This is a genomic window from Ostreibacterium oceani, assembly GCF_009362845.1.
GTDB lineage: Bacteria > Pseudomonadota > Gammaproteobacteria > Cardiobacteriales > Ostreibacteriaceae > Ostreibacterium > Ostreibacterium oceani.
In genome coordinates, this window is record NZ_WHNW01000006.1 from 57,672 (window position 1) to 102,839 (window position 45,168).

The window sequence follows — 45,168 nt, forward strand, 5'->3', positions numbered from 1 at the left end:
GTGCGCTATGATCAAGTCGATACGGTTAAACAACAAAAGCGCAAAAATCTATATGATTTGCTAGATGAAACCGCGACTTATTATACGAATAATTTGTACCAACCAACGGGTGAAAAGGCGCGAAAATACCTTGCGATGCGTCAGTTAGATGTTGAAACGGCAGATTTCTTTCGTCTCGGATTTTCGTTACCAGGCAATACGCTACAACGCCAATTCAATGGTGACTTTAGCAACGAAGATTTAACCAAAGCAGGGTTGTTGGCACAGGGGAATAACGGCGCTTATGACCAGTTTCGTGAGCGACTGATGTTCCCCATTCGAGATGCGCGAGGGCGTGTGCTCGGTTTTGGTGCGCGTGCGTTAGGCGATGCGATGCCTAAATATCTAAACTCTAGCGAGACAGACGTTTTTCAAAAACGGTTTGTCCTTTACGGGCTTTATGAGTTGTTGCAGTCTAGCACCAAAGTCGAGCGGCTGATTGTCGTCGAGGGTTATATGGATGTGATTGCGCTTTATCAAAAAGGCATTTTAGGCGCGGTGGCAACGCTAGGTACGGCGTTTACCCCTGAGCATTTGCAACTGGCACAAAAATACACCCATAAAATTTATATCTGCTTTGATGGCGATAACGCAGGCAAGCGCGCGGCAGAGCGTGCATTATCGGTTATTTTACCTGTCATGCGATTGGATGTTGAGATTCGGTTTGTCTTTTTACCCGACGGGGAAGACCCCGATACACTGGTTCGCCAGATTGGGCAAAAAGCATTCAACGCACATTTGGAAAAAGGGGTTATCTTTAGCGAATTTGTCTATGAATCGTTGATTGGCGATAGTCAGCTAGAATTCGTTGAAGGTCGTGGGGAAGTGGCGGCAAGGGCGCGAAAATTATTTGATGAATTGCCTAATTCAGATTTTAAAGGCTTGCTTTACCAAGGGCTAAAAGAGCGCTTAGGGATGGATATCTATCAACTGTCTAAGCCGACAATAGCAGAGCGGCATCCTGCGGCGCCATTTGTGCCGTCGCAGCCATCCGCTAGACACTATGGCGCGTCGCAGTATCGAGGGACGGCAGAAAGCCATCTGATACGCTTATTATCGATGTATCCGTTGCTTGCTGTTCATGTGTTGCATTTATCGTTGATTCAACAGGCGCAGCAACCTGATGCGTTATTGCTCTATAAAATGATTCGTTATTTACAGTTACATGGCAATCAACCAGCGGTCATTTTACATTTTTCTGAACACCTAAACGAACTAGAAAGGCAGCGTTTTCATGCCATTATGACCCAAGAAAATGTCGGTACATTATTGCCAGGAGAAACCGAAGAAACCAAAAATCACCGACTCCACAAAGAATTTGTGATTATGTTAGAGAATTATTTGAATCGTTTACGAGATAAAACGATTAAACGACTTGAAATAAATTATTCCGCACCCATAAATTGAGGGTAGTGCGCGCGCTGGATTTACCATGAGGAACCTAAAATTATGACCGATTTCGTTGAACAAGATCAAGATCAAGAAGCTATCTTTAAAGAGCTGATTGCCAAGGGGATGGAGCAGGGCTTTTTGACTTATGCAGAAATTAATGAATTAATTCCTGAGGAGGTCATGGATCCTGAGCAGATAGAGGATATCATGGAGTCCATTGTAGAAATGGGCGTTGATGTAATTGAGCGCCCCGAAAATGTGGCCGAAGGGCTGGGCGCCAATGTAATTGCCGATGAAGTCATCGAGGAGAGCCCTGATTTCAGTAGTGCAATGGAAATTGGTAGCACGACCGATCCCGTACGCTTATATATGCGAGAGATGGGTTCTGTTAGCTTGTTGACGCGTGACGGCGAGATTGAAATCGCCAAGCGAATTGAACGCGGCCTCAATGAAATTCAATCTGCGATTGCTGCATTTCCCCCGTGTATTGATATTTTACTTGAAAAAATTGATCAAATCGTCGAACAGGACGAGGGGAAACTCAGCGATTATATCAATAACTTTGGTTTTGTTGTGGATGAAACATCAACGACAAATACAGCGACAGACAATAGCGACGACAGTGATGACGTCAATGCCGATGACGACGATGATTCTGATCCGCCAGTGAAAAATAGTGAAGACTATGACAAAATGCTGGATGAACAGATTGTATTACTTCGGCAGCTCGTTGATGACTGGAAACAAGCACTGCAAAAAGGCTACGACACGAAAAAAGAAAAAGCCTGTCGACAAGCGGTTTATAATCACTTTATGGAGTTTTCGTTTTCAATCTCGGCAACGGAAATGATGATAAATGGCTATCAAAAGCCCATTCGCCAAATTCGTGATATCGAAGCAATCCTGAGAAAAATCATCGTTGATGAATGCCAAATGCCGATAAAGACGTTTGTTGATAAATTTGTCGGCGCCGAAGAAGACCTAGATTGGGTCAAAAAAACCACCAAAAGCAGCCGCACCAAATATGCACAAAAACTAAAAGACCGCGAAGAAGAAATTGTCGCATTACAGTCTCAGTTTAAGGCAATCGAAGCAACCTATGGCATTCCTGCTAGCGTCATACGTGAATTAAATAAAGAAATGCGCGTCGGTGAAAATGCGGCGCAAAAAGCCAAACGTGAAATGGTTGAGGCCAATTTGCGACTGGTGATTTCAATCGCCAAAAAATACACCAATCGCGGGTTACAGTTCCTTGACTTAATCCAAGAGGGGAATATCGGTCTAATGAAGGCGGTTGATAAATTTGAATACCGCCGTGGGTTTAAGTTTTCGACGTATGCAACCTGGTGGATTCGCCAAGCGATTACCCGCTCGATTGCAGACCAAGCGCGCACCATTAGAATTCCCGTCCATATGATTGAAACGATTAATAAACTCAATCGAATTTCTCGGCAAATGGTGCAGGAAATGGGGCGAGATCCCACCCCAGAAGAGCTCGCTATTCGGATGGAGATTCCCGAAGACAAAATTCGTAAAGTGATCAAAATCGCCAAAGAACCCGTGTCGATGGAAACCCCAGTGGGAGATGACGAAGATTCAAGCTTGGGTGATTTCGTCGAGGATACCAATATCCCGTCGCCGCTTGATGTGGCAACGAACGCGGGGCTTCAAGAGGCGATGCGTGAAATTTTGGATGGGCTTACCACTCGCGAAGAAAAAGTACTGCGTATGCGGTTTGGAATTGATATGAATACCGATCATACCTTAGAAGAGGTCGGGAAGCAGTTTGACGTGACGCGTGAACGGATTCGACAAATCGAAGCCAAAGCACTACGTAAACTGCGCCATCCTAACCGCTCTGAAATTTTAAAAGCGTTCTTGGATAAAAATTAGTCTGAACAGACATTTGCCAGAATAAACAAGCAGGTAACGCCATGGAGGGCAATGGGAAGCAATGGGAAGCATGCGCTATATAATCGTCTAGCTTGTTCGTAAGGAACTAGCCTGTTCGTGGGGTCGCTGACTTATGGTTTGAGAGATAGCTGCATTCGAAGTCCAGATGCGTCAATGTAGTAATCAGGTAATCGGGTCTTGCAGCGAAATCCCAGCGACTGATACAGCGCTATTGCCGTTTGATTGCTTTCTCGAACTTCTAGTGTCAAGTAATTGACGTGTTTTTCTGAGGCGTTTTTGATGATGTGCATAAGCAGTAATTTGGCAATACCTTGTTTGCGATAGTTTGCATGGACGGCGAGCGAATATAATCGCCAGGCGTCTTTTTTTACCAGCACCAACACATAACCAAGCACGAGTTGTTGGTCATTGTAGGCGATTACTAGTTGATTGCGTGGGTGTTGTAAATGGTATTTAAATGCGCGTTTGGTTAATTTACCATCGGCGGGGGAAAAACAAGTCTCTTCAAGGGCGAGTAATGCGAGCAAATCAGACGGCTCTGCCGTTCTTAGGTGGACCTCTGTCATTGATATGTCGTTGGTGCACTAGGGAGAGATTTTTTATAAATGGTGTATTTGGCGATGAGACGGCTGGGCTTGTAGGACATTTTGACTTTTTTTAGATTGTCAAAGCCCATATCATCACCAACGTTGATGTTTTCGACTTGGTATTCATTGGCGAGTATTTTGGCGAATTCTCTAAAAATAAACTGCGCGCAGCCAAAGACTTCAAAGTCGGTTTTTTCCACGATAACACTGGCCGTATGCTGATTGATTTTCTCGCCAACAGTAAATCCTTTGATTTCATCATCAATCAAGATAACCAAACCAATTAAATTTAGAAAAGTATAGTCGTTTAACATACGCTTGATAGCGACACGTTCGCTATAGATGCCATCGAGAAAGCGTTCACTTTCATCTTGCGGTAAGCAGCGCATACGATCGGCAATCCATTTGTTGAGCAGCGATAATATGCCCTGACGGTGCTTGTCAACGACTAACATTTCGAGGCGATGACTGCTGTGTACGCGTTTGAAGCGGTTAATTTCGTTGCGCTTATTGCTAAATCCAGCGCCAGGTAAATCAATTAATTCTTGCGCGTGGTAAATATAATCAACCAAAGCACGCTCAACAATATAGTCTTCTAAAAAATCAAAAACTAAAGCACCTGCCTCTAAATCATTGACAAAATTTGCCAGCAAAAACTCATCCACGTATTCAATGCGGGGGACGGTATGTGTGTCGTTGTTTTCTTCCATCAGCGCAAAACATCGGTGCATTGCAGCAATCGCATTTTCTGGCTGCCCAATCGGTGGTAGTAACATAGATAACTGCCCATGACTTAACAAAAAAAAGCAGAAACTGTCTTCGATGATGGCGTAAAACCCACTGCCATTACTCAGCCATAAATAGTTAGCGGCAAAGGTATAGTCGCTTGTATCCAAGTCGAGTTGAGCCAGATAATAATCCATGACGGGTTTAGTTGATAGCGCAAAGGGTGCTAAAACCACGTCACCGATTTTTAAAATAGACATAAGAAAACCAGCAATGAAAGGAGATCATTGTAGCGCTTTTCTGTTATTTGTGATAGGTAAATAGTATGAAGTAAAACAATACCTTAATGAATTTTGTTGCACAAAATATTGCAGACAATCAGGCGCGTGTTAGTGTAATTTAGCTCCATTTTTGACGGCTTTGTCCACACTTGCAAGGACAATGTGACCACTGTCATCAGAAAAACCCAAGACAAGAACCTGTGACTGAATGGGGCCAATTTGCTTTGCTGGAAAGTTGATGACCGCCATGACTTGTTTGCCGATGAGTGTTGAGCATTCATAATGATGGGTGATTTGCGCACTGCTCTTGCGAATGCCGATATCTTTACCAAAATCAATCTGTAATAAATAGGCGGGTTTTTTTGCCTCGGCGAAGACCTGTGCGTCAATAATTTCACCGACGCGGATATCGATTTTTAGAAAATCATCAAAGGTAATTGTCATCGGGTTTCCTCGTTGTTGTTGCTTGTTGGCTGCTAGCTGCTCTGGCTGCTGGGTGCTTTTTTTGCGCGCCGCTATTAAATGCCGTATGTGTCGCTCACCATACCATTTGGTATATTTTATGCTATGATATTTATATCATACTTATTTTTACTGACAAGTCTTATTTTGTTGATTTTTTGTTGATTTCATTTTTCAAATCAAGCAGGCAATCCAGTAGGCAATACGTAAACAGGCAGGCTCAGTAATCGAGAGGATTAAATGAAAATTTTAATAACAGGTGGTACAGGATTTATTGGTGGGCAGTTGACAAAACAATTGCTAGCGATGGGGCACCAGGTGACGGTGTTGACGCGATATCCTCAAAAGCAGTCGATGCAGGCGGGTTTACGATTGGTTGATTCGTTGTCTCAATTAGCGGATAACGAAATCATCGATGGCATTATTAATTTGGCGGGTGCACCAATTAACAAACGATGGACGCCGCAGTATAAAAACACATTGATTGATTCTCGAGTAAACACGACAGAACAAATTGCGGCATTAGTGCAGCGATTATTGACGCGACCTCGTGTTTTTATTAGTGGTTCAGCAATTGGCTTTTACGGACACACTACCTCGGCTGACGGAGCAATAGTTGACGAAACATCACAACCGACTATAGACACACAGCAAAACGATTTTGCGCATCAATTATGCGCGCGCTGGGAGGCAGCCGCTGCCACGATAACCGAATTGGGTGTGAAAACCTACATCATCCGCTTAGGGGTTGTCCTCGATTCATCAGGCGGTGCGTTGGCTGAAATGTTACCTGCGTTTAAACTAGGTCTCGGTGGGAAAATCGGTAGCGGGCGCCAAGGGTTTTCTTGGATTCACCGTGATGATGCGGTAAATGCTATTCATTTTTTGCTAGCAGATTCAGCATCGCCTGGGGTTTATAATTTGACCGCGCCTTATCCTGTGACAAATGCAGCATTTAGCCAAGCGTTGGCCAAGGCTTTGCACCGTCCTTGTGTCATGACGATTCCTGCGTTTGCTATTCGTCTGTTATTTGGTGAAATGGGCGAGACTTTGTTACTTAATGGACAATGCGTCAAGCCAACGCGCTTGTTATCGACAGGGTTTGCATTTCAATATCCGACATTACAAGAAGCGCTGAGTGGGATAGGGAAAAAACCTTAATGAACTTAATGAACTTAAGAAAATCGCATCAATCGCGCAGCGGATTACGGTATAAGCCAACGCGAGTCCGCCGTGCACTTTAGTAAGCGTCCACAACGATAAAATCCACGAACGGGGTTTGCCCCCCCTGCTATCCCCTGCACGATGAATAAATTAACCTTGACCAAGCACCCACAGGGATTATAATGCTGATAAAGGAGCTCAAGCACTTTGTGTGTGGGCATGTAAGCAGAGAAAAATATGTGAACAACTGTCACCATGTGAGGATTTTTGGGGTGAGAAATAAAAACAATCAGCATAATAAGTGCAATATGTATTGGACCCATGCACTGAGCTTGCTTACAACGGTTGCTCGGTGTATACTTAGCATAGTAAGGTTTTGTCATCAAAGGTCAAGATAATCAGCCCTCTGATCATGCCAGTGAGTCCTTGATAACCTATTAATCAGTGTCAGATATAACGTGCTGGTGATAGATGAAAGGATACACATCAATTCTAAACAAACAAAGGGAGCAGTTATGTTAGCGATAATCAAGAAAGTATTTCCCACTGTTTTTTTACTCAGTTTAACCAGTGTTTATGCGATGGAACCACTTAAATCGCTTGAAACTGATTTAGATGGGGACGGTGAGTTAGACAATATATATTTGTACGCAGTAGATAAAGAAGGCAATTATGATTATAAGATGACATTGGTTGCAGAACTATCTTCCCAAGATTTTAAACCGCACCAATCCAAGCGTTCTGATTTGACATTTGGTGGCATTGCAGCAGAACTTCTGACCCTGGATAAAACGACCAAAGGCTTTCGAGTCGGCAGTACAGAAGAGGGCATAAGATATAAATCTGAGTATTATTTTTATTTTCGTTTTGAGCCCAGCTCTCAACAAATTAGGTTGTTCGGGTGCATGTATAATCGTTTTGGTATGATTGATGGTTCTGAAGGGAATGCCTCTTTATTGGCGGGGGACTTCAAATATGTCAATCAACCTTACGGTGAACAAGAACAAGAAGAAGTGGTTCAAGGTGAGTTTGAAGTGCCACCGCCGGTATATTTGAATGGGGTAGACGAATCTGATTTTAAACAATGTTTTTCTTATTTAGAGGGTGGTCGTCATTCCTATTGATTGTTTCAACGACTCGTCTAATCAGTCCAAACCTGCAATAACGATTTCAGCATGAAAAAACAACAATAACCCTCTGTCTTTTATTTGCTTTGGGCGGGAATGATACTGGGAGTTTCGTTTTTGGCGACGCCTATCAAATTTCAAGCGCCTAATTTGACCATTGGATAATTAAATTGCTATCGAAATAGCCGGTTATCGACACCACAAACGATATCACCACCGATTACACCTACAACGTACGTCAGCGCTTGGTGACCGTCCCCCACGGTGGGCAAAAAGGAAAAAGGGCAACAACTCATCCAGCAAAACGCCTACGACCTAGACAATCGCTGTATTAAAAAGACAGTGAATGACCTAACCACAAAATGCGCATAAAAGAGTCTATAAAAAAAGCCCACAAAAAAGTGGGCTTTTTTGACTCGAAAGCGAGCGGGGTGCTTACTTGCGCTGTGAGCGGAAAGCATCTAATCGTTAAGCATCTAATCGCTAAGTATTTGAAGGATAAAGCATGTAACGGCTAAAGCATGTAACGGCTAAAATCTTCGTCAATCGCCAAATCACCTAACTGCTCATTGACATAGTTTTCGCTGATTGTAATGGTGTCTTTGGGCTTATCGCCTGCGTCAAAAGAGATGTTTTCTAGTAGCTTTTCCATCACCGTGTATAGCCGTCTAGCGCCGATATTTTCAACCCGTTCATTGGTTTGGTAGGCAATGCGGGCAATTTGTGTGATGGCATCGGGTTCAAAATTTAGCGTGACGTTTTCGGTGGCCAGTAGTGCCTGATATTGTTTAATTAATGAGGCTTTGGGCTCGGTCAGGATGCTGACAAAATCGTCAATAGTCAGTGCAGTGAGTTCTACGCGAATCGGCAACCGCCCTTGTAATTCTGGGATTAAATCGCTGGGTTTTGATAAATGAAACGCTCCCGAGGTGATAAATAGAATGTGGTCGGTTTTGACCATGCCATATTTGGTGTTGACGGTGCAACCCTCGATAAGGGGGAGCAAATCTCGCTGGACGCCCTCGCGGCTGACATCGCCTGCGTGGTCTGAGCGTTTGCAGATTTTGTCTATTTCATCAATGAAAACAATGCCATTTTGTTGTACATTGCGCAGAGCGTTGGCTTTGATTTCTTCGTCGTTGATGAGTTTGCTGGCCTCGACTTCATTGAGGATTTTGAGGGCTTCTTTGACTTTTATTTTGCGTTTTTTCTCTTTTTCACCCGAAAAATTAGAAAACATCGACTGCAATTGTTGCGTCATTTCTTCCATACCCGGTGGCGCCATGATTTCCACCCCCATTTGTGTCGCAGGGATGGCGATTTCGATTTCTTTGTCATCCATTTCACCACGGATGATTTTTTGGCGTAATTTATCGCGGGTGTTGCTTTCTGGGTTGCCAAAATTATCGGCCTCAGAGCCTGGTAACATTTTGTTTAATAACCGTTCTAATGCGGCGTTTTCGGCTTTGGGGCGTTGTTTTTTTAGCGCTTGGTCACGGGCAATTTGTACGGCAGCATCGGCGAGTTCACGAATAATTGAATCGACTTCTTTGCCGACATAGCCGACTTCGGTGAATTTGGTGGCCTCGACCTTGACAAAAGGTGCTTGTGCCAGCGTCGCGAGACGGCGTGCAATTTCCGTTTTTCCAACGCCTGTTGGGCCAATCATTAAAATATTTTTTGGCGTGACTTCATCGCGGATGCTGGCATCGACCTGCATACGGCGATAACGATTTCTGAGCGCCAAAGCAACCGAGCGTTTGGCGGCTTGCTGCCCGATGATGTGCTGATTTAACGCTTGGACAATTTCGCGAGGGGTCATTGGCAATACGGTGGACATGGCGGTTTCCTATAGTTCTTCGATAGTTAATTGGTTGTTGGTATAAACACAGACATCAGCGGCGATATGTAGCGATTTTTCGCCAATCTCACGCGCGGATAATTCGGTGTTATAAAATAAGGCGCGCGCGGCCGAAATCGCAAACATACCACCTGAGCCGATAGCGCATAAATCGTCTTCACAGGCAATGACATCGCCATTGCCTGAGATAACCAGCGTTGCCGTTTTATCAGCGACAATCATCATGGCCTCTAATTTGCGTAGGGCGCGGTCTTGGCGCCAGTCTTTGGCCATTTCAACGGCGGCTTTGGCGAGCTGGCCGCTGTGTTGTTGGAGCTTGCCTTCAAAGCGTTCAAATAACGTAAAAGCATCAGCAGTGCCACCCGCAAAGCCAACTAACACGCTATCGTGATAGATGCGGCGGACTTTTTTGGCGTTGCCTTTCATAATGGTGTTGCCCAATGAGACTTGCCCGTCACCGACAATGACGACGTTGTCGCCACGTCTGACCGAACAGATGGTTGTGCCACGGTATTGTTCCATAAGAATCCTATAAAAAATTAATGCGTTAATGGATAGTGTCTGTTGCGCAATCTATCCGCTTACGTGTTATAAATTGGGGCAAAGATAGGCATTTCAAGAGGCAAATCGCAGTAAGTGGCAGTAAATGGTTGTGAGTTGCAGTGAGTGGCAGTAAATAACAGTGCTTGGCATTGCTTCGTGCCATTAATCGTTACCATTAATCGTTACCATTAATCGGTGACATCAATGCATAGGTATTTTATTTCCGTGTATTCGTCGATGCCGTATTTGGCGCCTTCGCGCCCCAGTCCTGATTGTTTGATGCCACCAAAGGGGGCAACTTCGGTTGAAATCGACCCCGTATTGATACCGACCATACCCGTCTCTAATGCTTCTGCCACGCGGTAAATGCGCGAAATATTGCGACTATAAAAGTAACCCGCTAAGCCCAAATCGGTTTGATTGGCAATGGCAATGGCCTCGGCTTCATCGGTAAACGTCATAATCGGTGCCACGGGGCCAAAAATCTCATCGCAGGTCAGTGCAATGTCGGGTGGTGTGTCGGTCAGTATGGTTGGGGCAAAAAAATTGCCAGAGAGGATATTGCCGCCAGTCACGAGATTGGCGCCTTGATCGACTGCTTGTTCGACAAGTGATTGCAGCCGTAACGCCGATTGATGCGTAATGAGTGGGCCAATCTGTACATCAGGTGACAAGCCATCACCGACCTTGAGGGTTGCGACGGCTTTGCTGAGTTTATCCAGGTATTCGGGGTAGATGCTTTTATCGACAATAATACGATTGGCTGAAATACAAGTTTGCCCGCTATTACGAAATTTACAGGCAATCGTGCCGCTAACGGCTTTGTCAATATCGGCATCGTCAAACACAATAAATGGTGCGTTACCACCAAGCTCTAACGTGACTTTTTTAATGGTATCAGCCGATTGTTTAAGCAAAATACGACCAACGGCAGTCGAGCCAGTAAACGAAATCATGCGTACGGTTTTGTTTTCACACAGGGCTTTACCGAGCTCAACTTCATCGCCGGTGATGACATTAAAAATACCCGATGGGAACCCCGCTTGCTCGGATAAATAAGCGAGTGCAATTGCAGAAAATGGCGTCTCAGGTGCGGGTTTAATGACGATAGCACAGCCTGCTGCCAGCGCTGGGGCGCATTTGCGCGTGACGATAGAGCTGGGGAAATTCCATGGCGTGATAGCCGCAGTGACACCAATCGGTTGTTTAATCGTCATCAGTCTTTTGCTGTGCGAATGCGGCGGGATGGTTTCGCCATAAATGCGTTTGACTTCTTCGGCGAACCATTCGATGGTATTGGCACTGGACTGGATTTCGGCGAGGGACTCGGTCAGGGGTTTGCCTTGTTCTAACGTGATGATTTTGGCCAAATCGTGCTGGTTGTCCATGATTTGCTTTCTAAAGCGGAATAATAAATCTGCGCGTTCTTTGGCCGTTAAACGCCTAAACGCTTGCCATGCGGTATCGGCATGGGTGACGACCTCATCAACCGTTGCTTTGCCAAAACTGGGGACATAGCCAATGATTTCATCGGTGGCGGGATTCGTGACGGCGAATTTTGCGGGGGCACTGTCGGCACTTAGCCACTTACCGTTGATGAAGTTGGCCTGTTGCAGCAGTGCGGGGTTATCTAGTGTTATCATGGCGTGTCAATCGACCCTGTTTAATAGCTTGCCATTATAACATGGGTAACGCGAGTAATACCAATAACGCGAGTAATACCAATAACACCAATAACAGCAATGACACCAAGCCCAAGGCGTCGGTTAAGACGTGGGCTGTGGCTAGGATTATGTTAAGGTTTACGCTAAGGTGTACGTTAAACTTACGCTAAGACTTGCCTAAGACTTGGGCTGCATTTCAGACTTAGGCAGTAGAATCTCAAACGCTTCGCGAATTTGGTTATCAATTTCCTCAGGGATAACTTGGGGGAAATGATGCGCCAAAATATCATCGGCGTAGATTTTGGCGCGCGCATTAATGTCTAGCGAACCATCGTCTTTCCAGTCATTTCTAGATTTGCGGTCATAGAGTTTGGGGTAGTCGTACTCGCTGTGCATGAGCGAAAGGGTATGCGGATGCCCGAGGAAATGATTTTCACCATTGCAGACGTCGTGAATGACTTGTACCGCGAGGGCTTCATCACTCATGTCGATACCGCGCAATGCGCGCATCACTTGCCCGTTACTGTCGTTATCGATGACGTACTGCGTATAAGCGACGGTCATTAAGCTGTCTAAAAAGCCTGCGCTATGGTGAATATAATTTGAACCTGACATGGCAGCAAGCAAGGTGGTCATGGTTTTTTCAGAGCCTAGCTGCGCATCGGGCGTTTTGGCGTCGGCAATGCCTGCTGAGTTATAAATAGGTAAATCCAAGTACCGAGCTAATTGCCCGCAGGCTGCGTTTAATAAGGCAAATTCTGCTGAACCACCGACAAATGCACCCGTGCGTAAATCGGCTTGCGCAGGGACGCAGCCAATGATTAACGGGAATCCTGGTTTTTGTAAATTGACATAGACGATACCAGATAATTGTTCAGCAATGATTTGTACTAACGTCCCCGCGAGCGAAGCGGGCGCTGTTGCGCCTGCTTGTGGTGCCGATGAGGTAACAATGGGGATGTCGTATTTGATGGCCTCGTCAAGGACTTCTACGGTTTCCATTGCATAGCGTAATGGGCTGACTGTGATGGCTGCAACCATAGAAATAGGGGGCTTTTTATCGAATGCCTCAGCGCTGCCGGCGAGCATTTCGCCCATTTGACGAATTTTTTGCACATTGCTTGGGTCATAACAGTTTGTCATTACGTGTTTTTTAGTTGCCGCGAGACACGCATAGGTTTGATTGATGTCAATTTGTTCATTGGTTAAATCACGACTGACGACGGGGCGCATGTAAAAATGAATATGTTGAAGCGTGTCACACAACCGCCCGATATGATAGTTATCGGCGAGTGTGGTCTCTCGTACTTTGCCGTCTGTGTCAATAATGTTGACAGCCGCCCCACCAGTGCCAAGATAGACTTTGGCGCCACTGAGATCTAAATCAAAGTGATCACCGTCGCGACCACCCAGAATGACACGATTGCTGGCTAGTGCTAGGCATTTGTCTACTAATTCAGGTTCAATAAAGATACGGTTTTTGTCAACATCTAGGCGACAGCCTGCATTAACAAAGACATCACGGCAGTGGCTTTCGCCGACTTCTATGCCCGTTTGTTGTAAAACGGTTTTGGCGGCATCAACAATGCGTGCGAGGTCGTTGGGCTGTAGTGGGTTGTATATTTTACAAGCAATACCTGCCAGCGGATCGTACTGAGTCGGTTGTGTGGCGGCGTTATCTTGGTTGCGTTTACGGCGTGCCATGGGTGCTCCTATGCGTTGGTTGATGTCTTTTATGTTAAAGCTTGATAAATATTTTGATAAAACAAAAAAGACGTTTTTTATCATGTCAGCGACAAATCAAAGACCTGAATTCACTTCATGACATTTTGTTGATAATTTTCTATACTATGGCGTATGAAAAAAATTAAAATCAATCAACTACGTGCCTTTGTTGCCGTTGCTGACGAAGGCGGTTATCGCCAAGCAGCCGCGCGATTAAAGGTAACCCAACCCGCGATTTCGCAGGCAATTAATACGCTAGAGGCTAGTCTGCAAAAACAATTGTTTGTCTCAAAACAGGCCAAATTCCAGCTGACGCCCCACGGGGAAAAACTATTGGTTCGTGCGCGCGCGTTTTTAACGCATCACGACGAACTGTTTGCCTTTATGTTTCAAACTGAGGTCGCAAGGCTTGATATGATTGCGGTTGCTACCCAGCCGTCGATTGCCCAACAATTATTACCCGAAATAATTCAATCGTTTATGCAAACGTATCCGCTGGCCAAAATCAATGTGCGTGATACGACGATTTACCATGTAAACCAGCTGGTGGCTGATAACAAAGTGGATTTTGCCATTTGTACCACCCATGACGCGGATGAATCGTTTGAAATCACGCCGATTTGCCGTGACCAATACGGCGTGGTTGCGCAGCAAAATCATGTGATATTTCAACGTGAAAAACTGACATGGAAAGACTTGCGTCAATTTAGTATCATTCAGAATAGCACGTGGGATCCTGCCGATGTGACCCAGTTTAACGCGCTGGACAAACTCGCACAAATGCGGGTATCTAATATGAATTCATTGGTTACGCTATTAGAAACGGGTCAAAGCGTTACCATATTGCCGCGATTGGCGTTCCCTGAACGCAATGCCAATTTGCGTTTTGTGCCGCTAGAAAATCCAGCGAAATTTCGCCAAATCGGGTTGGTTAAACGCCCAGATACAGTGCTCAACGAGTCGGCACAAAATTTATACCAATTTATTTTGCAGAATTATCGCTAATGTCGTCGTGCCCCATAGTCGTGCTCGATAGATAATGTTGTGCCTCATGGATAATGACTTATCTCGATTGTCTGATTATTCCGATTGGACTAAGAATTCCGATTGGACTAAGACAATAATGTCTTGTCAGTGAGTGCGTCCCAAAAACTCTGCGCCAAACTGCGCGTAATATACAGCAAATAAGTCGTTGCATTCAGTTGCTCGACGAGCACCGTATAGTTGGCCATCATCTGCGTGATAAAGACCGAATGCTGCTGGCGGTGATAATCGACAAAGCTGATTTGTTGTAGGAAATCACCCGCTTTTTCACCGCGCACGGCAATGACAGCATAGGCAGCGCTTTGATCTAACATTGTCCCATTAACATTGTCGCAAAACATCGCAAGCTGCTCACCTAGCGGCGTGTCGCTGATGAGTAACCACTTATTAGGAAGGTGAGCAAGCAGCCGTTTATCGGTATCGGCTTGGCGTTGCCCAAATGCGGGTAATGTTAGGTTTAACTGGGTTTCGACATCGCTTAAAAAGGTTTGATATGTTTGCGGCCAAGTCGCCAGCTGATAAATGTGTGGGTAGTGAATGACTTCAAGGCTAACGTCACGGTTGACTTCACGGTTGACTTCAGGGGCAGCTGGCTCGTTTGCAGGCGCTGATGAAATCGTTTTGGCGCTACCAATAATCGCACTTGTGCCCGCGTTGTCGAGTAAAAATGGGGTGTTAGCAGCTTGTGTATTAGTAGATTGTGTATTAGCCATTGCTTCGTGCTCCTGTGGGGTCGAAAAATTGCGCAGAAACCACTTCAACCTCGACAGATTTTTTATCGACGGGTGAGGCGGCGTATAAGGTTTGTCCGAGCTTGTCTCTGCCGTCTATGCAATAACCCAGCGCAATAAATTCGGATAAGCCGACCGACCAGGTTGTTGCGGTAATCCAACCCAAAGACGGTTGTGCATTTAAATGGTTCTCGGCGACAAGATGATAGCCAGGTGGGAAGCTATCGGTGTTATTTTTGCACCTAAAACCAACCAATTGATGCCGTCCTGTGCAATCGCTTAGCCGATTTTCGGCATAAAATTTACCGATAAAGTCGGCTTTGTTGCGATTCATCATGCCATCCATGCCGAGCTGGTATAAATTGACTCGACCATCCATCTCGGCGTGTGTGATAAAGCCTTTTTCAATACGCATGGCACCCATGGCTTCGGTACCATACGGGGTTAGGTTATCGTCTTTTCCTGCGGCGAGTAGCGTTTGCCAAAGCGTTTCTGCATAATTGGCAGCAATCATGACTTCGTACCCCAACTCCCCAGAGAACGAAATGCGCGCGATGCGGACCTTGATGCCGTTATTTTCTGTGTCGACAAAGCCCATAAAGGGCAGTGCGTCATTGCTGAAATCAACCTCGGTAAAAATACGCGCTAATACAGCACGGCTTTTGGGGCCTGCTGCCGCAATAACGGCCCATTGGTCGGTGGCGGTATTGACATGGACCTGTAGCTCAGGCCAGACAATCTGTAACAAGTGCTCCATATGTTGTAGGACATTGGCCGCATACGCCGTCGTTGTGGTGATCAAAAATTCGTTATCACTGATGCGCATGACAGTGCCGTCATCAAAGGGGATGCCGTCTTCTCGCAGCATGAGACCATAGCGTATCTTGCCAATGGGGAGTTTTTTCATGCCATTGATGTAGAGGCGATTGACAAACTCAGCTGCGTCTGGACCTTGGACGCTAATTTTACCCAGTGTGGAGACGTCAATGATGCCCACGCCATCCCGAGTGGCTTTGGCTTCGCGTTTGTAGGCAATGGCTTTGGTGTCGGTGCTTGAGTTAGGGTAAAACTCAGGTCGTTGCCATAATCCGACGTCGGTAAAATGTGCGCCCATGGCTTGTTGCAAAGCAAACGTCGGAATGCGGCGGTGTGGTTTTAGTTTGTTGCCAATTTTATCGCCTGCCAAAACGCCCATCGTGACGGGTGTATAGGGTGGGCGATAAGTGGTTGTGCCGATTTCGCTGATTGGTTTGCCTTGGTATAGCGACATCAACTTGAGGGCATTAAAATTGGCGAGTTTGCCTTGGTCGGTTGCCATGCCGAGAGTTGTGTAGCGTTTGGTGTGTTCGACAGAACGATAGCCTTCTGTGTTGGCGATGGCGATATCTTTGTTTGAGACATCGTGCTGAAAATCTACAAACGCTTTTTCATCGCATAATAAGACCTGCGGACGACTGTCGTGGTGTAGGTTGTTTTGTCTCAGTTGATTACCCGTTGACGGGGTTTTTATCGCGCTATTTGCGCTCGCGATTTTATCGTCTAGCGCCCAGATTCCTGCCGCTGAGCCGATGGTTTTGCCGTGTATCTCCGTGTGTTCATCAATGACCAGTGCGTCAATCTCGCTATCGTAGTGTGGCTTATTACCCAGATGGCATTGCAAATTGACATTGGGTGTAAAGCCACCAGACATGGCCACTAGGTCACAGGGTAGCGTTTGTGCCTTATTGTCGTGTATGAATGTGACAGATTTGACTTGGTGGCGGCCGTGGGCAGATTGTATTTTGGCGTTGGGGATAACGGTGATACCGTGGTTTTTGGTATCAGCGGCGACATCACCCATGTCTTCGGCGCGGCGACTATCAATGACGGTGACGGTGACGTTTGTTAGGCGGCTAATTGCCTTTGCTAGTGCATACACACTGTCGTTGGTCGTGGCAATCACCACAGCCTGTGCGGGCATGACTGCATACTGCACGAGATAGGTTTGTAGGGCTTCTGCCAACATAATGCCTGGCAGGTCATTATTTTTAAATAATAACGGGCGTTCGATTGCGCCTGTTGCGTAGATGACGTGGTCACTTTGAATTTTGTAGTAAACTTCCCTAGGTGTTTTGGGTGCTTTGGGTGCTTGCTGTGGGGTGTTGTCGCTGCCATTATTGCCACTGCCATTATTGTCGCTGCCATTGTTGTCATGATGGCCGTGGTCATCGTAATGAATTTGTACAGCGCCAAAAACACCGTGGTCATAAGCGCCAAAAACAGTGGTTCGGGTATAGACAGAAATCGCGGGGTTTGCGTTAACGGCATCTAACAATTCATCGCGCTTTGTTGCCGTAGCTGCGCAAGTCGTCGCGTTTAAACGGCCACCGAGCACGGGGTGTTCATCGGCCAAAATGACCGTTTTGCCAGCGTTTGCATAGCCAATGGCAGCCGTCAGTCCTGAAATGCCGCTGCCGACAACCAGTACATCACAAAAACGATGATTGTGTTGGTAAGATGCCGTGTCAGGTGCATCGGCGGCTTTACCCAAGCCTGCCGCTCGGCGAATGAATTTTTCATACTGCATCCAGCCTGATAATCCTGGCCACATAAAGGTCTTGTAATAAAATCCTGCCACCAATAGCGGAGATAATAAACGGTTAATCGCCATCACATCAAATCGCAAACTAGGCCAAGCATTTTGGCTTTTGGCCGTGAGTTGGTCGCTAATCGGCACCATGGTCATGCGAGTGTTGGGGGCTTTGTTGCCGCCAGTATTGAGTTCGACCAGCGCATTGGGCTCCATTGATCCTGCGGTCACGATGCCGCGCGGGCGGTGATATTTAAAACTGCGACCGACTAAATGGACACCGTTGGCAAGCAAAGCCGAGGCAAGCGTATCGCCTGCAAATCCTTGGTAGGCTTTGCCATCAAAATAAAAAGTCATGGGGCAATCACGGTTAATTAGCCCGCCCTCTGACAGACGAAATGGTTGTTGGCTCATGAAGTTTGCTCCTTTGACTGGGGGGCGGCATAAAAATCATCGGGCGTATTAACGGCCATGATTTCATGGGTTTTGATGTGTCTTGTCACCACAATAAACTGTCGGCAGCCGCTGAGGTGCTGCCATAATTCATGGTGCGCTTCGATACCATTTTCGCGCAAATAAACATACGCTTGCCATGCGTCGGCATTTTCTGCGTTTGCACCTGTAGGGCGGCGGATGGTCGCATCCCCTTCATAAGAAAATTCGCTGCTATAGCGCTTACCACAATAAGGACAATGGATAATCATATTTGAACTCTATTTTCTGGTTTGTTTTTTAAATTGTTGTGTCATGTAAAGGTGTGCTATTACTAGTGCTTGTTTATTACTGGTATTTATTACTAGCGCATGTTTTAGTGCAGTTTTGGCACAGGACCTTTGCCATTTTCATCAATGCTCAGTCCTAATTCAAATCGATTTAAGCGCAATCCCGCGTTAATTTCGTGGACGTCGCCCGTGGCAATGGTATGGGCAAACGCCCAGCCTGATGCAGGCGTGGCTTTAAACCCGCCATAACACCACCCTGCGTTGACAAATAAGCCGTCAACAGGAGATTTGTCAATAATAGGCGAGCCATCCATCGACATATCCATAATGCCACCCCACGAACGCAACAGGCGCAGTCGCGACATCTGCGGGAACATCTGTAGCGCCAACGCAGAGACATCTTCGACCACAGGCAAGTTGCCGCGTTGGGCATAACTGTTGTACATATCTAAATCGCCACCAAAGACAAGGCTGCCTTTGTCGGATTGCGAAATATAGCAATGCCCAGCACCGTAAGTGACCACGGTATCTAAAAAGGGCTTGATGGACTCGGTCACAAAGGCCTGCAGCACATGCGACTCGATGGGCAGTCGAAACCCTGCTTTTTCGGCCAAAATAGAGCTAGAACCCGCGACCGCCATACCGAGCTTGGCCGCGCGAATATCGCCGCGGTTGGTGTGTACGCCGACAATGCGGTTGTTCTCACGAATAAAGCCAGTGACTTCGCATTGCTGGATTAAATCAACCCCAAAGGCATCGGCTGCACGTGCATAACCCCAAGCAACGGCATCGTGGCGGGCAGTTCCGCCGCGTCGCTGTAAAATGCCGCCGTGTATGGGAAATCGTTCGTTATCTAGGTTAATCCCTGGGACAAAGGATTTGACCGCGTCACGATTGAGTAATTCGGCATCGACCCCTTGCAGGCGCATCGCGTTGGCACGGCGACGAAAGCCATCCAATTGTCCCGAGGTATGTGCCAAATTCAACACGCCACGGCTAGAAAACATGACGTTATAGTTTAAATCAAGGGAGAGTTTTTCCCATAGTTTCATGCCGAATTCATAAAACACATTGTTTTCGGGTAATAAATAATTAGAGCGCACAATCGTGGTGTTGCGGCCGACGTTGCCGCCGCCTAGGTAGCCTTTTTCAATCACGGCAACATTGGTAATGCCATGATTTTTAGCTAAATAGTACGCCGTGGCCAGCCCATGCCCGCCGCCACCGATGATAATGACATCGTAGTGGGATTTGGGGGTTGGGTTGCGCCACGCTTGTTGCCAGTTTTTGTGCTGGCTAAATGCCTGTTTAATCAATGATAACGCGGAATATTTTTGCATACGTTTTGCGAGGTTGTAAAGTGGATTAAATCGAATACGCTCAACATATCACGACTATGCGATGATATCTAGTGCAATGCTTTATTTTTTTAAAAAGCGTCGCATTTGTTGTATTTTTATGCTTATCACCCAGTATGTGAGTCAGTATGTCGCCCAGCATGTCGCCCAGTATATGGTTCGTATCTGAATCAGCGTGGTAATCAGGTGGCAATCAGGTGGCGGCTGGTTTGTTAGGCGCGGCTGATGGCTGCGTTAATCATTTTGTTGACAGTTGATGCAAAAGATACTTGACAGCCTAGGCATAAATGTTGATAATCTTTGCTTCTCAAAGTTGGCTATGTAGCTCAGTTGGTTAGAGCACATCACTCATAATGATGGGGTCACTAGTTCGAATCTAGTCATAGCCACCAATTCCATGTGACATCATTCTACCTACAGACGCTGATTTAATATTTAGTAGTCCCTGTTCTAGTCGTTTTCCCTGTTCTAGTCGTTTCCGTTTTTATCTGTACCTACTTTTACCTGCCCTTATACCTGCCCTTATCTACTTATTTTTAAATGACTAAAAAGTAGTCCCAAGTGCTTATTTAAATTGCTTTGCTTTTTTTTTGTGCTATTATTGACAGCAAAATTTTTAAACGGGAATCATGCCGGGAATAACTACAAGAGGAGTAAGGTAAAGTGTTTCAAATGAATGATAAAAAAGTAGATCAGGGAATAGATAGTCTGGCTGGCACATTGACCTATCAATTAAAATATCAATTAAAATGGATGTTGTGGGTGCTGATGATTGTGTGCTCAGCATTCTCAGGTGCAGCAATGGCGCAGCAGCGCGTGTTGATTTTGGCCACCGATAACGTTGGATTGACAGCGGTGCAGACGACTGATTTTGTCAACGGTGTGACCAATGCGCAAAACGAGTTTGCCGCAGTCGTGGGGGCGGCCAATGTCACCACGCTATCGATTTTAAATACGCCAGGTGCCGTGACGGCCAGTACTTTTACGGATGCGCCAGGACCTTATGATGTGGTGATTACCATGGCAGCCTACAAAAGTATCGATACGGGTAACTGGGCGCAAATCAATGCAGCGATTCAGAATAAACTCGCCAAAAGCTTTATCATGTTTAATGATGGGTGTTGTGCGACCAACGTCGTTGCGCTGATGCGCGATACAATCAACAGTGCTACAGGCTTTTCCGTGGCATTAGGGCCTCCCCGTGGCATAATTTTTGATAGCCCGTTGAATACATCCATCCCGGTTTCTGCGAGTTTTGCCGGGCTAGACCCGCTTAAATTAGGCGTTACTACCGATTTAAATGATGTGCCCGCGGCGAATGCGCTTTATCTAGCACCTGGTGCGGTAATACCGCCCGTTGGCGACCCACTCGATAATGTCTCTGGGGTGTTTGTGCCCGAGAGCCAGTCGTATGCAGGGGCTGGGGCGTGTCTATTTGGCGTGGTTGATGCATCTTTACTTACTTCAGTAGCTCCTGTTTACCCTGCAAACCAAGGAAAAATCGCCCCCGCATTCTTGGATGCGGTGAATAACTCGTGTACGGCAGGCGGATTGCGAGTTACCGTGAGTCTATTAAATGCGCCTGTTGAGGGTGTGGCTGGGGATTATGAATTTTCGGTGAATTGTGAGACCCCTACAGCGACATACCCTGCGACGGTGACATTGGCGTTGAATCAATTGGCAAATAGTGTCAGTGTGCCTGTGCCAAGTGGTTCGACAAACTGTACGGTGTCACAAACCAGTCGTCCAACAGCGCCTGCGGGTTCGAGTTGGTTGGCACCGGATTATACCCAGCCCCCCAATCCTGTGCCTGTATTAGGGGCGACAGCAGAGATTCGCAATGAAATCCGTGCCTCGAATGCTAACCTGTCACCGATACCCGTTGCTAATTGGTTATCTTTGTTGGTGTTGGTTGTTCTGTCTGCGTTATCGGTTTATGGATTGCGATATTGGTTGCGGATAAGTTCGAGCTAAGGTAACGCGATTAGCAATAATGGCAGATTGTTGAAAAATCAGCATCAGAAAGTTAGCATAGACAAATAAGCATAAGATAACGATTGTCTGAATGGGTAAGTGTCGGTAAAATAGCGTCATCAATTCATGCAATGATGACGATTTTTCGACACAGTTTATCGACACATTTCATCGATACGCTTTGACGGTAAACTGACACCATCAGCCCGTAAAGACAAACCATAAAAACAAACCAAAGACATTTATGCTGTATACCGCGCTACGACCACTACTGTTTAGCTTAGACCCTGAAAAAGCCCATCATTTGGCGTTGAATTCGTTGGATAAACTGGCGTGCGTGCTGCCTAAGCCAAATCTTGAGACGGATCCTGTCACGGTGATGGGCTTGCGTTTTCCTAATCGTGTCGGGTTGGCAGCGGGGTTGGATAAAGATGGCGCGCATGTGGCCAGCCTTGCTAAATTTGGGTTTGGGTTTATTGAGGTCGGCACGGTCACGCCACTGCCACAATCAGGCAACCCTAAGCCGCGTTTATTTAGGTTACCCAGTCAACAGGCGTTAATTAATCGTATGGGGTTTAATAATCACGGTGCGAAACAGTTGGTTGACAATGTCAGCCGTGTGCAGTTTGACGGGATACTGGGTGTGAATATCGGAAAAAATAAAGCAACCGCCGCCGATGCGGCACTCACCGACTATATAACCGCACTCAAAACGGTCTACCCTGTGGCGGATTATATTACCGCGAATATTTCTAGCCCCAATACACCAGGGCTGCGTTCGCTGCAAGACACCGATAGTATCAAGGTGTTGATTGACTTATTAAAAGAAACGCAGTCTCAACTCAGCCAAGATTACGGCTATAAACCCATCGTACTAAAAATTGCCCCCGATTTTTCAGAAGCCGCGTTGCTTGAGTTGGCGCAAATTTTTAAAGCCAGTGCGATTGATGGTGTAATTGCAACCAATACCACCATTGATAAATCTGCCGTGTCACACTTGCCTCACGGTGATGAAGCGGGTGGGTTGTCAGGCCGTCCACTGACGGCGCAATCGACACAGGTCATTAAGACCTTATCCAGTGTGTTGGCTGGGAATGTGCCTATTATTGGCGTTGGCGGTATTATGTCTCGTGCCGATGCTGAGGAAAAAATTCAAGCAGGTGCTAGCTTAGTCCAATTATACACAGGGCTAATTTACCAAGGGCCACAGTTGATTAGCAGTTTGGTGAATGAGCCATTCACCCCATCTGCGCCATCTGCACCATCTGCGTCATCTGCAGCGACCCACTAGCGTATCGTATCGCCTATCTCGTATGTCTATCTATCAAACACAAGCAAAAAAAACCCTACAAATAGAAGCCGCTGCGATTACCGACTTGATTGAACGCATCGATGATGACTTTGATGCGGCGTGTGAATTATTGCTTGGTGTATCCAGTCGGGTGGTGGTCATTGGCATGGGGAAATCAGGACATATCGGCAGCAAAATTGCCGCAACGCTTGCAAGCACAGGCACGCCTGCGTTTTTTGTCCACCCTGCGGAAGCCAGCCACGGGGATTTGGGCATGATTACCCCCCAAGACGCTGTTTTAGCGTTGTCTTATTCAGGTGAAACCGATGAGGTGCTGGCGATTTTACCCATCATCAAACGTCAAAGCGTCCCCTTGGTTGCCATGACAGGCAATCCACAATCAACGCTGGCCAAACAAGCCGACGTACACTTGGATATTTCTGTGGCGAAAGAAGCCTGTCCACTTAATTTAGCCCCGACAGCAAGCTCGACAGCGACGTTGGCGCTAGGCGATGCGTTAGCCGTTGCGATGCTACAGGCCAAAGGCTTTAATGCTGAAGATTTTGCGCGTTCACACCCTGGCGGTAAATTAGGTAAAAAATTGCTCACATTTACGTGCGACATTATGCGAACAAGCGATGAAATACCGATGGCCAGTCCAGAAACGACGTTATTAGATACGGTCATGGTGATGTCGCAAGGGGGGATGGGGTTTGTTATTATCGTGGATTTAGCACATCAGGTTATGGGGGTGTTTACCGATGGCGATTTGCGGCGTGTACTAAACAAACAACGTGGTGGCGCGATTGATTTGTCGGCAATGTGCTTGGCCGATTATATGCAAAACGCAGCAACTGTGATTGAAGAGACGACGTTGGCGGCTGAGGCATTGCAATTAATGGAAGTGCGGCGAATTTCTGCGTTGCCTGTGGTGGATGCGAATCAACGGCTTGTCGGGGCAATGAATATGCATGATTTGCTACGCGCTGGAATTGCCTAAAATGAATCAAAAAGATAATATGATTAATCAGCAGGATAGCGAGCAATGCCAGACAGAGTAATGCCAGACAATATAAAGCGCACGTCCGATTTGACGACAAACCGCGGTACAAAGTCGCACGCTCATGCGGATGCGGATGCGGATGCGGATGCGGTGTTAGTGGCTGCCAAAGCCATTAAGCTGGTGATTTTTGATGTCGATGGCGTGCTGACAAATGGACAGTTGCATTTTATTGATGGCAAAGAGTGTAAGTCGTTTGATAGTCAGGATGGTTTGGGGATTGCGCTATTATTGCGTGCAGGCATTGACGTGGCGATTATCTCTGGGAATGTGTCTACGGCGGTGACTGCGCGATTTGCTAAATTTTCTATGCCACATATTTACCAAGGCGTGATTGACAAGCATGAAAAGTACCAGTTAATTAAAGCAGACTTGCAGCTAGCGGATAGCGAGGTTGCTTTTTTAGGCGATGACTTGATTGATTTGCCCGTGATGCGCCAAGTCGGGCTGCCTGCGGCGGTAGCCAACGCGGATGCGTTTGTTAAGCAGCATAGTCTGTGGGTTTCTACGCGATTAGGCGGTCAAGGTGCTGTACGTGAATTTATCGAGCTGATTTTAGCGGCACAGGATAAGCTAACAGCGATCCAAGCAGGATTTTTGACGCCATGCAAGTAAAAACAAGTATTGGGTTTGTTGGTTTGGCGATGCTTGCGGTCGGTAGTTTTTGGCTACTAAAGACAGTGGAATCTGAGCTAGAAGTCAGCGAAGCCCCAATGCCTACCCAACCGATGGTGACGGCTTATGGTGTCTTTGCGCAGTATTATACGCCGACCCATCAGTTGCAGTATCAATTAACCAGCGATGAAGTCATTGAATATTCTAACCGATACGGCACAGCATTTGTCTCGCCGCGCGTGTTGATATACCAGCCACAGACAGCGCCGCCATCGGTGTCGCCAACTTCATCGCCAACTTCATCGCCAACTTCACCGCCAGCTGTATCACCCGCTTCATTATCACATAGCCCCGTATTAGCTTGGCAAGCCAGTGCAGCAAAAGCCAGCTTGTCTGGTGATAAAAATACCTTGCAGCTGCAAGACAATGCGCTAATTATTCGTATGCCAGATACCGAGGACGAAATCACCATCAAAGGCCAGGATATGCGCTATGATGCCGACAATGAACGCATTAGCAGTGAGCGCCCTGTGGTGATTCGTCATCGTCTAGGTGTCAAGCATGCTGATGAATTCAATGTTGATTTGGCGCAAGAAACCCTCGATTTTGCTGGCAATGTCAGCGCGCAATATCAACCTGCTTCAGGAGAACCACGATGAAACGAATCCGCCTTAGTTGCTTTACTAGTTGCTTTACTATGATGTTGTTGATGATAACCAGTTTGCAGTCGCAGGTCGTTGCTGCCGAACCTGATAAAGCGCCAACACAGGAAAATACCAGCGCAGACAATACCAGCGCAGACAATGCCAGTTCGGACAGTACGAGTTCGGACAGTACGAGTTCGGACAGTACGAGTTCGGACAGTACGAGTTTGCCAATTGATTTAACGGCAGATAAAGGCAGTTACGACCAGCTTGCGGGTGTCGCTATTTATGAAGGCAATGTCAAAGTCACGCAGGGCGTGTCAACGATTTGGGCAGATAAGCTGACGATTTATCTGACCAATAATGCGGTTGAGCGTATGGTGGCAACAGGGCAGCCCGCTAAGTTTGAATATTTAGGGCAGCAACAGCCGATACTTGGGCAGGGGAATACCGTCGAGTACACGATTTTGGATAAAATAGTCACACTGACCGATAACGCCCAAGTCGAGCAAGGTAGCGATGTGATTCGCGGTGCGACGTTAACGTACGATCTAAGTCAAGAGATTATCGGCGGTTCGCGGGTTGAGATGACATTTCAACCACGCACGCAATAATTGTCTCTCTATTAATTCCCCCTCTATTAATTGACTATCTACTACACAGGCAATCATGGCTGAATTACGCGTCGACAATATTTCAAAAAGCTACAATAAACGTACCGTGGTTAATTCGGCTAGTTTCTCTGTGTTAACAGGGCAGGTCGTTGGTTTGCTAGGGCCAAACGGTGCGGGTAAAACGACCAGTTTTTATATGACGGTCGGGCTGATTCGACCTGATGCAGGTCGCATTATGCTAAACGACACACAGATTACGACCTATTCAATGCATAAACGCGCCCGTCTGGGTATTGGTTATTTGCCGCAGGAAGCGTCTATTTTTCGTAAAATGTCCGTATTTGACAATGTGTTTTGCGTGTTACAAATGCAAAACATGGCGAAAAAAACCGCGACGGACAACACCATGCAATTGTTAGAAGAACTGAGTATTACGCATATTAAAGACGAATTGGGGCTTAGCCTGTCGGGTGGTGAGCGTCGGCGTGTCGAAATAGCACGTAGTCTCGCGACCAACCCGCAGTTTATTTTGTTAGATGAGCCGTTTGCTGGCGTTGATCCGATTTCGATTCAGGAGATTAAAAATATCATTTTGCATTTAAAGCAGCGTAATATCGGGGTACTCATCACCGATCATAACGTCCGCGAAACCCTGCAAATCTGCGACCGTGCGTATATTATGTCCGAGGGGATGGTGATTGCTGAGGGCAGTGCCAGCGACATCCTCGCCAACCAACAAGTCCGCGACGTGTACTTGGGGCATGATTTTAGTATTTAGTGATGGTTGCAAAATATGGCCTTAAAACTTGCTATCAAAAGGCTTTGCTACATTGACCGCATGGGCGATTGATGGTTTGAGTTATGCTAATATGCATTTTTGTAATAAAACGGTAACAATCAAGGGTGGCGGTGCTGGGTGTATTTGGTGTGCTGGGTGCATTTGGTGCGCTGGGTGCTTCTCGCGGCGCGTTGCGTCGGGTGTAACTTATCGGCGTGGTTGCATCGCGCGCCTTAACGGCTACACTTAACGGCTACACTTAACGCCTAAATACCAATGATGCGAATAAATAAAGCCCTCGTCTGAGGGCTTTATTGTCCACTATAGCTAAACACAGCTGAACACAGCCCATCAGCGCAACCCATCAGCGCAACCCGCCACTGTGATAAATAATAGCATCGTGAAGGTTGGGCAGCGCGTGTTGATTGAGTAAATCAAACACCGCATAGACTAGCTTGCCTGTATAAATTGGTTCTAACGGCAGTGCAAATTGGCGCTGGATATCGGTAACAAAGCGTTGTAGCTCAGGGGGTGTTTTGGCATACCCGCCAAAAGTATACTGATTGATTAATTGCCAATTAACGGCGGGATGATGGCGGGCGAGTTGGGTGATTTGGGTTTGTAATTGGGCGTCGTTATTAAGTACATTGATACCCACAATGCGGATTGGAAAGTCAAACTGGTACAGCCCTTCAATAAACCCTGCCAGTGTGCCGCCAGTGCCACAGGCGCTAAACAGAGCCGTGTGTTGTGGGTCGAAAGTCGGTACTGCGTGGCACTGTGACTTGAGCGCTTTGATGCATTCGGCCACCCCGTTGACTGCGAGGCTATTGCTGCCGCCCTCTGGGATAACGGCGGCATGGGGGTAGTGTCTGATAATCGCCTGAATATGTGCGTCGTTTGTTTTGTTACGATAGGCATCGCGCGACACAAAGTGGAGTTGCATACCGTCGCTCTCGGCGCGACGCAGCACAGGTGACCAGCGAGTTTTGTCGTGTAGTTCTTCACCACGAATAATGCCAACAGTGATTAAATCGAATAATTGTCCTGCAGTGGCAAGGGCGGCGATATGGTTAGAATAAGCCCCGCCAAAGCTAATTACGGCTTGTTGTGATTGCCAAGCAGCAAGGAGGTTGTATTTGAGTTTGTGTAGCTTGTTGCCGCTAATCGTTGGGTGATTTAAGTCATCGCGTTTAACCCAAACCCGAACGCCCTTTATCGTGGTCAGGTACGATAGTGGCGTTTCGGGTAGGTGGCTGAAGGTTTTTTCGATTAATGCGTTGCAAGGTGGCATAAAAAGCTATCCTATACGCACTATGCCGTCCACACTATGCAACCCACACTATGCAATCCGTGTTTTAATCAGCGTTTCAACGATGGCGGGGTTAGCCAGTGTCGACACGTCACCAATGCCGTCAATGTCATTTTCGGCGATTTTGCGTAAAATACGCCGCATAATTTTGCCCGAGCGGGTTCGTGGCAATTCGGGCGTGAAATGTAGCTTGTCTGGCGTGGCGATTGGGCCGATTTTTTCACGTATCCAAGCGACGAGTTCTTTTTTTAGTTCGTCACTGGGCGTTTCGCCTTTGAAAAGCGTGGCATAAACATATAATCCTTGTCCTTTGATGTCGTGTGGATAACCCACAACGGCGGTTTCTGCAACCTTGGGGTGTAGGTTAAACGCATCCTCGAGTTCCGCCGTGCCCATGCGGTGCCCTGAAATATTGAGGATATCATCAACACGACCCGTGATGCGAATATATCCATCGGCATCACGAATGGCACCGTCACCGCTGAAATAGTATCCAGGAAAGGTCTGGAAATAGGTGTCGATAAAGCGTTGGTGGTCACCATAGACGGTGCGCATTTGCCCAGGCCAACTGTGTTTAAAGGCGAGGCTGCCTTCGTGGTCTGGCGCGGTGATTTCTTGGCCTTTTTCGTCAAGCAAAACGGGTTTAACGCCAAAAAAAGGCAAGGTGGCTTTGCCAGGCACCTGATCCCAAACATAAGGAATCGGTGCAATCATATGCCCACCCGTTTCGGTTTGCCACCACGTATCAACAATCGGACAGGTTTTGTTGCCGATATGCTGGTGGTACCACTGCCACGCCTCGACATTAATGGGCTCGCCGACTGAGCCCAAAATACGCAAACTGGATAAATTATGACCCGTCGCGTATTGCTCGCCTTCGGTCATTAATGAACGAATAGCTGTGGGCGCCGTATAAAAAATGTTGACGCGATGCTGCTCACAAATCTGCCAAAATCGTGCTGGCGTAGGGTAGGTGGGTATGCCTTCGTAGAGTAGCGTGTTGGCACCGTTGGCAAGCGGTCCATAAATCATATAGGTATGCCCGGTAATCCAACCCACATCAGCAGTACACCAAAATAACTCACCAGGTCGATAGTCAAATAGCACTTCGTGCGTGTAAGCGGCGTACACGAGGTAGCCGCCTGTGGTGTGGAGTACGCCTTTGGGTGTTCCCGTTGAGCCGCTGGTATATAGGATGAACAAGGGGTCTTCTGCGTTCATTACCGCGGGTTCGCAGTCAGGGCTTTGTGCGTTAATCAGTGTGTGATAGGCGATTTCCCTCTCTGTATTTGCGGGTATGTCCTCGCTATAATCGTGGCTATTACTGCCGCTATTACCGTTGTTATCATTATCGCCATCGGTATAGATGGTAATGACCCGTTTTACGATATCGCTAGTGCTTTCCAACGCCTTATTGACATTGTTTTTTAGGGGGATGCGTTTGCCGCCACGTGTGCTAAAATCAGCGGTAATCACATAGGCTGCTTGGCAGTCCTTGATACGACTGGCCAAGCTTTCGGCACTAAATCCACCAAACACCACAGAATGGACAGCGCCAATTCGTGCGCACGCGAGCATCGCATAAGCCGCCTCAGGTATCATGGGCAGGTAAATAATCACGCGGTCGCCTTTTTTAACGCCCAGCGATTTGAGCCCATTGGCGAATTTACCAACGGCGTTGTAGAGTGCTTGATAAGTAATGCGTTGGTAGGTGTCGGGGTTATCGCCTTGCCAAGTAATTGCGGTGTCGTTGGCTTTGTCGGGTAAATGGCGGTCGATACAGTTATAGCAGGCATTTAGCGTGCCGTCTTCGTACCATTTAATCTCGTGATTGTCTTTGAAATGCGCGTTGGCAACGGTTGTATAAGGGCTAAACCAATCCAGTCGCTGACCGACTTCACCCCAAAAGGCATCAGGCGTGTCAATTGACTGCTGATAAAGCGTTTGATAATGCTTGAAATCATGGATTAGGTGGTGTGATCCGTTAAAATGAATTTTGTCATCGCTCATGGTTCGAATGCTCCTGTGATTGTCTGGCGGTTTTGTCTTTGGTATTGTCGTCTTTGCGGTTATCGTCTTTGTCGTCGTATTCGGTCGCTGTCGGTCGCTGTCAAAATAGGGGCGTCAAATGACTAAATTTGAGGGCTGGTTTTGATGGCTGCTATAACGTTAGTCCATACTGTAGAGAAAAATTCACCCAATGTAAACCCCTAGATTGGGTTAGGTTAGCTTGTTCGGTGTCAATTAGGTGCTGAAGTAGGCGTTGAAATGAGCGTTGTAAATAAGCGTTGTAAATAAGCTTGGCAGCTAGGTTGCGGTGACAGCGGCTATTCGATGTCATTCGATGTCATTCGATGTCGTCGTGACCATTGATAAACGCCTGTAAAATGCGCTGTGCCGTTTCTTTGTCAGGTGTTTTGATTGCCGAATATGGCGTGTAAAAAAGCGGAAAGCCGCTGTTTTTCCAGTTTGCGGGTGTCACAATGACTTTGAGGCGTGGTGCGTAACCAATATCTTTGGCAATACGTAGCGATAATTCGTCTAGCAATAAATTGAGTTGATTGCCAATTAGTGTTTTCTCGACATGCAGATTCCAGACCGTTTTAGGCTGAGAAAATCGGACGTAATCGTGGTATTTTTTTGGCAGGTGTTTTTTTAGTACGTGCAGGGAGGCTTTGATATTGTCCAGCTTTTTAAGCGTGTCTGAAAAATCAGGGTGATGCCATAAATGACGGTTTTTCCCGTTATTTTGAAAAAAATAGAGTGCTTCTGCGATATTACCTTGAAAATGACTATCATCGACCATAATTATAAGTTTCGGTAGTGTGTTGGGCAGTGTGCTGGATAGTGTGTTGGGGTTAATTTCATGAAATTACTGGCTACTCGCTGTCGAAATGCGTTATCATATTGCGATATTTGTCATGCACAATGCCCTATTTAATCGATGTTAATCGATGTCAATGGTGATGTTAATGACGATGTCAATGGGTGTTGATGCAATTAATTAACGAAAGCATCCGTTAATTATAACGCAATTTTGCCGTATGTCAGCGCAATTATTTGACACGGGCACTGCGCAAGGTACAGAAAAAATCTTTCACTAATAATAAAAAATATAGGCAACACAACGTAATGATAGGAAAATTAGCCAGTAAAATTGTCGGGTCTCGCAATGATCGTTTTATTAAATCACTTACTAAAAAAGTGAATGCGATTAATGCGCTAGAATCAAAAATGCAAGCGTTATCGGATGAGGATTTGCAAGCAAAAACCACCGCGTTTAAATCGCGTATCGCCGCGGGTGAGACGTTGGATGATTTGCTGGTTGAAGCGTTTGCCGTCTGCCGTGAAGCCGCAATTAGAACCATTGGTCTACGCCACTATGACGTGCAATTAATCGGTGGTATTGTGTTACATATGGGTAAGATTGCCGAGATGCGCACGGGCGAAGGCAAAACCCTAGTCGCAACGCTGGCCGTCTACCTTAACGCCTTATCAGGGAATGGCGTGCATGTCGTCACGGTAAACGATTACCTCGCGCGACGTGATGCCGAACAAATGGGTAAACTCTATGAGTTTTTGGGGCTGACCACAGGTGTTTGTGTCGGGCAGATGCCCATCGAAGAAAAAATCGCTGCTTATGAGTGTGATGTCATTTACGGCACGAATAACGAACTGGGCTTTGATTACTTGCGCACGAATATGGCGCTTGATGTCGAGAGCCGCTTACAAAAGACATTGAACTTTGCCATTATTGATGAAGTTGACTCGATTCTGATTGATGAGGCAAGGACACCGCTGATTATATCGGGGCCCGTTGACCAAGATAACGACATCTATCGGCGCCTGAATAATATTGTCCCGCATTTACACAAACAAACCGATGATTCAGCGGCTGGTGATTTTACGGTGGATGAAAAGGACAAATCGGTTGGTTTGACTGACGATGGTCACGATAAAGTCGAACGCTTACTACGCGATGCGGGGTTGTTGACGGCAGAGGAGTCTATTTATAACCCTGCCAATATCCGCTTGTTCCACCATTTAAATGCCTGTTTGCGCGCACATAATTTGTATCATAAAGACGACCACTATATTGTCTCAAACGGTGAAATTGTGATTGTAGACGAATTTACGGGGCGGACGATGCCGGGTCGGCGTTGGTCGGAAGGGCTTCACCAAGCCATTGAAGCCAAAGAAGGCGTGGAGATACAATCAGAAAATCAAACATTGGCATCGATTACTTTTCAGAACTTTTTCCGTCAATACGATAAACTCGCTGGTATGACAGGGACAGCAGATACTGAAGCGGCGGAATTTCAGCAAATTTATGATTTGGAAACCATTGTGGTGCCAACCAATTTGCCCGTACGTCGTGCGGACGAAGCCGATGCGGTCTTCTTAAATACCAAGGGCAAATTCGGCGCCGTTGTCGAAGATATTATTGACAGCCATAAGCGAGGGCAGCCAGTCTTGGTAGGGACGACGTCAATTGAAGTGTCTGAGGCTATCGGCGAACAACTCAAAGCAACGGATATTCCTTTTGAGTTGCTGAATGCGAAACAGCATGAACGTGAGGCGCATATCATTGAGAATGCAGGCTGTTTAGGTGCAGTCACGATTGCAACGAACATGGCGGGGCGTGGGACAGATATTGTATTAGGCGGCAATTTGGAAGCCAAGCTACGCACCTTGGCAGAAAATAACCCAGAAGGGGTGGATGATAAGACAATGGCTGAAGTAAAAGCCAAGTGGCAACAAGACCACGATGCCGTTGTTGCGGCAGGTGGTTTGCGTATTATTGGTACAGAACGCCACGAATCACGACGAATTGATAATCAGTTGCGCGGACGTGCGGGGCGACAAGGCGACCCTGGTTCGTCTAAATTTTATTTATCACTCGATGATAGCCTGATGCGTATTTTTGCTTCACCCAAGATGGCGGGCATGATGCAAAAATTGGGGATGACCGAGGATGAAGCCATTGAACACCGTATGATTTCTAATGCAATCGAAAATGCCCAGCGTAAGGTCGAGGCACATAACTTTGATGCACGTAAAAATTTGATTGAATACGATGATGTTTCAAACGAACAGCGTAAGGTTATCTATCAGCAACGAAATGAAATTATGGAGTCAGAGAGCGTTGCTGACATGCTGGTTGATTTACGAGAATCTGCGGTCGGTGCGATGGTCGATAATTACTTGCCACCTGAGGCGATGCCGTCTCAATGGGATAAGCAAGGGCTAGAAAACGCCGTCATGGCCGATTATGGTTTGTCGCTAACGGTGGATGACCTCATTGCAGAAAACCCGCAATTGACCACAGAAGAAATTAAAAGTTGGTTGATGGATACACTGTCTGCCAATTATGATCAAAAAATGGAAAATGCCGATGCGAATTGGCGACAAGCTTTTGAACGGGTCATGAGTCTGCGGATTTTAGACGAGCAGTGGCGTGCGCATTTGCAGAGCATGGACTACTTAAAGCAAGGGATTATGCTGCGAGCGAGTCGTGCGCAAAAAGACCCGCGTCAAGAATACAAGCGTGAAGCATTTTATGTGTTTCAATCGTTTTTAGATAAGGTTGCCGAGCATATCACACAGTTTTTTGCCAAAGTCCAATTTAGAGAACAGCCCATCGCCGCAGAAGCGATGAAGGATGAGAAAACACTGGAAAACGCCGCATACCAGCACCCAGAGGCGGACGGGTTGGCGGATAGTTCAAACCAAGCGAGTGAGCTTGATCAGGCGGCGCAATCCGCATCAGAATACCCAAAAGTGGGCCGTAATGAACTGTGCCCCTGTGGCTCAGGTAAGAAATACAAACATTGCCACGGGCGCTTAGCGTAGTGTGTGGCAGTGTGTGCTTAGTAGCGTGTGCTTAGACTAATGTGTTAGTCTAGCGCATTAGGCTGGTGCACTGAGTTGGTGTGTTGGGCTAGCGAACGCATAAAAAAACGCCACCAACCGTGGCGTTTTTTTATGCGTGGAGCCGTATCAATCAATATCAATCAATTACTTGGCGTATGGTTGGCGTATGGGGACTGCCTTGCGTTAGCTGAGCTGGATACGTGATACTTTGACGTTGTTAAAGCCGTTCTGTGAAAACTCGTCTAAATAGTCATTTTGTCGTGCAATAAAGGTGTCGATAAACGCGGGGTCAAACTCTCCAGACTCGCTGGGTTGTGGCATACCATGTTTTTCGCTGGCATCGCGCAGGCTGAGTTGTTGAGATAGTACATCAGCCGCGGCATATTCGTTGTAGCTTTTGAGTAGGTATAGCGGACTGTCTTCACTGCCTGACATGATGTCGGCATTGGGGAAAATCATATCGGTTGCATCGTCTTGGTCGAATGACTCAGGCATACTGCTTGATTGTGCCTGTTGATAGATTTTTTGGATTAATTCGTGCATGTTTTCTGCTTTGGAAATGGCATTGTCGCTGGCTTGCGTGAGGATATAGCCTGACATGGTGAGCATTTCTATGAGGGTCTGGGTTTCTTGTTCATTGAGTTCTAGTTTCATTGCGTTGGTATCCTGTGTAATGTGAGTTAAGGGTTAGCGACCTTGGGGTTAGCGACCTTACCTTTATAAATAGGGTGGTTGCCTGAATTTTCAAGCCAATTTTTGACCTGATTTTTAAGCCAATTTTCAGCCCGTTTGTGCAAATGGTAACACACCCGAGGTGATTTGTTCCATCACCCATTCGCCTAAATAGCCTAAATCATGCAGCTGGATATGCGGGTTAGCGTGTTGGAATGCGGTCATCATAGCAGGGACATCTTGGTTAACGTGTTGCCCGTTGGTTAGAAAGTAATGAAAAACGTCAATATGTTGAAACCCGTCGAGTTGTATTTGATTGAGGGCGCTAGGGATGCTGGGTTTTTCGCAGTCGAGAAAGCCCACATAAACCGCTGAATAGTGTTCTGAAAAGCGGGGGTGTTGTTGTATTTTGTTACAGACACTGCGAATTTCTTCGTTGGCACTGGCGAGACGGCTGCCGTGTGCCGTAATGAGTAATGCTTTGTGATTACTTTGATTGCTTTGATTATTTTGTTTCTCATTGTGTGCATTATTTGTATTCATGGTATCTCCGTCTTATCTTTATCAATAGTATAAAGAAAAAACCGCAAACGCGACAACGTTCGAGCGGAATTGCCCGCAATTTAACGGCGTTTAGTATAGCCAAATCGTCTAAGAATAATAAAGACTAAGATAGTCCAATTGGTTGTTTTTGTCGTGAATCAACATCCGCTATGCTAACGATTAATTAGACGATTAACGTAGTGATTAATGCGGTGATTAATGCGGTGATTAATGCGGCGATTAACTTGAATAGGAAGTAATACGATGACAGTGACTATTGTTGGTGCAGGCCCTGGGAATCCAGACTATTTAACCTTGCGGGGTTACCAGTGTTTGCAACGTGCTGAGGTGATTTTATACGATGCGTTAATTGATTTTTCAGGATTTAAAGCCTTGTTTCCAGTGTCAGCAAAAACCCTATTTGTTGGTAAGCGATACCAACAACATGCAATGACGCAGGCTGAAATTAATACACGGTTAATCGATTATGCGCACCAAGGGAAGTCTGTGGTGCGGCTCAAAGGGGGCGATGGATTTGTTTTTGGGCGTGGCGGAGAAGAAGCACTGGCCTTAAAGGCGGCAGGCATTGCATTCGAAATTGTGCCAGGGATGTCGGCCCTTAATGCCGTGACTGGGTTAGCGGGTATTCCAGTCACGCACCGTGGCGTATCGAATCAATTGATTGTCGTAGAAGGGGCGAGTTTGCTGAAAAAAACAACACAGCATTGGCGGTATTATGCGAATTGCGATGGTACTTTGTTGATTTATATGGGGTTGAGGTGCGCAAACGCCATCGCGACCAAATTAATTGCACATGGCGCGCCGAGAGTAACACCCGTTGCTATCGTGCTAAATGGTTCGATGGCGAATCAGCAAACGCTGCGCTACACCTTAGAGACGCTCGCGCAAGCAAGTATTGAAGACGATATCGCAGAAGATCTTAGCAGCGCCCCTGGGTTGATTGTTATCGGTGACGTAGCGGCGATGGCGTTAGCAAGTGAACGCGGGTTGATGTCTCGTATTCCCGCAGGTTTGCTGGCACGCGCACCTGTAAATTGGTCGAGTGTTGGTGGTATTCAGAGGGTTGTTTTTTAGTCTGTGGTAAAAAAGCGCGAAAAAGGGGCAGTGAAAGGGGCAGTGGCAATGAAAGAAAGTAAAATAGAAATTATTAAACGAGAATCATTGGGGTTGCGTGGGAATATCGCGAATGAGCTGGCTAATGATCGTGACCAATTTGATAGTGCGACGTGTGATTTATTAAAAACGCATGGTATTTACCAGCAAGATGATCGAGATAGTAGACAGGAAAAGGCGCGCCAAGGTAAAAATCGTGAGTTTTCTTTGATGATTCGTGGACGTATTCCTGGTGGCAGGCTTTCTGCATCGCAATATTTGGCGTGGGATGCGGTGGCCAATCGTTTTGCAAAAGACCAATCTTTGCGTGTGACAACACGCCAAAGTTTACAGTTGCATGGTGTGCTAAAACGTGAGCTAAAGCAAACGATTGCCGAGATTAATGCGGTGTTGATAACGACGCAGGGTGCCTGTGGCGATGTGGTTCGAAATGTCACTCAGGCAGAAAATCCTTGGCAAGACCCCCGTATTTCTCAGTTGGACCGATTTGTGGTGGCATTGTCCAATCATTTTTTAGCCAAAACAAATGCCTACCATGAAATATGGTTAAATAAAAAACAGGTGCTGAACGAACAGGTAGTAAACGGGCAAGTAGTAAACGGACAAACCAAGGACGCTGATAATGAAACGTTTTATGGTGATACGTATTTGCCACGAAAATTCAAGATAGCAATGACGGTCGTGGGCAATAATTCAGTCGATATTTATAGTAATGACATGGGTTTTGCAGCGACATTTGATGATGGCAATCAGCTGGATGGTTTTTTTCTGTTTGTCGGTGGTGGCATGGGGATGACGCACAATAAAGTAGAAACTTTCCCTCGTGTTGCCGACTGTTTGGGCTGGTTTTCGGTGACGAATTTGATTGCCGTGGCAGAGGCGGTTGTTGCTATTCACCGTGATTTTGGAGACCGTGCTAACCGAAAGCATGCAAGGCTAAAGTATGTGATAGCCGAAAAAGGTATCGATTGGATGCGCGGGCAAGTTGAGGCGCGAAGTCAAACGCAGTTGTTGGATTTGCCACTGCCTACATGGAAAAGCCCATCGGTGCTCGGCTGGCATTTGATGCCAGATGGGTATTGGGCTTATGGCTTACACTTAACTGCAGGGCGTATTATTGATTGTCAGAGCAGACGGTTAAAGTCTGCTATCGCGGCATTGGTAGCCGAATATACGCTGGATATCCAGTTGTGTGCGGATCAAAATATATTACTACTCGGCATTCGGGATAAAGCCGCCGCACAGTCGATACTCGAATATTTTGGTGTACGGGAAAGCCAGATTACTGCGTTAGACCAGCGTGCGCTGGCGTGTGTCGCGCTGCCGACGTGTGGCTTGGCGCTAAATGAAGGTGAGCGCGTATTACCCAAGTATTTATCCCTAATTAACGCGCAACTCGAAAAGTACGGGCTGAGTGCGCGCGCACCTGTTTTTCGCATGACAGGGTGCGCCAATGGTTGTGCAAGACCCTACACGGCTGAAATCGCCTTGGTCGGGCGTAGTAAGCAAACCTATTCTCTGTTTGGTGGTGGCTGTGCAGAGGGGACAAAATTGGCGGCGCTGCTTGTTGATAATTTGGATGAAAATCAAATAATAACGGCTTTGGACAAATTGTTTTATTGCTGGCGGCAGCAAAGCAATGAAAGCGAAAGACTGGGTGATTTTATTCGCCGCTTGGGATTTGAACAAATACGTGCGCAGTTAATCGATGCTCAACAAACAGAAAAGAATAAAAAAACCAAAACGAGGAGACGGCGTAATGAATGAGCGCTTGCAACAAACGATTCAACTCGATGAAATAAATGCCACGTTAGTCCATCAGACGGCACAAGAGCGGATTGCGTGGGCAGTAAAACAGTCAGAGAACTTACTGCTGACCACCAACTTTTCACCGTTTGAGGCCGTGTTGTTGCATATGGTGACGCAAATAAAACCAGCGGTTGATGTGTTATGGGTGGATTCAGGCTATAACGTGGCCGCGACGTATCAGTTAGCCCAAGCACTGCAAAAGCGGTTACCGCTTAAGCTTCATGTGGTGACACCTGAAATGACAGTGGCGCGCTATGCCGCGTTGAATGGCGGTGTGCCTGAGATCGATGATGCGCGACACGATGAATTTACTCAGCTGTTTAAAATTGCGCCATTTAATGCGTTTTTAGCGGCTTATCAGCCTGACTTTTGGCTAACGGCCATTCGTCAAGAGCAAACGGATTATCGCGCGGGGTTGTCTCCTGTATCGGTCACGGCGCAGGGTATTGTCAAAGTAGCGCCTTTGATTGATTGGAAAACAGCGCAACTACAGGCGTACTTAACGACTCATGATCTACCCAATGCGCTGACTTATTATGACCCAACCAAAGGACCAGCAAGGCGCGAATGTGGGCTACATTTGCAATAGCGAGACTTGGTTATGTTGCCTGCAATGATTTATGGCAATGGTGTCTGGCAATGGTGTCTGGCAATAGTGTCTGGCAATGGTGTCCGACAAAAACAATACACGTAGTTGAGGTAATAAATAATGTCAAATCGTGAAAATCAGCATGGGAATCAGCATGGAAATCAGCATGAAAGCCAGTCCATTATTGGGCGACAGCACAATCAGCCGCAAAGCGTGGTCGGATTCGGCGTGGTGCAAAATAGGTGCGCAAACACACAGCCGCAGCCTCAGATGCCGCCTCAGACGTCGCCTCAGCCAATGCCAGTCAGGACGCATTTGCAACAGCTAGAAGCCGAAGCTATTTTTATTTTACGAGAAGTCGTCGCCGAATTTAAAAACCCCGTGATGTTGTATTCGGCGGGCAAGGATTCGGCGGTGTTATTGCATTTGGCAAAAAAAGCCTTTTACCCTGGCAGTATTCCGTTTCCTTTGTTGCATGTGGATACGAATTGGAAATTCCCTGAAATGATTCAGTTTCGCGATGCAACCGCAGCAGAATTAGGTGTGGAACTCATTGTGCACAAAAACCCCGAAGGGTTGGCCATGAATATCAACCCATTTGTCCATGGCAGCCAGCGGCATACCGATATGATGAAAACACAAGGGCTGAAACAAGCCCTAGACAAATATGGGTTTGATGCGGCTTTTGGGGGTGCTCGTCGAGACGAAGAAAAATCACGTGCTAAAGAGCGCATTTATTCGTTTCGTGATAAGCATCACCGCTGGGATCCCAAAAATCAGCGTCCAGAATTATGGCGACTGTACAACGCACGTATCAATACGGGTGAAAGTATCCGCGTGTTCCCGTTATCCAATTGGACAGAGCTAGATATTTGGCAATATATTTATTTAGAGAATATTGCCTTGGTCTCGCTGTATTTTGCCAAAAATCGACCCGTGGTTGAGCAGGCCGATGGCACGTTAATTATGGTGGCTGATGAACGAATGTCTATCGTCGGTAAACAGGTCGAGCAACGCTGCGTGCGCTTTCGTACGCTGGGGTGCTATCCGTTAACGGGTGCGATTGAATCCAGTGCAACAACCGTGCCACAAATTATTCAAGAAATGTTGGTCAGTAAAACGTCAGAACGGCAAGGACGTACGATTGATAAAGATGACGTTGCAGCAATGGAAAAAAAGAAAATCGATGGCTATTTCTAAGCAAAGTAAAAAAACAACGCAAAAAAACAACGCAAAAAAACGAGGACAAGATGAAGACTCAATCATCACAGCAATCGGCTGACAAAGCAAGCAAACAAGAAGCAAACAAACGAGAAACAAGCGAACGAAAAGAGAATCACCGCGTAGAAATCAGTGCAGAGCAGGCTGCCGAAGCGGAGATTGAGGTCTATCTACGCCAGCATCAAGCCAAAGACATGCTGCGATTTTTAACGTGTGGTAGTGTGGATGATGGTAAGTCAACCTTGATAGGGCGTTTGCTCTATGACAGTCAGGCGATATTCGAAGACCAGTTAGCAGCAATTACCCGACAGCCCAAGCGATACATCAAGCAGCAGGTCAAGCAACAGGCCGATGAGGCTAACCAAGCGGCGTTGTCTGCAACGCAAGCGGTAACGCAAACGGCAACGATTGATTTGGCCAGTTTGGTCGATGGGCTGCAGTCCGAGCAAGCACAAGGCATCACCATCGATGTCGCGTACCGCTACTTCACCACGGATAAACGTAAATTTATTATTGCGGATTGCCCAGGACATGAAGAATATACTCGCAATATGGTCACTGGCGCATCTCATTGTGATGCGGCGATTGTCATCATTGATGCCCGCAAAGGAATACAAACACAAACGCGGCGGCATAGTTATTTGTGTGATTTATTGGGTATCAAGCAACTCATTGTTGCGGTTAATAAGATGGATTTGATTGATTACGACAAGACGCAGTATGATAAAATTTGTGAGGATTATCAACTGGCGGCTAGGGCGTTTCGGTTTGAGTCAATCGTTTTTATCCCAGTCAGTGCGTTGTTAGGCGATAATGTGGTAGCGCCTACCTGCCACATGCCTTGGTACGGTGGTCTGCCTTTGTTAGCGACGTTAGAAAGTATTCCGCTGGCTAAGCAATCAACCAAAGCGCCGTTACGATTTCCTGTGCAGTGGGTGTCGCGTCCGCATGCGGATTTTCGTGGCTATGCAGGCACAGTTGCCAGTGGACGGGTTGGTGTCGGCGATGTGGTGCAAAATGTTACCTCTGGTCAACAGGCGCATATTGCAAGCATTGTTACCTATGCAGGAGAGCAGCCCTATGCTTATCAGGGCGATGCAATCACGCTGACGCTGTCCAATGAATTGGATGTAACGCGGGGTGATATGCTGGTTCATGCCGATGATATTGGTGCTGATGATATTGATACCAATGACAAGGTCGGTATCAGTAATCAGTTTATCGTGGACTTGGTGTGGCTGGCTAAGCAATCGATTCGGCTCGGCCAATGGTATTGGTTGAAAATTGGCAGTAAATTAGTGACGGCTAAAATCACCGAATTGCAAACAGAGGTCGATGTCAATCAACAGCAGGTAAAACCATTTGCCGCGCAGGCGACATCCACGTTAAACCGAATTTTTACGGCAAAAATTGCGTTAGTTGAGTCGATTGGTGTCGATGCTTACGACACGATTCCAGCGACGGGAAGCGCCATTTTGATTGATCGCCAAACCCATGCTACCGTTGCCGCGGTCATGGTGCGAGAAGTGCTAGCAACGGATGAAGCCGAGTTAAATGCAACGGATAGTTTTGAGCAAGCCCTAGCAGAATTAATTACGCGCTATTATCCGCATTGGGATGAAAAAGCAATTGCCCAATTTAAATCCGCCTTGGCGCAGTGGGACTGTCGGTTGTAGTCCGATCGTTGTTCGGCTGTCGTTTGACCGTCGTTAGTATCGCCATTAGTATCGCCATTAGTATCGCCATTAGTATCGCCATTAGTATCGCCATTAGTATCGCCATTAGTATCGCCATTAGTATCGTCGTGGGCAATGACTATTTCCAATTTGCTATTTGCTATTTGTAATAGCTGCTAACGAAAGGTTTTAGCCATCAAGGTTAGACGGTTTTTTTGATAAATTAGTTTGTGTCTAGGCGGGGCGGTGTTACAATACGCTAGGTTAATTTGAAGTTGCTTTTTAGCAATGATGTAGACGAACTTTTTTAACATTGATCCAATTTAAATAAGGTTTTAAAAAATGATTACAACAGAACAGAAACAAACGATTATTAATGAATTTGGCAAAGATGCCAAAGATACTGGCTCACCTGAGGTTCAGGTGGCGCTATTAACGCATCGTATTAATGACTTACAAGATCACTTTAAGTCGCACAAAAAAGACCATCACTCGCGTCGCGGGTTGATTTCGATGGTTAATGCGAGACGCAAGCATCTAACTTACTTAAGGAAAAAAGATGTCGACCGTTATCAGGCGTTGATTGCAAAGCTTGGTTTGCGTAAATAATCAATACGGTTAGTTAATAAAAGGGGCGATTTGCCCCTTTTATTTTATGTCTGGTCGTAATCATTTTGGGCGCGTGTGAGTTCCCTGTCTTTAGTGAATGTGAAATTCAAAATAAACTGGCGGTTTTGCTTGAGGTTTTTTGAGGTTTTTCTCGATGTTTTTTGAGTTTGGTATTGGTTAAAGAGAGTGAATTTGCACGCCTAGTTTAGTTGTGCAGCACTGGGTGCTGTGCTTGATTCAATCGTAGGTAATTAAGTAGGTAAAGCAAATGAACAAAGTTACACATAGTTTTCAGTATGGCAAACACACCGTTACTTTAGAGGCCGGTGAAATTGCACGTCAGGCTTCAGGCTCGGTGCTTATTGATGTAGATGGTACCGCGCTTCTCGTCACAGTCGTTGCGAAAAAAGAAGCAGACGAAGGTCGAGATTTTTTCCCACTGACCGTCAATTATCAGGAAAAGACTTATGCCGCAGGAAAAATTCCTGGGGGGTTTTTCCGCCGCGAGGGACGTCCATCAGAAGAAGAAACCCTAATCTGTCGCTTGATTGACCGTCCGATACGACCACTATTCCCTGAGGGTTTTAAAAACGAAGTCCAAATCGTTGCCACCGTGGTTTCGATGAATCCAGAAGTTTCCACTGAAATTCCAGCCATTATTGGGTCTTCTGCGGCATTAGCCTTGGCGGGTGTGCCGTTTGATGGACCAGTAGGCGCTGCAAAAGTCGGCTTTCAAAATGGCGAGTATTTATTAAATCCATCGAGTGAAGTGCTAAAATCTTCGGCGTTAGAGTTGGTTGTTGCGGGAACACGCGATGCCGTACTCATGGTCGAATCTGAGGCCAGTGGCTTGACTGAGGCCGAAATGCTGGGTGCGGTCGTATTTGGGCATAATGCGATGCAAACGGTTATTAATGCGATTGATGAATTGGCCGCTAAAGTCGGCGTGACACCATGGGAGTGGGTCGCCCCTGAAAAAGATCGCGAATTGATTGATGAGGTTAACCGTTTAGCGGATGATAAACTGACCGCTGCCTACCAAATTTCTGAAAAAATGAAGCGCCATGATGCAGTCAATGAAGTGACGGATGCCGTTGTTAACGAACTGATTGGCGATTCAGACGAGCCGAAATGGGCTGAAAAAGTGATTCGTGAGTACGTGCATGACTTAGAAAAAATCATTGTGCGTCGCCGTATTTTGGCAGGCCAACCACGAATTGATGGCCGTGATACCAAAACAGTCCGTCCGCTACACATCCGTACCAAAGTACTACCTAGAACGCATGGCTCGGCGCTATTTACCCGTGGTGAGACACAGGCTTTAGTCGTTGCCACGTTGGGTACGGCACGCGATGCTCAGATTATTGATTCACTCGCAGGTGAACGCAAGGATAATTTCTTGTTCCATTATAACTTCCCTCCGTACTGTGTCGGTGAAACAGGTATGGTCGGCAGCCCCAAACGTCGTGAAATCGGTCATGGCCGTTTAGCAAAACGCGGCGTGCTGGGCGTAATGCCATCAGTTGATGAATTCCCGTATACTATTCGTATTGTGTCTGAAATTACTGAATCTAATGGGTCGAGTTCGATGGCGTCTGTTTGTGGCTCTAGCCTTGCGTTGATGGATGCGGGTGTGCCACTCAAAGCACCTGTTGCAGGTATTGCGATGGGGCTTATCAAAGACAATGACCAATTTGCCGTATTGACAGATATTTTGGGCGATGAAGATCACTTGGGCGATATGGATTTTAAAGTGGCAGGCACAAAAGATGGCATTACTGCACTACAAATGGACATTAAAATCCAAGGCATTACCCAAGAAATTATGGAAATTGCCCTAGCGCAGGCCAAAGATGCACGAATTCACATCCTTGGCGAAATGGGGCAGGTGATTGCAACCCCCAAAGCTGACGTATCTGAATTTGCACCACGGTATATCAATATTCATATCCACCCAGATAAAATCAAAGACGTTATCGGCAAAGGCGGGGCAGTGATTCGCCAAATCACCGAAGAAACGGGCGCCACGATAGAGATTGAAAATGATGGCAAAGTCAGTATTGCCGCTGTCGATAAGACAGTTGCTGATGCCGCCAAAGCCATGATTGAGGCCATTACTGCCGAGCCTGAAATCGGCGCGATTTACTCAGGTACGGTGGCTAGAGTGCTTGATTTTGGTGCGTTTGTTACCTTTATGCCAGGTAAAGATGGATTGGTACATATCTCGCAGCTCACCGATGAGCGTGTGGAAATTGTCAGCGATATCGTCAAAGAGGGTGATAAAGTGCAAGTCAAATTGCTAGAAATTGATCGCCAAGGCAAGGTTCGTTTAACCATGAAGCCTTCTGAATTAGGCACTAACTAAGTGGCATAATAGCCTTAAGCCTTAAATAGCCTGATAAACCGGTTGCCGATATTTCGGTTGGCGGTATAATATAGCCCCTGTCGCAGGGGCTATTGTTGCAAACGTCGCAAACGATGAGATTGGCCAGGGACATTGATGCCAGTTGATTATTATGAGTGGCAACCTAGCCATTAGTACAAAAAAAGCACGAAGAAAGCACGAAGAAAGCACGAAGTAACAATAAGAACACGTGCGGTAGGGATGCTGCACTTAGTATTGGAGAGTTGGCCGAGCGGTCGAAGGCGCACGCCTGGAAAGTGTGTATACGTTAATCGCGTATCGAGGGTTCGAATCCCTCACTCTCCGCCATTTCAATATTTCATAGCACTTCAGAAAACCTCAAAACTCTTTACTAGCAAGGGATTAGTCTAAAATCTTTGTTCCATAAGCTATCATAATAAACTATAAAATCTCACCTTTATGGTAACATAGGAAGTAAC

Annotated in this window: 37 protein-coding genes and 2 tRNA genes (1 of these 39 cut by a window edge); 23 read left to right on the forward strand and 16 right to left on the reverse strand. The window is 46.5% G+C overall.

Features of this window, described 5'->3' with window-relative positions; genetic code table 11:
• Positions 1-1,446, forward strand: partial view of a DNA primase gene (dnaG, locus tag GCU85_RS06310; protein ID WP_152810343.1) — the 3' portion only. 285 nt of this gene lie to the left of the window's left edge; 1,446 of the gene's 1,731 nt are visible here — the last part of the coding sequence; its start codon lies beyond the left edge, outside the window; it ends in the stop codon at positions 1,444-1,446.
• 42 nt (positions 1,447-1,488) lie between these two features.
• Positions 1,489-3,324, forward strand: coding sequence for an RNA polymerase sigma factor RpoD (gene rpoD, locus GCU85_RS06315; RefSeq protein WP_152810344.1), 1,836 nt, complete (start codon positions 1,489-1,491; stop codon positions 3,322-3,324).
• Positions 3,325-3,455: 131 nt separating this feature from the next.
• Here the strand turns inward: rpoD and rimI are convergent, their stop codons facing one another.
• The 3 genes from rimI to GCU85_RS06330 form a co-directional block, all read right to left on the reverse strand.
• Positions 3,456-3,911 carry a ribosomal protein S18-alanine N-acetyltransferase gene (gene rimI / locus GCU85_RS06320; RefSeq protein WP_152810345.1) on the reverse strand — a complete coding sequence of 152 codons (456 nt, stop codon included), beginning with the start codon at positions 3,909-3,911 and terminating at the stop codon, positions 3,456-3,458.
• Positions 3,908-4,918, reverse strand: a complete 1,011-nt coding sequence (locus GCU85_RS06325; protein WP_152810346.1) for a DUF2156 domain-containing protein — start codon at positions 4,916-4,918, stop codon at positions 3,908-3,910. The genes rimI and GCU85_RS06325 overlap by 4 nt, the downstream gene beginning before the upstream one ends.
• A 129-nt stretch (positions 4,919-5,047) precedes the next feature.
• Positions 5,048-5,383 (reverse strand): tRNA-binding protein, encoded by a 336-nt coding sequence (locus GCU85_RS06330; RefSeq protein WP_152810347.1) that lies wholly within the window; start codon positions 5,381-5,383, stop codon positions 5,048-5,050.
• Positions 5,384-5,641: 258 nt separating this feature from the next.
• Here GCU85_RS06330 and GCU85_RS06335 point away from each other — a divergent pair, with 258 nt between their 5' ends.
• Positions 5,642-6,562, forward strand: a complete 921-nt coding sequence (locus tag GCU85_RS06335) for a TIGR01777 family oxidoreductase (protein WP_152810348.1) — start codon at positions 5,642-5,644, stop codon at positions 6,560-6,562.
• Positions 6,563-7,080: 518 nt separating this feature from the next.
• Positions 7,081-7,689, forward strand: a complete 609-nt coding sequence (locus GCU85_RS06340; protein ID WP_152810349.1) for a hypothetical protein — start codon at positions 7,081-7,083, stop codon at positions 7,687-7,689.
• 517 nt (positions 7,690-8,206) lie between these two features.
• Here GCU85_RS06340 and hslU read toward each other — a convergent pair.
• The 4 genes from hslU to GCU85_RS06360 all read right to left on the reverse strand — a co-directional run bounded on the left by hslU (position 8,207) and on the right by GCU85_RS06360 (position 13,464).
• The gene (hslU, locus tag GCU85_RS06345; RefSeq protein WP_218110581.1) at positions 8,207-9,514 is read right to left on the reverse strand and encodes an ATP-dependent protease ATPase subunit HslU; all 1,308 of its coding nucleotides are present in this window, start codon (positions 9,512-9,514) and stop codon (positions 8,207-8,209) included.
• Positions 9,515-9,541: 27 nt separating this feature from the next.
• Entirely contained in the window at positions 9,542-10,075 is a 534-nt protein-coding gene (hslV, locus tag GCU85_RS06350; protein ID WP_152810351.1) for an ATP-dependent protease subunit HslV, read from the reverse strand.
• 209 nt (positions 10,076-10,284) lie between these two features.
• Positions 10,285-11,736 (reverse strand): NAD-dependent succinate-semialdehyde dehydrogenase, encoded by a 1,452-nt coding sequence (locus GCU85_RS06355; protein ID WP_407944978.1) that lies wholly within the window; start codon positions 11,734-11,736, stop codon positions 10,285-10,287.
• Positions 11,737-11,937: 201 nt separating this feature from the next.
• Positions 11,938-13,464 carry a trimethylamine methyltransferase family protein gene (locus GCU85_RS06360; RefSeq protein WP_218110578.1) on the reverse strand — a complete coding sequence of 509 codons (1,527 nt, stop codon included), beginning with the start codon at positions 13,462-13,464 and terminating at the stop codon, positions 11,938-11,940.
• Between the two features lie 153 nt (positions 13,465-13,617).
• On the opposite strand from GCU85_RS06360, the gene GCU85_RS06365 reads away from it, so the two are divergent.
• Positions 13,618-14,490: a LysR family transcriptional regulator gene (locus GCU85_RS06365; protein WP_152810354.1), complete on the forward strand. Its 873-nt coding sequence runs from the start codon at positions 13,618-13,620 to the stop codon at positions 14,488-14,490.
• Between the two features lie 107 nt (positions 14,491-14,597).
• Here GCU85_RS06365 and GCU85_RS06370 read toward each other — a convergent pair whose 3' ends face one another.
• The 4 genes from GCU85_RS06370 to GCU85_RS06385 form a co-directional block, all read right to left on the reverse strand.
• A complete protein-coding gene (locus GCU85_RS06370) occupies positions 14,598-15,242 on the reverse strand; it encodes a hypothetical protein (protein WP_152810355.1) in 645 nt (214 codons plus the stop codon).
• The gene (locus GCU85_RS06375; protein ID WP_152810356.1) at positions 15,235-18,243 is read right to left on the reverse strand and encodes a 2Fe-2S iron-sulfur cluster-binding protein; all 3,009 of its coding nucleotides are present in this window, start codon (positions 18,241-18,243) and stop codon (positions 15,235-15,237) included. Before GCU85_RS06375 ends, GCU85_RS06370 begins: the two co-directional genes overlap by 8 nt.
• Entirely contained in the window at positions 18,240-18,533 is a 294-nt protein-coding gene (locus tag GCU85_RS06380) for a sarcosine oxidase subunit delta (RefSeq protein WP_152810357.1), read from the reverse strand. The genes GCU85_RS06375 and GCU85_RS06380 overlap by 4 nt, the downstream gene beginning before the upstream one ends.
• A 104-nt stretch (positions 18,534-18,637) precedes the next feature.
• The gene (locus tag GCU85_RS06385; protein ID WP_152810358.1) at positions 18,638-19,891 is read right to left on the reverse strand and encodes a sarcosine oxidase subunit beta family protein; all 1,254 of its coding nucleotides are present in this window, start codon (positions 19,889-19,891) and stop codon (positions 18,638-18,640) included.
• A 333-nt stretch (positions 19,892-20,224) separates the two neighbouring features.
• Here GCU85_RS06385 and GCU85_RS06390 point away from each other — a divergent pair.
• From GCU85_RS06390 to lptB, 8 genes are all read left to right on the forward strand, one after another.
• Positions 20,225-20,301: transfer RNA gene (locus GCU85_RS06390), tRNA-Met, on the forward strand.
• Between the two features lie 280 nt (positions 20,302-20,581).
• Positions 20,582-21,883, forward strand: a complete 1,302-nt coding sequence (locus tag GCU85_RS06395) for a hypothetical protein (protein ID WP_152810359.1) — start codon at positions 20,582-20,584, stop codon at positions 21,881-21,883.
• A 244-nt stretch (positions 21,884-22,127) separates the two neighbouring features.
• Complete coding sequence (locus tag GCU85_RS06400; RefSeq protein WP_152810360.1) at positions 22,128-23,174, forward strand: quinone-dependent dihydroorotate dehydrogenase; 1,047 nt, start codon at positions 22,128-22,130, stop codon at positions 23,172-23,174.
• Positions 23,175-23,196: 22 nt separating this feature from the next.
• Positions 23,197-24,174, forward strand: coding sequence for a KpsF/GutQ family sugar-phosphate isomerase (locus GCU85_RS06405; protein WP_152810377.1), 978 nt, complete (start codon positions 23,197-23,199; stop codon positions 24,172-24,174).
• A 45-nt stretch (positions 24,175-24,219) separates the two neighbouring features.
• Positions 24,220-24,849, forward strand: a complete 630-nt coding sequence (locus GCU85_RS06410; RefSeq protein WP_218110579.1) for a KdsC family phosphatase — start codon at positions 24,220-24,222, stop codon at positions 24,847-24,849.
• Positions 24,840-25,508, forward strand: coding sequence for an LPS export ABC transporter periplasmic protein LptC (gene lptC / locus GCU85_RS06415; RefSeq protein WP_152810361.1), 669 nt, complete (start codon positions 24,840-24,842; stop codon positions 25,506-25,508). Before GCU85_RS06410 ends, lptC begins: the two co-directional genes overlap by 10 nt.
• Positions 25,505-26,107, forward strand: coding sequence for a lipopolysaccharide transport periplasmic protein LptA (gene lptA / locus GCU85_RS06420; RefSeq protein ID WP_152810362.1), 603 nt, complete (start codon positions 25,505-25,507; stop codon positions 26,105-26,107). The genes lptC and lptA overlap by 4 nt, the downstream gene beginning before the upstream one ends.
• Before the next feature lie 55 nt (positions 26,108-26,162).
• The gene (gene lptB / locus GCU85_RS06425) at positions 26,163-26,885 is read left to right on the forward strand and encodes an LPS export ABC transporter ATP-binding protein (RefSeq protein ID WP_152810363.1); all 723 of its coding nucleotides are present in this window, start codon (positions 26,163-26,165) and stop codon (positions 26,883-26,885) included.
• Between the two features lie 364 nt (positions 26,886-27,249).
• On the opposite strand, the gene GCU85_RS06430 is transcribed toward lptB, so the two are convergent.
• From GCU85_RS06430 to GCU85_RS06440, 3 genes are all read right to left on the reverse strand, one after another.
• Complete coding sequence (locus GCU85_RS06430; protein ID WP_152810364.1) at positions 27,250-28,179, reverse strand: 1-aminocyclopropane-1-carboxylate deaminase/D-cysteine desulfhydrase; 930 nt, start codon at positions 28,177-28,179, stop codon at positions 27,250-27,252.
• Between the two features lie 48 nt (positions 28,180-28,227).
• The gene (gene acs, locus GCU85_RS06435; protein WP_152810365.1) at positions 28,228-30,207 is read right to left on the reverse strand and encodes an acetate--CoA ligase; all 1,980 of its coding nucleotides are present in this window, start codon (positions 30,205-30,207) and stop codon (positions 28,228-28,230) included.
• A gap of 337 nt (positions 30,208-30,544) precedes the next feature.
• Positions 30,545-31,003 carry a hypothetical protein gene (locus GCU85_RS06440; RefSeq protein ID WP_152810366.1) on the reverse strand — a complete coding sequence of 153 codons (459 nt, stop codon included), beginning with the start codon at positions 31,001-31,003 and terminating at the stop codon, positions 30,545-30,547.
• 326 nt (positions 31,004-31,329) lie between these two features.
• Between GCU85_RS06440 and secA the strand changes: the two genes are divergently transcribed.
• Positions 31,330-34,050: a preprotein translocase subunit SecA gene (gene secA / locus GCU85_RS06445; protein WP_152810367.1), complete on the forward strand. Its 2,721-nt coding sequence runs from the start codon at positions 31,330-31,332 to the stop codon at positions 34,048-34,050.
• A 204-nt stretch (positions 34,051-34,254) separates the two neighbouring features.
• On the opposite strand, the gene GCU85_RS06450 is transcribed toward secA, so the two are convergent.
• Together GCU85_RS06450 and GCU85_RS06455 are read right to left on the reverse strand one after the other, a co-directional pair.
• A complete protein-coding gene (locus GCU85_RS06450; protein ID WP_152810368.1) occupies positions 34,255-34,725 on the reverse strand; it encodes a hypothetical protein in 471 nt (156 codons plus the stop codon).
• Between the two features lie 126 nt (positions 34,726-34,851).
• The gene (locus tag GCU85_RS06455) at positions 34,852-35,286 is read right to left on the reverse strand and encodes a sirohydrochlorin chelatase (protein ID WP_152810369.1); all 435 of its coding nucleotides are present in this window, start codon (positions 35,284-35,286) and stop codon (positions 34,852-34,854) included.
• 264 nt (positions 35,287-35,550) lie between these two features.
• Between GCU85_RS06455 and cobA the strand changes: the two genes are divergently transcribed.
• From cobA to GCU85_RS06495, 9 genes are all read left to right on the forward strand, one after another.
• Positions 35,551-36,381, forward strand: a complete 831-nt coding sequence (cobA, locus tag GCU85_RS06460; protein WP_152810370.1) for a uroporphyrinogen-III C-methyltransferase — start codon at positions 35,551-35,553, stop codon at positions 36,379-36,381.
• A gap of 48 nt (positions 36,382-36,429) precedes the next feature.
• Positions 36,430-38,187 (forward strand): NADPH-dependent assimilatory sulfite reductase hemoprotein subunit, encoded by a 1,758-nt coding sequence (locus tag GCU85_RS06465; protein WP_152810371.1) that lies wholly within the window; start codon positions 36,430-36,432, stop codon positions 38,185-38,187.
• A complete protein-coding gene (locus GCU85_RS06470) occupies positions 38,180-38,818 on the forward strand; it encodes a phosphoadenosine phosphosulfate reductase domain-containing protein (protein ID WP_152810372.1) in 639 nt (212 codons plus the stop codon). Before GCU85_RS06465 ends, GCU85_RS06470 begins: the two co-directional genes overlap by 8 nt.
• Before the next feature lie 297 nt (positions 38,819-39,115).
• On the forward strand, positions 39,116-40,018 hold the full coding sequence (gene cysD, locus GCU85_RS06475) for a sulfate adenylyltransferase subunit CysD (RefSeq protein WP_152810379.1): 903 nt from the start codon (positions 39,116-39,118) through the stop codon (positions 40,016-40,018).
• Between the two features lie 50 nt (positions 40,019-40,068).
• On the forward strand, positions 40,069-41,715 hold the full coding sequence (locus tag GCU85_RS06480) for a sulfate adenylyltransferase subunit 1 (protein ID WP_152810373.1): 1,647 nt from the start codon (positions 40,069-40,071) through the stop codon (positions 41,713-41,715).
• A 23-nt stretch (positions 41,716-41,738) separates the two neighbouring features.
• The gene (locus GCU85_RS09985) at positions 41,739-41,885 is read left to right on the forward strand and encodes a hypothetical protein (protein WP_218110580.1); all 147 of its coding nucleotides are present in this window, start codon (positions 41,739-41,741) and stop codon (positions 41,883-41,885) included.
• Positions 41,886-42,057: 172 nt separating this feature from the next.
• Entirely contained in the window at positions 42,058-42,324 is a 267-nt protein-coding gene (gene rpsO / locus GCU85_RS06485) for a 30S ribosomal protein S15 (RefSeq protein ID WP_152810374.1), read from the forward strand.
• A 268-nt stretch (positions 42,325-42,592) separates the two neighbouring features.
• The gene (gene pnp, locus GCU85_RS06490) at positions 42,593-44,689 is read left to right on the forward strand and encodes a polyribonucleotide nucleotidyltransferase (RefSeq protein ID WP_152810375.1); all 2,097 of its coding nucleotides are present in this window, start codon (positions 42,593-42,595) and stop codon (positions 44,687-44,689) included.
• 257 nt (positions 44,690-44,946) lie between these two features.
• Positions 44,947-45,037: transfer RNA gene (locus tag GCU85_RS06495), tRNA-Ser, on the forward strand.
• Positions 45,038-45,168: the final 131 nt, after the last annotated feature.

Bases quoted from the DNA above. Each gene is read 5' to 3' on its own strand.
- rpoD (WP_152810344.1), top strand. From the start codon at position 1,489: ATGACCGATTTCGTTGAACAAGATCAAGATCAAGAAGCTATCTTTAAA.
- rimI (WP_152810345.1), bottom strand. From the start codon at position 3,911: ATGACAGAGGTCCACCTAAGAACGGCAGAGCCGTCTGATTTGCTCGCA.
- GCU85_RS06325 (WP_152810346.1), bottom strand. From the start codon at position 4,918: ATGTCTATTTTAAAAATCGGTGACGTGGTTTTAGCACCCTTTGCGCTA.
- GCU85_RS06330 (WP_152810347.1), bottom strand. From the start codon at position 5,383: ATGACAATTACCTTTGATGATTTTCTAAAAATCGATATCCGCGTCGGT.
- GCU85_RS06335 (WP_152810348.1), top strand. From the start codon at position 5,642: ATGAAAATTTTAATAACAGGTGGTACAGGATTTATTGGTGGGCAGTTG.
- GCU85_RS06340 (WP_152810349.1), top strand. From the start codon at position 7,081: ATGTTAGCGATAATCAAGAAAGTATTTCCCACTGTTTTTTTACTCAGT.
- hslU (WP_218110581.1), bottom strand. From the start codon at position 9,514: ATGACCCCTCGCGAAATTGTCCAAGCGTTAAATCAGCACATCATCGGG.
- hslV (WP_152810351.1), bottom strand. From the start codon at position 10,075: ATGGAACAATACCGTGGCACAACCATCTGTTCGGTCAGACGTGGCGAC.
- GCU85_RS06360 (WP_218110578.1), bottom strand. From the start codon at position 13,464: ATGGCACGCCGTAAACGCAACCAAGATAACGCCGCCACACAACCGACT.
- GCU85_RS06365 (WP_152810354.1), top strand. From the start codon at position 13,618: ATGAAAAAAATTAAAATCAATCAACTACGTGCCTTTGTTGCCGTTGCT.
- GCU85_RS06370 (WP_152810355.1), bottom strand. From the start codon at position 15,242: ATGGCTAATACACAATCTACTAATACACAAGCTGCTAACACCCCATTT.
- GCU85_RS06375 (WP_152810356.1), bottom strand. From the start codon at position 18,243: ATGAGCCAACAACCATTTCGTCTGTCAGAGGGCGGGCTAATTAACCGT.
- GCU85_RS06380 (WP_152810357.1), bottom strand. From the start codon at position 18,533: ATGATTATCCATTGTCCTTATTGTGGTAAGCGCTATAGCAGCGAATTT.
- GCU85_RS06385 (WP_152810358.1), bottom strand. From the start codon at position 19,891: ATGCAAAAATATTCCGCGTTATCATTGATTAAACAGGCATTTAGCCAG.
- GCU85_RS06395 (WP_152810359.1), top strand. From the start codon at position 20,582: ATGAATGATAAAAAAGTAGATCAGGGAATAGATAGTCTGGCTGGCACA.
- GCU85_RS06400 (WP_152810360.1), top strand. From the start codon at position 22,128: ATGCTGTATACCGCGCTACGACCACTACTGTTTAGCTTAGACCCTGAA.
- GCU85_RS06405 (WP_152810377.1), top strand. From the start codon at position 23,197: ATGTCTATCTATCAAACACAAGCAAAAAAAACCCTACAAATAGAAGCC.
- GCU85_RS06410 (WP_218110579.1), top strand. From the start codon at position 24,220: ATGCCAGACAGAGTAATGCCAGACAATATAAAGCGCACGTCCGATTTG.
- lptC (WP_152810361.1), top strand. From the start codon at position 24,840: ATGCAAGTAAAAACAAGTATTGGGTTTGTTGGTTTGGCGATGCTTGCG.
- lptA (WP_152810362.1), top strand. From the start codon at position 25,505: ATGAAACGAATCCGCCTTAGTTGCTTTACTAGTTGCTTTACTATGATG.
- lptB (WP_152810363.1), top strand. From the start codon at position 26,163: ATGGCTGAATTACGCGTCGACAATATTTCAAAAAGCTACAATAAACGT.
- GCU85_RS06430 (WP_152810364.1), bottom strand. From the start codon at position 28,179: ATGCCACCTTGCAACGCATTAATCGAAAAAACCTTCAGCCACCTACCC.
- acs (WP_152810365.1), bottom strand. From the start codon at position 30,207: ATGAGCGATGACAAAATTCATTTTAACGGATCACACCACCTAATCCAT.
- GCU85_RS06440 (WP_152810366.1), bottom strand. From the start codon at position 31,003: ATGGTCGATGATAGTCATTTTCAAGGTAATATCGCAGAAGCACTCTAT.
- secA (WP_152810367.1), top strand. From the start codon at position 31,330: ATGATAGGAAAATTAGCCAGTAAAATTGTCGGGTCTCGCAATGATCGT.
- GCU85_RS06450 (WP_152810368.1), bottom strand. From the start codon at position 34,725: ATGAAACTAGAACTCAATGAACAAGAAACCCAGACCCTCATAGAAATG.
- GCU85_RS06455 (WP_152810369.1), bottom strand. From the start codon at position 35,286: ATGAATACAAATAATGCACACAATGAGAAACAAAATAATCAAAGCAAT.
- cobA (WP_152810370.1), top strand. From the start codon at position 35,551: ATGACAGTGACTATTGTTGGTGCAGGCCCTGGGAATCCAGACTATTTA.
- GCU85_RS06465 (WP_152810371.1), top strand. From the start codon at position 36,430: ATGAAAGAAAGTAAAATAGAAATTATTAAACGAGAATCATTGGGGTTG.
- GCU85_RS06470 (WP_152810372.1), top strand. From the start codon at position 38,180: ATGAATGAGCGCTTGCAACAAACGATTCAACTCGATGAAATAAATGCC.
- cysD (WP_152810379.1), top strand. From the start codon at position 39,116: ATGCCAGTCAGGACGCATTTGCAACAGCTAGAAGCCGAAGCTATTTTT.
- GCU85_RS06480 (WP_152810373.1), top strand. From the start codon at position 40,069: ATGAAGACTCAATCATCACAGCAATCGGCTGACAAAGCAAGCAAACAA.
- rpsO (WP_152810374.1), top strand. From the start codon at position 42,058: ATGATTACAACAGAACAGAAACAAACGATTATTAATGAATTTGGCAAA.
- pnp (WP_152810375.1), top strand. From the start codon at position 42,593: ATGAACAAAGTTACACATAGTTTTCAGTATGGCAAACACACCGTTACT.